Origin of the sequence: Cryobacterium sp. Y62, assembly GCF_002929785.1 — a bacterium.
Lineage (GTDB): Bacteria > Actinomycetota > Actinomycetes > Actinomycetales > Microbacteriaceae > Cryobacterium.
The window spans coordinates 1-50,893 of sequence record NZ_PJJK01000093.1; the positions used below are offsets into that span (position 1 = coordinate 1).

Below are 50,893 nucleotides of genomic sequence, written 5' to 3' on the forward strand. Positions count from 1 at the left end.
GGTCGGCGCACCCGCACCCGCACCCGCACCGGTCGCCGCACCCGCACCCGCACCGGTCGCAGCACCGGTCGCAGCACCGGTCGCAGCACCGGTAGTCGCATCCGCTCCGACCCCCATTGCCGCAGCGCCCGCTGCGGTTGTGGAGGCTCCGGTCGCCCGCGGTTCGCACGCCGGGACCAGCGGGTACGTCACCCCGATCGTGCGCAAGCTCGCCAACGAGGCCGGTGTCGACCTGTCGACCATCAGCGGCACCGGAGTGGGCGGACGCATCCGCAAGGAAGACATCGTGCAGGCTTCGTCAGCGCGGCCAGCCACGGCCGCGCCGGTCGTTGAGGTCTCGCCGCTGCGCGGAACCACCCAGCCGATGTCGCGCCTGCGCAAGGTCGTCGCCGAGCGTGCTGTCATCTCGATGCAATCATCCGCTCAGCTCACGACTGTGATCGAGGTCGATGTCACCCGTGTCGCCATGCTGCGTGACCAGGTCAAGGATGCGTTCGCCGAGAAGACCGGCAACAAGCTCTCGTTCCTGCCGTTCTTCGCCCTGGCCGCGGCCGAGGCACTTCGTGCCATCCCGATCGTGAACGCCACGATCGAGGGCGACACGATCGTCTATCCGGCCCAGGAAAACATTAGCATCGCGGTCGATACCGAACGTGGTCTGCTGACTCCGGTTGTGCGTAACGCCGGCGAACTCGATCTGGCCGGTTTTGCCGCCCAGATCGCGGATCTCGCTGCCCGCACCCGGGACAATAAACTTAAGCCCGACGAGCTCAGCGGCGGAACATTCACCCTGACCAACACCGGTTCGCGTGGCGCCCTGTTTGACACTCCCGTGGTGTTCCTGCCGCAGAGCGCCATCCTGGGCACCGGCATCGTGTATAAGAAGCCGCTCGTCGTCACTACCGACGGCCTCGACGCGATCGCGATTCGTTCGAGCGTGTACCTCGCGCTGTCCTACGATCACCGCATTGTCGACGGAGCGGATGCTGCCCGCTTCCTCACCACGATGAAGGCACGTCTGGAAGCTGGAGCGTTCGAGGGCAACCTCGGTATCTAAACTCCAGGATCTGTCGACGCTGAGCAATTCAGTAGTCGAAAATCTCACGAAGACGCCAGCCGCCCTCGCCCTTGACTGCAAGGACCGAGGCCGGCTGGCCTTTTTTGTTCCCGGCGACAGGGGCCAGTGCGACAACGGCCAGGTTGCCGGTTCGTTCCGCGAGGGTCGGCAGAAAGCCCACGTAGTCTGGCAGTTGCAGCCCTGACCCGCCCTGTTGCTGCTGACGCGTGTCGTAGCTGTCCAGAGCCAGCACGGCCGAGCCGGTCTGGTCGACGTCCACCAGGCAGACGAGGGACGCCGCAGCGAGGCAAGCGGCGCGGCCGGCCAACAGCGCCATCACGGCCGCGACCGGATCATCCCCCGCAATCGCAGCTGCATCCGGCGTTTGAAGGCCCGACGGGGCACCACTGGGCTGGCTCTGGTCTGAAGAATGGTCGCTATTCTCCGGTGTCGCGGCCGTTGCGGGCGGGCCGGCAGCCACCGCGTCGGCGACCGGACCGGGTCGCCCGGAGTGCCCGGTTAGCGGAAACAACGTCAGTGCCAGCACGAGCACACTGACTCCGCCCAGACCCGCCACCAGGATAGGTCGCCGACGACCATGCAGTCGTTTACGCAGGCCATGCTTCAGGGCCTCGACCGGGCGCGCGTCAACCAAGCTGTTGAGCAGCCGGCTGAGGCGCTGCCGAGACCCGGCGGCCCGCGCCACAAAGTTGCTGAGGGCCCAGGAAGGCGATCTCACGCACGCATTCAAAGCGGAAGGATACGGGTCGGGCTCGTGCAAAACGGTTTCGTCGTCTTCTGGGGCGTACCGGCCCGGCGCAGTCCGTTCGGTGGCATGGCCGCGTTCGCTGAACGCGGCTCGGACCTGCACTTTTCCGATCCGCCGGGCTGGCTCCGCAATCTCCCGGCCACCGATCGACGGGCCAGCCGACCAGGCGTTGCCGGGATTCGGTTCGGTGGCGGGTCGAAAACCCCGCAGCGGTTCCGCCTCGGCCCAGTCGAACAGGGCACGTTCCAGATCCACCAGGACCGCTTCCGTCGGTTCCGATGCGAGGAACGCTCCCGCTTCTGCTCCGGACCGACCAGCACTATCGCTTGGATTCACGGCATCGTGGAGCCGACGGATCAGTTCTGCCGCGCCGCGGCTGCGCGCGTCAGTCTCGGCGAGCCCATCACAGACGCACTGCCCGATGGTCGCCAGTCGGGTGTAATCGGCGCGGAGGAGCGGCATCCGTTCTCGTAGGGCGTCGCTGAACTGTCGGATCGCGCCGAACCCGGTTAGCACGGGCCGGCCGGTCGCGTCGAGCAGTATGGTGGCCTGGCTGAGACTGCCGTGCGCGAACTCAGCAGAATGCAGCGCATTCAAGGCCACCACGACGGGGGCGAGGAGGGTGACCACTTCGCCCGGCGACAGCACTGGGTGTTCGATCAAATAACGGGCCAACGACCCCCCGGCGAGCCGTTCCAGGACCAGGCAAATGCGACCATCACCGAGCTGCGCAACATCGAGCAGCCGGACGAGCCCCGGCGCTGCGGCCGAGGTAAGAACGGCGATGTCGCTCTCGATGCTCGCCGACTCGGTGTCGGCACGGAATACCTTGAGGGCAACCATGGTGCCGCTGCCGGAATGTCCTAGATAGATTGAGGCACGGTCCCCCGTGCCGAGCAGCCGAATTAGTCGTTAGCCAGCAACAACGCAGTCGCTGTCCAGCACTGCCGAACCCGGCTCACGATTTCTGTCGACTGTCAACTGCGACCGCGGACCGAGTCGGTTCGGGTCATCGAATCTGATCGGGCCATCGACCGGAGTCGGAGGCACTGCGCTTCGTCGTTTCACGAGACCATGTTCTCGCAAGGAACGGGTCAGAAGACCTGGCAGGCACGCACCGGTGCACAACCGGCGAAGCGGGAAAGCGGGGAGGAGGCCAGGAACTTGTCGGCAGCCAGGCCGGCATAAGTCTGCCGCTTGCCCTGACTCCCTCGCTGACCCCCTAGACTGGGCCAATGCTCGACTTTGTCGTCGCGGGGCTAAGCGCCAACTCCGTGCCGTATGTTGAGGGCCTAGAGCTCCAACGCGCAGTCCACCGTTCCGTCGTCGCCCGTGAGCGACCGGACACAGTCCTCCTCTTGGAGCATCCCGCAGTGTACACAGCGGGTAAACGCACCCTGCCGGAGGAACGCCCCGTCGACGACACCCCGGTGATCGACGTCGACCGCGGCGGCAAAATAACCTGGCACGGCCCGGGGCAGCTAGTCGGCTACCCTATCCTGCACCTGGCAGAACCGGTCGACGTCGTCGGTTACGTTCGTTCCCTCGAGGGCATGTTGATTGAGGTGCTGATCGGATTTGGGATCGACGCCGTCCGGGTAGCCGGACGTTCAGGTGTTTGGGTCGGACCGGCCGGACACGAAGACAAGATCGCCGCCATCGGCATCCGCGTCGCCCAGGGTGTCACCATGCACGGGTTCGCGCTTAACTGCAGCAACTCCCTCGAGCCGTACGACCGCATCATCGCCTGCGGAATTCGCGATGCCGGAGTGACCACAATGTCCCGCGTCCTCGGCCGCACCGTTGAGCCGAGTGAACTCATCGACTCCATCACCGCTGGCTTTCGTCGCGCGCTTGGAGCCGACACCGACAGTCTGAACCCCGTCAGCCTCGACACCGTCAGGACGAACGCATGAATGCAGCACCCGAAGGTCGCAAGCTCCTGCGCCTGGAAATTCGCAACGCCGAAACTCCGATCGAACGGAAGCCAGCCTGGATCAAGACCGTCGCCAGAATGGGCCCCGAATATCAGAAGCTGCAGAGCCTCGTGAAAAGCGAAAACCTGCACACGGTATGCCAGGAAGCCGGCTGCCCCAACATCTTTGAGTGCTGGGAAGACCGCGAAGCCACCTTCTTGATCGGTGGCTCGCAGTGCACGCGGCGCTGTGACTTCTGCCAGATCGACACGGGCAAGCCGGCCGATTACGACACCGACGAGCCGCGCCGCGTCGGCGAATCGGTTGTCGCCATGAACCTGCGCTATGCCACCGTAACCGGTGTGGCCAGGGACGACCTGCCCGACGAGGGGGCCTGGCTCTATGCCGAGACCATTCGCCAGATCCACCAGCAGAGTCCCGGAACCGGCGTCGAGATTCTGGTGCCGGACTTCTCCGGCAACCCGGAGCATCTCGCACAGGTGTTCTCAGCCCAACCGGAGGTTTTCGCGCACAACGTTGAGACCGTACCGCGCATCTTCAAGCGCATCCGTCCAGCCTTTCGCTACGACCGTTCGCTCGACGTCCTCACCCAGGGCCGCAACGCCGGCCTGATCACCAAGTCGAACCTCATCCTGGGAATGGGGGAAGAACGCGCGGAGATCACTCAGGCCCTGCACGACTTGTACGAGGCAGGCACCGACATCATCACCATCACGCAGTACCTGCGGCCGAGTGCCCGACACCTGCCGGTCGCCCGCTGGGTGCGCCCGGAGGAATTCGTCGAACTCAACGAGGAAGCCAGAGAGATCGGTTTTCTCAGCGTGCTCTCCGGTCCGCTGGTGCGCTCGTCCTATCGGGCCGGTCGCCTGTGGGCCCAGTCCATGGTCGCCACCGGGCGCGAAATTCCCGTCGAATTGCGTCAGCTGGCGGATGCCCAGCTCGGTTTTGCCCAAGCAGTCTCCTGATGCGAGAACACCGCCGAATTCGGTCACTCGGCATTCGAGCGACTGGGTAGTCTTGTACCCATGGCACGCAGCAAGGAAAAGACCCCCAAAAAACCGAAGAAGCCCGGCCGCTTGAAGCAAATGTGGCAGGTTTTCCAGATGACGAGACGATATGACTCGAATATCGTCTGGATTCTGGTTCTGGCCTTCCTCATCCCCGTTCTGATCAGCCTGGCGCTGGCCCTGCTGATTCCCGGCAGCAACGTCTTCACGATGGTGCTGTGGATTGTCGCTGGCGTGCTCGCTGGCATTCTGGCGATGCTCATCATTCTGGGGCGGCGCGCTGAGAAAGCCGCCTATTCGCAGATCGAGGGCCAGCCTGGTGCCGTCGGGGCCGTGCTGCGCAGTTCGCTCAAGCGGGGATGGGTTGGCAGTGAAATGCCGGTCGCTGTCAACGGCAAGACACAGGATGCTGTCTATCGCGCTGTCGGTCGCGGTGGGGTCGTACTGATCAGCGAGGGTCCGAAAACGCGTACTACACGCATGCTCGACGAAGAAAAGCGTAAAATCGTGCGCATCGGCGGCAACGTTGGCGTAACGGTCATCTCGGTCGGGCCCGACGACGACGCCGTGCCGCTGCACAAGCTGGCCCGCCGCCTCACCCGGATCAAGCCCACCCTGACCAAGGCCGAAGTTCTTGCGGTCAACAACCGCCTGAACTCCATGGGCACCAAACTTCCCATTCCCAAGGGCGTCGACCCGATGAAGGCACGCCCGCAGCGCGGCTGACTCCAGATAGATTCACCCGATCCCGGGGAACGAGAAGAAGGGCCCACGCTTCGCGTGCGGCCCTTCTTCCAATTTGTTCGGGCTGTGCAGTACCGACCGGCTCCCTACTGACGTATGAGCGCCGTTCCGGCGATCTTGTCGTGGAAGCCGCGCTGATCGGAATCCCACACCAAGGCGGGGAGGGCAATCCCGAGCAGCAGCGAACGCACTACCGGCCGCCACAGCCCGATCCAGCCGCCGTGAATGGAGATGAGCCGCAGGCCAACGAACCGGTGGCCGATACTCGACCCGATTGTCGGAATGAACACGATCTGCATGATGACGAAGATGATCAGGTTCGCGGCCGGATCGTAGTTGAAGAAGATCGCCGACACCGCGATCGCAATGGCCCAGTCGATGGCGAAACCCAGAATTCGTCTCCCCGGCCGCCCGATCGAATTCGGTCCGACCTGGGGTAACCCGAGCCGCTCGCCCGGCCATTTACTGGGTGGCACTGGGCCAAAAGTGTTCGGGCGGGAGTTGGAGTCTGGCACTTGATGAGTCTACCGAGCAGGCTCCCCTGTAACATGTGTGAAACATAAGCGTCACGGACAAGTAACGCAGCGCTACTAATCTCAGTGAAGCCGATGTATCCGATTCGGCTGTTTCCACGCCCACGTCGTCTGGAGTTTATCCGCATGTTCCGCGATTCGTCAGAAGTGCTCAAATTCATCAAAGACACGGACGTCAAGTTCCTTGACATCCGTTTCACCGATCTTCCCGGTGTGCAGCAGCACTTCAACATCCCGGCATCCACCGTTGATGAAGAATTCTTCACCGTTGGTCAGATGTTCGATGGCTCGTCGATCCGCGGTTTCGCGTCGATCCACGAATCCGACATGCAGCTCATCCCCGACGTGTCGACCGCGTACATCGACGCATTCCGTACCGAGCGCACGCTCATTATGTTGTTCGACATCTACAACCCGCGCAACGGCGAGATCTACTCCAAGGACCCGCGCCAGGTAGCCAAGAAGGCTGAAAAGTACCTCGCCTCGACCGGCATCGGCGACACCGCATTCTTCGGCTCGGAAGCCGAGTTCTACATCTTCGACGATGTGCGCTACGAAGTGAATCAGCACACCAGCTTTTACTCCGTCGACTCCGGTGAAGGGGCCTGGAACTCCGGCAAGAAGGAAGAAGGCGGAAACCTCGCCAACAAGACGCCGTTCAAGGGCGGCTACTTTCCGGTCAGCCCGGTTGACCAGCACGCTGACATGCGCGATGACATCTGCCTCAAGCTGATCGAAGCCGGCCTCATCCTTGAGCGCAGCCACCACGAGGTCGGCACCGGCGGCCAGGGCGAGATCAACTACAAGTTCGACACCATGGTGCACGCCGCGGACGACCTGCTCAAGTTCAAGTACATCGTCAAGAACACCGCCCACGACTGGGGCAAGACGGCGACTTTCATGCCCAAGCCGCTCTTCGGCGACAACGGCTCCGGCATGCACACCCACCAGTCCCTCTGGGCCGACGGCAAGCCGTTGTTCTACGATGAGGCCGGCTATGGCGGACTCTCCGATGTGGCTCGCTGGTACATCGGAGGCCTGCTCAAGCACGCCCCGGCCGTTCTCGCGTTCACGAACCCGACGGTGAATTCGTACCACCGTCTCGTCCCCGGCTTCGAAGCACCGGTCAACCTGGTCTACTCAGCCGGCAACCGGTCGGCATCGATCCGTATCCCGATCACCGGCACCAACCCGAAGGCGAAGCGCCTCGAGTTCCGTGCACCCGATGCCTCCGGCAACCCGTACCTTGCCTTCGCTGCACAGCTCATGGCCGGTCTCGACGGCATCAAGAACCGCACCGAACCGCACGAGCCCGTCGACAAGGACCTCTACGAGCTGCCGCCCGAAGAAGCAAAGAACATCCCCCAGGTTCCGGCTTCGCTCGAGGAAGCCTTGCAAGCCCTCGAAGCCGACCACGACTTTCTGCTGGCCGGAAACGTGTTCACCCCTGAGCTGATCGAGACCTGGATCGAGTACAAGCGCGAAAACGAGATCAAGCCGCTCGCCCAGCGCCCGCACCCGTTCGAGTTCGAGCTGTACTACGGGGTCTGAGCCGCCTCACTGAGAAGCCGCAGAGTTAGAAAGGACCGCATCTTTCGGATGCGGTCCTTTTACGTTGCGGATGGGCTCGCGCAGGCTCAGCCGGCTGTGGGACCCGGCCGCTCCACCGGGCCGTAGAACAGCCGTTCAAAGACAGCGCGGGCTCGTCGCGTGACGGCGAGATAGTCGTCCTCCAGCTGGTTGCCCGACCCCGGTGGGTATTCCATCACACGGGCGATACCCTCGAGGGCTGCGCGATCCGTCGGAAGTACGTTCGAGGTGTGATTGGTCCACAGTGTGATGGCCGAGCGCGCGCGGGACGCGAAAATCCAGGCGCTGCGCAACACTGCGGCATCCGCTGCTGGAATCAAACCCGCGGTCACCGCCTCGGTCAGCGCGTGCAGTGTCGACGTCGTGCGGAGCGCCGGAGTGGCTGCGGCGTGTTGTAATTGAAGCAATTGCACGAGCCACTCGACGTCGCTGAGCGACCCGCGGCCCAGCTTGAGGTGCCGGTTCGGGTCGGCTCCCTGCGGCAGGCGCTCGTTCTCGACCCGCGCCTTGATGCGGCGGACCTCACGCACGGCCTGCTCGCTGATATTGCTCGGATACCGCACCTCATCAGCCACGGCCTCGAAGTCGCGCAGCAGCGCGACATCCCCGGCGACTCCGCGACCGCGCAGCAGCGCCTGGGCTTCCCAGGTGAGTGACCAGCGCCGGTAGTAGGCCTGGTATGACTCCAGTGACCGCACCACGGGCCCATTGCTGCCCTCGGGGCGCAGGCCGATGTCCAGATCAAGCGGCAGGCGGGCGTCATCGTTCAGCCGGTTGAGTTCACGCACGATGAATCTGGCGCGCTCGTTGGCAGCTTCACCCTCGAGGGCACCGGCGCGAAAGACATACATGACATCGGCGTCGGAGCCGAAACCGAGCTCAGCGCCACCAAAGCGGCCCATACCGATGACCGCGAATTCGATTCCATCGGGTGAAGCGGATGCCGTGCTTTGCGCCGGATCACTGAGTTCGCCTCCGCGAATGGCCGCGATCACACCTTGGATATAGGTTGCATTCACATCGGTGAGGCCCTGACCCAGCTGGTCGAGGTTGATTTGGCCGAGGAGTGAGGCGAACGCCAGGCGGAGCATTTCGCGTCGGCGTGCCGCCCGCAGGATGGCTGCGGCGGCATCCGCACTCTCATGTCGGCCGAGCACCGCACTTGTTTCGTCCCGCAGGGCCTTGAGCGGACGCGGTTGCAGGTCGTCCTCGTCCTCCAACCAGGCGACCGCTTCAGGAATCTTCTCGAGCAGCTCCCCGATGTAGCGGCTGCCGGACAGTACCCGGGTGAGCCGCTCCGCAGCGCCGGACGAGTCGCGCAGCATGCGCAGGAACCAGTAGGTCGAGCCGAGGTTGTCGCTGAGTCGCCGAAACGCGAGAAATCCATAGTCGGGATCAGCCCCCTGGGACAGCCACTGCAGCAGGACGGGCAGCAGATGACGTTGAATTGCCGCGCGTCTCGATACGCCACCCGAGAGCGCCGCGATGTGAGCGAGGGCGCCCTTGGTGTTGAGGAAACCAATCGCGGCCAGCCGAGCCTCCGCCTGCTCGCTGGTCAAATTCAGGCCCTCAGCTGAGAGGGACGCTACCGCGGAAAGCAGTGGACGGTAAAACAGCCGTTCGTGCAAGCCGCGCACGCGTTGCTTGGTCTCCGCCCAGCGGATGGTCAGCCCGGCGGCGCTCGTCGCCAGACCGGTCGACCGCGCCAGCACCCGCAGGTTCGCCTCGTCCCGGGGAACCAAATGTGTACGGCGCAGCTTCTGCAGCTGCAGCCGGTGCTCCATCAGACGCAGCATGCGGTAGTCCTGGGCGAATTCGGTCGCTTCGGCCCGCCCGACGTAGCCGGCCGTGGCCAGTGCGGTCAGGGCGGGGAGGGTGCCGGCCTGGCGCACCTCTGGATCGGTCTGGCCATGCACAAGCTGTAGCAACTGCACCGTAAACTCGATATCGCGCAGACCGCCCGGCCCGAGCTTGAGCTGCACATCGACCTCATCGTCGGGGATATTGTCGGTGACGCGCTCCCGCATCCGCTGCACGGACTCGACGAAATTCTCCCGGCTGGCGCTGCTCCAGACCTTGGGCGTGACGGCGTCGATGTAGCGCCGTCCGAGCTCGGGGTCGCCAGCGAGCGTGCGCGCCTTGAGCAGGGCCTGGAACTCCCAACTCTTGGCCCAGCGATCGTAGTAGGCGAGGTGGGATTTGATCGAACGCACGAGCGCACCGCTCTTACCCTCAGGGCGCAGGTTGGGGTCGACCTCCCAGAGTTCCGGTTCGAGGGCGGATTCTCCCAGGCCACGCATAATGAGTACGGCCAGCCGGGTGGCGATCTCGACGGCGCGGGAGTTTTCCAACCCGACTGTTTCATCACCATCTGCGACAAAGATGACGTCGACATCGCTGACATAGTTGAGTTCACTTGCGCCGGCTTTGCCCATGCCGATAATCGCCAGCCGGGTCGCGCGCACCTGTTCGGCGGGGAACACGCCCCGGCCGGCCGACTCGCCGCTGCACATGGTACGCGCCACGGCGAGGGCGGCCTCGAGGGCCGCCGTCGCGAGGTCGGACAGCGTGCGGGTCACGCCGTCGAGCCCGGCCACAGGGTCGTCCTGTTCGAGGTCGAAGGCCGCTAGTTGCGCCAGCCGCCGGCGATACCGNCCGCTAGTTGCGCCAGCCGCCGGCGATACCGCACCCGAAGGGCGATCCAGGCCTCCTCGTCCACCAGGCGGGAGAATCCGTTGCTCGCGCCCACCGACTCCAATAGGTCGCGCACCAGTTCGTCGACGCTGGGCAGCACAACCAGCGGTGCTTTGAGGACGGACAATTCGTTCGGGTGTCGGAGAAAGAATTCGGCCAGGCCGCTCGAAGCCCCGAGCACTTTGAGCAGACGCCCAGCCGAAGCGGGTGACTGCAGCAGACGGAACAGCTCAGCTGATCCCTGCCGGAGCAGAGCAACCAAGGCGACCAGCGCCGCATCCGGACTGGCCGTTTTTGTCAGGAGCGGCAGCAACTGGCGTGTCTCGGTTAACCGGTCGGTCACCTCGGACGAGCTGTATGCGCTGCTCGCACCGAGGTGCACGACCTCGTCGAGCCGACCGCGCACCTCGGTGAGGTCCACGAAGCCGACCCGAACAAGCTCGGTCAGGGATAAGTGCAAACGCTCCATCGCGGGTGATTCCTTCGATCATCGACACCGGGTGCGAGTTAGAGCATCTCCAGATTTTTCTGCAGCTCAAACGGAGTGACCTGCGACCGGTAGTCGCGCCATTCCTGGCGCTTGTTCAGCAGTACGTAGTTGAAGACCTGTTCCCCGAGTGTCTCTGCGACGAGTTCGGACTCTTCCATGAACTGAATGGCATGGTCGAGGCTCGCCGGCAGCTGCGTGTAGCCGAGGGCACGGCGCTCCGTGTCGCTGAGGCTCCAGACGTTGTCTTCGGCTTCGGGCGGCAGCTCGTAGCCCTCCTCGATGCCCTTGAGGCCGGCAGCCAACATGAGCGAGTAGGCGAGGTAAGGGTTGGCCGCTGAATCGATCGCCCGGTACTCGACTCGAGCGCTCTGGCCCTTGTTCGGCTTGTACAGTGGTACCCGCACGAGGGCCGAGCGGTTGTTGTGGCCCCAGCAGACGAAGCTCGGGGCCTCGTCACCGCCCCACAGCCGCTTGTAGGAATTGACGAACTGGTTGGTCACCGCGGTGATTTCCGGCGCGTGCTTGAGCAGCCCGGCGATGAACTGGCGGCCGATCTTGGATAGCTGATACTTGGCGCCGGCCTCGTAGAACGCGTTCGCGTCGCCCTCAAACAGCGACATGTGGGTGTGCATGCCGGATCCGGGGTGCTCAGACATGGGCTTGGGCATGAACGTCGCGTAGACGCCCTGCTCGATGGCGACTTCCTTGACCACTGTGCGGAAGGTCATGATGTTATCGGCTGTGGTCAGCGCATCGGCGTACCGCAGGTCGATCTCGTTCTGGCCGGGTCCCGCTTCGTGGTGGCTGAACTCCACCGAAATTCCCAGGTCTTCGAGCATGCGCACGGAGCGGCGACGGAAGTCGTGCGCCGTGCCGCCGGGAACGTTGTCGAAGTAGCCGGCCGAGTCGACCGGAATCGGGCCGTTCTTGCCGTACTTCGAGGACTTGAGCAGGTAGAACTCCACCTCGGGGTGAGTGTAAAACGTGAAGCCGCGGTCGGCTGCCTTGGCCAGGGTGCGCTTGAGCACGTTGCGCGGGTCTGCCACGGCGGGCTGCCCGTCGGGCGTGGTGATGTCGCAGAACATGCGGGCTGTCGGGTCGACCTCGCCGCGCCACGGCAGAATCTGGAACGTGGTGGGATCCGGGTGAGCGAGGACATCCGCTTCGAAGGAACGGGTGAGACCCTCGATGGCCGAGCCATCGAAACCGAGGCCTTCATTGAATGCACCTTCAACCTCGGCGGGAGCGATGGCGACCGATTTCAGAGTGCCGACGACATCGGTGAACCAGAGTCGAACGAACTTGATTCCTCGTTCCTCGATGGTCCGAAGAACGAAGTCGCGCTGCTTGTCCATTCACGCTCTTTCTGATTGCTCCAACTTTAATAACTACTGCTTAGGCTACTGGCTCCAGGGACGATTGCTTGCCTGACTAAACTTGTCGCATGCCAAAGTTGACAGTGCCAGAGCCCACGGTCCCTCCCGCCGATGTCGCGGTTCAGCAGCCGTACGGACACGCGCCCGAGGGCCCCAAACGGGTACGCACCAGACATTTCCAGACCGCCAAGCTGCAGGGCATTCCGATTACCGGCCTGACCAGCTACGACATGCTCACCGCACAGATTTTCGATGAGGCCGGTATCGACTTTCTCCTAGTCGGTGATTCCGCCGGCAATAACGTCTTCGGATACGAAACCACCCTGCCGGTCACGGTTGACGAGCTCATTCCGCTGACCCGCGCCGTAGCACGCGCGGTCACCCGCGCGCTCGTCGTCGCGGACATGCCGTTTGGGTCCTACGAGAGCGGGCCAGATCAGGCCCTGGCCACGGCCGTGCGGTTCATGAAGGAAGCCCAGGCGCACGCGGTCAAGCTGGAGGGTGGGGAGCGCAGCCACAAACAGATTCGGCGCATCGTGTCGGCTGGTATCCCGGTGATGGGTCATATCGGCTTCACCCCGCAGAGCGAGCACGGGCTCGGCGGCCACATCATCCAGGGGCGCGGCGAAGCGGCCGAGGCCCTCATTATCGACGCCCTCGCCGTGCAGGAGGCCGGGGCCTTTGCCGTGGTCCTCGAAATGGTTCCGGCCTCGGTCGCCGCTCAGGTGACCGAACGCCTGTCGATCCCGACTATCGGGGTCGGTGCCGGACCGTCCGTTGACGGTCAATTGCTGGTCTGGACCGATTTCGCCGGTATGACCAGCGGCCGGGTACCTCGGTTTGTGCGCCAGTATGCTGACGTGCGAGCTGTGCTGACGGATGCCGTACAACGGTTCACCGCCGATGTCGCCTCTGGTGCCTACCCGGCTCCAGAGCACAGCTACGAGTAGCACGCCTGCGGGCTGCTAGCGAGCGTCTCGCGCGTCGTCCTCAGACCACTTGGCGCTGTTCGCCCGCAGCTTTTCCAGGGCATGGGCGGCATCATCGCGGGTCACGAATGGTCCAACCCGATCCAGTGATGCCGACTGCAGACCGTGCTCGACCTCGCCGGTGCGCATGTTGTACCAGAATGCGTGTTCCTTGTTCTCGGCCATAAGCTTGATCCTATGCCTAAGGATTCAATCGGTCACCTCATCCCGGGAACGGTGTCATCGCCCCGTTCCGTTCCGTCCCACATCGTTCGCCCGGAGTACATCGGCAAGACCGGCCCGAGCCCCTTCACCGGCTCCGATGTCTATTCGCTCGAGAAAATCGAACTCATTCGCGAGTCGGGCAGCATCGCTGCCCGGGCCATCGCCGCCGTCGGCGCTGCAATCGTTCCCGGCGTCACAACCGAGGAACTTGACCGGATCGGCCACGACTACATGGTCGCGCACGACGCCTACCCCTCGACGCTCGGTTACCGCGGCTACCCCAAATCGTTGTGCAGCTCGGTCAACGAGGTCATCTGCCACGGTATCCCCGACAACACGGTGCTTGAAAACGGCGACATCGTGAACATCGACATCACCGCGTTCAAGAACGGGGTTCACGGCGACACCAACGTGACCTTTGTCGTCGGGGAAGCGAGCGAAGAGGTCACCCTGCTGGTCGAACGCACCCGCGAGGCGCTCGTCCGCGGCATCAAGGCCGTAGCCCCCGGACGACAGGTCAATGTGATCGGTCGCACGATCGAGTCCTACGCCAAACGCTTCAACTACGGTGTCATACGCGACTATACCGGGCACGGGGTCGGCGAAGCCTTCCACTCCGGCCTGATTATTCCGCACTATGACGCGCCGCAGTACGACACCGTGATGGAGGTCGGCATGGTCTTCACCATCGAGCCAATGCTCACGCTCGGCACGAGCGACTGGGACATCTGGGACGACGACTGGACGGTCCTCACCCGCGACCGCAGCATCACGGCGCAGTTTGAACACACTCTTGTGGTGACCGAACGTGGCGCCGAAATTCTAACCCTGCCCTGACCGCGCGCTCGACCAGATAGGTTCAATATATGACTGCAACGACGGCAATCGGCATCGACATCGGTGGCACCGGCATCAAGGGAGCCGTCGTCGATCTGTCGACCGGTGAGCTGCTCTCAGATCGGGTGAAGCTGCCGACGCCCAAGGGTGGCAGACCGCAGGACATCATTGAGACCACGCGCACCCTGCTCGGGACGGTGTCTCAGGGAGTCGGCGACCTGCCGGTCGGTGTCTGTTTTCCCGCGGTTGTGAAGAACGGGAGCACCATGTCGGCGGCGAACGTATCATCGAAGTGGATCGGCCTGGCCGCCGAGGCTTTGTTTGAAAAGGGCCTTGGGCTCCCAATTCACTTCGTCAACGACGCGGATGCCGCGGGGTACGCCGAAGCGCAGTTCGGGGCGGCGAAGGACGTTGCCGGCGTCGTACTGCTGACCACTCTCGGCACTGGAATCGGTTCGGCGCTGCTCAATGACGGTGTGCTGGTTCCGAACACGGAACTCGGCCACCTGCAGATCGACGGTCAGGACTACGAGACTCGGGCGGCGTACTCTGCCAAGGAACGCGAGAACCTGAGCTGGGACAAGTGGGCGATGCGCCTGCAGAAGTATTACTCGACCCTTGAACTGTTATTCACCCCCGACCTGTTCATTGTCGGCGGCGGCGTCTCCAAACACTATGAGGACTTCCTGCCGCTGCTGCGCCTGAAAACCAGGATCATTCCGGCCGTGCACCGCAACAATGCAGGCATCCTCGGTGCAGCCGCCCTCGCCGCCCGCCCTGTTTCCAGCTAGATCTGGCCGGTTAGGTCTTGCCGGCTGGCTCCCGCCCCGATTTTGGTCAGGGGAACGACAGAGGACCGACACCATGGCGATGGTGTCGGTCCTCTGTCGCTTCGGCCAGACGAAAGCTACCGGGCCATCCGTTCATCGACGGCGTCGTCCTCGGAAACTCGCTCAGACTCCATAACACGTTGGCGACGCTTCATCCAGTACGACAGGGCGAAGATCACGATCAGTGAAACATAGACGGTGGCCGCGATCGGTGATGCGATGAGCGCCGTCGGATCCCCCTGCGAGATCGCGAGCGACCGGCGCAGCTGGTTCTCAAAGATCGGGCCGAGAATAAGCCCGACCACCATCGGCGCGATCGGGTAGCCGTAGCGCCGCATGAAGAAGCCCAGCACGCCAACGACGAGCAGAATCCCCACGTCAACCGGCGTGAAATTGAGCGAGAACGCACCAAGCCCAGCGAACACCAGAATTCCCGCATACAGGTACGGACGTGGGATCTGCAGTATCTTTACCCAGATACCCACCAGCGGCAGGTTGAGAATCAGCAGCATCAGGTTGCCGACGTACAGGCTGGCGATGAGTGTCCAGACCAGTGCACCCTGGGTTTCAAAGAGCAGCGGCCCCGGCTGAATCTGATAGCGCTGGAATGCGACGAGCATCATCGCGGCCGTGGCCGTCGTCGGAATCCCGAGGGTCAGTAGCGGCACCAGAACTCCGGCCGCCGCCGCGTTGTTGGCCGATTCCGGGCCGGCAACGCCCTCGATGGCACCCTTGCCGAACTGTTTCTTGTTCGCACCGTTGGCCAGGCGGCGTTCGGCCGCATAGGAGAGGAAGGTAGCAACATCCGCTCCCCCGGCGGGAATCGTACCGATCGGGAAACCGATGAAGGTTCCGCGCAACCACGGCTTCCAGGACCGCTTCCAGTCGTCCTTCTTCATCCAGGTGGTCCAGCCGCCGGTGACCGGAATCACCTTGACCGGCCCGTGCCGCAGCCGGGACGCCACATACATGGCCTCGCCGACGGCGAACAAGCCGACGGCGACGAGTACAACGTCGATACCGTCGGCCAGGAATGGATTGCCGAAGGTGTAACGCTGCTGGCCGGTGAGGGCGTCGACGCCGATCAGCGCGATGAACAAGCCGAGGGCCAGCGACGCTAGCCCACGCAGAACGGATGCCCCGAGCAAGGCCCCCACGGTCAGGAATGCAACGAGCATGAGGGCCACATATTCGACCGGGCCGATTTGAATGGCGAACTCGGCCACGAATGGGGCGAGAAAGCTCAGCAACACCGTCGCGAGGGTGCCGGCGACAAACGACCCGAGGGCCGCCGTCGCGAGGGCTGCAGCGCCCCGTCCGGCCTTGGCCATCTTGTTGCCCTCGAGGGCTGTCACGATCGATGCCGACTCCCCCGGTGTATTGAGCAGGATCGATGTCGTCGATCCGCCGTACATGCCACCGTAGTAGATGCCGGCGAAGACGATGATGGCCGCGGTCGGTTCGAGGCTGTAGGTGATCGGCATCAGCAGGGCGATGGTCATGGCGGGTCCGATGCCCGGCAGCACGCCGATGGCGGTGCCGATGAAGACACCACCGAGCGCGTAAAGCAGATACATCGGCTGCATCGCCACGCTGAAGCCATTCATCAGGTTGATGAAGTTATCCATTGAAGATGGCCACCCCTTCCAGGAGAAAACCGGCCGGCAGGGACACGCCGAGGAGCCCCGCGAACACGAATTGCAGAATCAGGGCGAGCGCGATGCCGGTCAGGGCGTTGCGCCACCAGGGCTTCGCACCGAGCGACCAGGCCGCGCCGAAGAACAACACGGCGGCCGCGACGGGCCAGCCGAGCGGCACGATCAGCACAATATGAACGATGACGAAGCCGACGAGCTTCACGACGGTGAGCCAGTCGGTTTTGATGCTCGGGTCGACGTCTTCGCCCTCTTCGGCCACGCCGACGTGGCCGCGCAGGAGCTGAAAAATCAGGCCGATGCCAATCACGACAAGCAGTCCCGAGACCAGGAAGGGGAACGCGCGGGGACCGATGTCACTCGCTGAGGGCGGTGTGCGGATGTCGGCGCCGGCCACGAAGCCGACGATTCCCAAGCTGAGGATGACACACGCGAAAACTATTTCTCCGACGGTCCGGGCGGCGGTGGCACGGTTGGTGCCACCGCCGCCCAGCGACTCGGGTGTGGGAACGGTCATCGGGTTACAGCAGACCGATGTCTTTCAGCGTGACCTTCACTGTCGCGATGTCTTCGGTGAGGAAATCGGCGAACTCGTTACCGATCATGAAGGCATCCGCCCAGTTGTTATCAGTGAGTGTGGTCTGCCAAGTGTCGGTCGCGTGCAGGTCTTCCATCAGTGTGGTGAGAATTTCGGCCTGAGCGGCATCGATGGATCCGGGAGCGACCACTCCGCGCCAGTTCGTGAGCACGACGTCGATCCCTTGATCGGTCAGTGTTTCGGTGGCGGGAAGCTGCGGGGCAGCGTCCGATCCGGACACCGCCAGGGCCCGCAGTTTGCCGGCTTTGACCTGCTCGGCGTACTCTCCAACGCCGGAGATGCCGGCATTGACCTTGTTGCCGAGCAGCGCGGCCAGGGACTCTCCACCGCCCGAGTAGGGAATGTAGTTGAGCTTGTCAGCGCTGATGCCCTGTTCCTTGAGCATCATTCCGGCCAGGATGTGGTCGGCGCCGCCGGCCGATCCTCCAGTGATCGAGACAGCCTGGCCGGTCTCGCCAATGTCATCGAGCAGATCGCCAATGGTGTCGTACGGGGAATCGGTCGGAACGACCACGACGAGCGGCTCGTCGGTGAGGCGGGCGATCGGGGTGGTGTCTTCGATGCGGTTGGCGGAGTTGTTCGTTTCGACGGCACCGACCATGACATAGCCCATGACCATGAGGGTGTTGATATCCTTCTCGGTCTTCATCGCGGCGAGCCCGTTCGTGCCGCCGGCGCCGCCCACGTTGACGACGGAGGCGCTCGTCACGAGATCGTTGGCCTGCAGGTCCTTTTCGATGGCCCTACCGGTCTGGTCCCAGCCGCCGCCCGGGTCGGCTGGAACGATGATGTTGAGCTTGTCGATGCCGGCTGCAGCCTCATTGCTGTTGCCGCTGGTCGCTGCCGGGGTGCTGCACCCGGCGAGAAGTAGAACGGATGCTGCCGCCGTAACGATCAAACCGGTTCGACGCGTCATTGAGCCTTGTTTCATGCTGTTTTCCTCTATTCACTCCACTGTGATGCGTATGGCTACGCTGTATCTCAGCGTATGGAGCCCCGCCGATCAGCGGAAGAATTCGGTCATAGTGCGCATATTGGTCATTACGGACACTGCCCGGGCGGACCGGACGCAACGTCGGAGGGTAGATGGGAGAATGGAAGAATGATTCAGTCGATGTCGCTGAGAACACAGTTGTTCTTTCTGCAACTCCTTATTGTTCTCATCGTCGTCCTCGTTGCCGGGTCCGTCGCTATCCGCTTGCAGGAACAGCAGATTCGTGACGCCTATCAAGCCCGCATGGTAGGAGTCGCGCAGTCGGTGGCCGAGCTGCCCGCGATCGTCGATGCCTTTGACGACAGCGACCCAAGCGACACGATTCAACCGATCGCCGAACTGATCTCCGAGGCCGCCAACGTCACCTACGTCGTCGTTACCGACGACACCGGCGTGCGCTATTCGCATCCGAACCCGGCCATGATCGGCCACGTGACCTCGACGGATCCATCGATTGCGCTGTCTGGTGAGACCTATGTCGGCACCCAGACTGGCACGCTCGGAGAGACCTGGCGGGTCAAACTGCCGATCCTTGACGAGTCCGGAGTCATCATCGGCATGGCTTCGGTAGGAATTTTGGAGCAGACGCTGCGCGCCGACCTTTATAAGGTGCTGCCAGAGCTCGTGACCTGGCTCGTCGGGGCTGCCCTGGTAGGAACAGCCGGGGCGACGATGATCTCGCGGATGGTGTGGCGCAGGATTCACCGGCTGGAACCCGAAGAGATCGCCTCCCTGTTGGAGACCCGCGAGGCGATGCTGCACGGTATCGGCGAGGGCCTTGTTGCGGTGGATGCCGCCGGTTCCATCGCTCTGGTCAACGACGAGGCGCGCAGACTCCTCGGCGCGGACGATGACTCGGTGGGGCGTCCGGCGCCGGACGTGGTCGGTGCGGAACTGGCCAGAATGCTGGCCGATAGCGGTGAAAGCGATGAGACCGTGCTCGTCGGTGAACGCGTTCTGCTGGCGCGGTCCAACGATGCCATCGTCGACGGTGGATTGGTCGGCCGGGTATTGATTCTGCGGGACCGGACCGAGCTGCACCAGCTTCTGCAAGACCTGGATGGCGCACGGGATGTGACGCAGGCTTTGCGTGCCCAGGCCCACGAATTCGCCAACAAGATGCACGTTATTTCGGGGTTGATCGAACTGGGGCGCACGGAGCAGGTCGTGGATTTCATCACTCGCGCCGGGCACGGTGGTTCCGTGGTCTCCCGAGCCCTGTCCCCCGGCATCACCGACCCCGACGCGGCGAGCCTGCTCATGGCCAAGAGCACCATCGCAGCGGAGAAAGGCATCAATCTGGTCATCGACGAAGATTCGACTCTCGCACCCGATGGAACGACGGATCCGGTCACGGTACTCGGTAATCTCATTGACAATGCGATGGAAGCGATCGGTGCCGATGGCACCATCCACGTTCGCCTCAGCGAAGACAGCACGGGTGCCACCATCGTCGTCTCCGATGACGGCCCGGGAATCAAAGAGAAGGACCGCGTGCGAATATTTGAGGTCGGCCAGTCCACCCGAGACGTTAGCCGCCCCGGAGCACGCGGTTTCGGGTTGGCCCTCGTGCAGCGCGTAGTCGTGCGCCGCACCGGGTTCGTCACCTCCAAGCCGTCGCAGCACGGCGGAGCAACCTTCACCGTGCTCCTCGCCGCAGTACCTTCCTCGCCCAACCGCATTGGAACCGCCTCATGACGCTCATTCATACGGCTCTCATTCGCACGGCTCTTATCCGCACGGTGGTCATCGACGATGACCGTGAAGTCGCGGGAATTCACACCGGTTTTCTGCTCGCCCACGGTGGGTTCGAGATCGTCGGCGTCGCCTACACCGGTACAGACGGCCTCGATCTAATCACGAGGCTGAAACCAGACCTGGTGCTGTTGGACATCCATCTGCCCGGTATGTCCGGCATCGACGTGCTGCGGGCCGCGCGCAATCTTCCCGGCGACCCGGTCGATATCATTGCCATCACCGCTGCCAGGGAGCTCGACACTGTGCGGGCAGCGATGGCCGGTGGGGTCATGCACTACCTGGTCAAACCGTTCACCTCGACCGTGCTGCTCGAGCGACTCGACCAGTACGTTCAACACCGTCAGGATTTGCGCGAGCACGCCGCTGTGACAGCATCAATGCTCGATCAGGAACGAATAGACCGGATGCTGCAACCCGGCACGGTCGCGCCGCCCACCGCAGCCGCTGGATCGGTCGCATTGTCGCTGTCCAAGGGACTGTCCGAGGTGACGCTCGACGCCGTCGTGACCACGCTCAAGCGAGCCGCCGTCGGTATCTCGGCCAGCGACGTGGCTGGTTATCTGGGACTGGCTCGGGTGAGCGCTCGGCGCTACCTTGAATTTCTGGTCATCACCGAACGAGCCGGTATCACCCAAAAATATGGCCGCGCCGGGCGGCCGGAAAAGCTCTATCACTGGACCGCGGCCGGCTGACCAAACCGCCGGGTGGATGAAGGTGGAATGGGCCGGCTAGTACGCCGGGTTCTGTCCAGGTGTTTGCACACCGTCGACGGCCATCTATCTCGTGACTACGTTGCCGCAGCCCTCTAGCGGTCTACCCGAAAGCTCGGCGAGCCGCCTCAACGCTTTCTGTCTGACCTTGCTCCGGACGAGGTTTACCGAGCCGACCAGGTCACCCTGGCCTCTGGTGGTCTCTTACACCACCGTTTCACCCTTACCACCTGCCGAATCCGAAGATGCGACGCCGGTGGCGGTCTACTTTCTGTGGCACTGTCTCGCGGGTTACCCCGGGTGGGTGTTACCCACCATCCTGCTCTATGGAGCCCGGACGTTCCTCGGCATCCGCTTGACCCGAAGATCTCCCGAATGACGCGACCGTCTTGCCGACCCATTCCGAAACCCAAGCTTACCGGGCGGGCAGGCTGGCGCCGAACCGGCGCTAGATTCCGGACTCTTCGGTGCGTACCAGCACGGCGCCACAGTCGGGGCAGAAGATGACCTCGTCCGTCGGCGCCTGACGGGCATCGGCGAGGTCGCTCCCGGTCAGGGTCATCGTGCATCCACTGCAGGTACGGGCACGTAGCAGAGCCGCGGCGTTGCCGTGGCCGCTGATGCGCAGGCGCTCGTACAGGGCAGCGACGTCATTGGGAATGGCGGCCGCAATCGTTGCGCGATCACGGGTCAACTCACCGAGCTGACGGGTGAGGTCAACCAACGACTCATCCCGAACGGCTTCAGTGGCGGCGACCCGCTCGGCAATGGCGTCGCGTTCCTGCTCCACCACGGCCACGGCCGCCTCGTGCTCCTCCTGGCGCTCAAGCACGGCAATCTCAATCTCCTCGAGATCGAACAGGCGCTTCCTGAGTGAGGCAACCTCGGAGTCGAGAGCCTGAATGTCCTTGACGGATGAGGTGTGTTGGAGCCGGTCGGTATCGCGGGCGATGCGCTTTTCGACGACCTCAACGTCGCTCTCGATGCGTCCCAATTCGGTACGCACGTCGTCGAGCTCGCCGGATCGGCCGAGCAGCTTCATGCGGCTGGCCTCAGCCTCCCTGTTGAGCGCGGCAAGCTCGGCGTGCGCCGCGAGTGACTTTGACTGGTGGCTAAGCTGAAGAACCTTGATGTCGAGGGCCTGAAGCCGCAGAAGTTCCTTCTGCTGGAGTGGTGATGCCTTCACGATGTCCTGACCTAACGCTAAATTTGACTTGTACTGACGAAAGAAAATGAATTTAGTGCACGATGGCGAAATTCCAAGGGTCGGTGTTCAGGTCACTTACCGTAACCGACACTCCCGGCAGGGCCTCCCGCAACTGCATGGCAGCTGGCTCCAGCCACAACCATTCGCTGGCCCAGTGTGCGACGTCGATGAGGGCGGGTCCGCCGACGCAAAGCGCCTGCTCGCGCGCCTCCTGCGCCGGGTGGTGGCGCAGATCGGAGGTGATGTAGACATCCGCTGCCAGCACCTGCGGGTGCCGTAGCAAGGAATCACCGGCGCCGCCACAAAGTGCAATCGTCGTGATCGGGGCTGCATAGTCGCCGGCGGCGCGAACTCCGGAAGCCGTGGCCGGCAGCAGGGCCAGCATGGTGTGTGCCAGGTGTCCGAGCGTGGTCGGTTTCGGCAGGCGACCGACCCGTCCGATGCCAGTGCCCGGCACAACGCCATTCATGATGGGCAGCGCGGCGATCAATCCCAGCCGCATGGCGATCACGTCGGACACGCCGTCAGCGACCACGTCTGCGTTGGTGTGGGCGGCAAGCAAAGCACAGTCGGCACGAATGAGTCGGCTGAGCAATGCCCCTTTGTAGCTGTCCTCGGCGATGCTCGTGACACCGCGCAGCAGCAGCGGATGATGCGTCAACAGCAGATCGGCGCCGGCTGCAATGGCCTCGTCGGCCGTGTCGGCGACGGCATCGACGGCCAAATGGATGCTGCGAATCGGCCGGGCCGGATCGCCGCTGACCAGCCCCGGTGCATCCCACGCTTCGGCACCGTCGAGAGGCCAGAGGGTATGGGCGATGCGGGTAACGTCGGCAAGCGAGAATGACACCCGTTCAGCCTACCGGGCGACCGGTGCCAAGGTTTCGCGAACGGGACACAACCCAATGCGTCGTGTCCGCGAAAAGGCAGGTCAGTAGTCGAACTCGTCGAACTGCACGACAGCCGACTCCTCACGGGTCCACGCCGCTGGGATCATGGCTCCGGTTTGGGCCTTGCGGTGCAGAAAATCCGTCGTTTCCGGTTCGACCAGTTCTGGCGACAGACTATCCGCGGTGACGCTGACCAGCTGACTCGAGGAACCGATCAAAAACTGAGCGCGCAGAAGCATGCCGTCATCGCCCATGACCGGTATATCGACGACGTCGACTTGTCGACGGTTACACAGTGCCTCGGCGTACAGCAGGACCGCATCAGCGAGATCACTGCCGGTGATCACTGACCCACCGGGGTGAAATATACGTTTCATGATTTCCCTCGCAAGCTCACGTTTAGTGCGTGTGCTGCCAGGGTCCGGGGCGGCCAGAAATAGTATATGCCCGCTCAGTTCAAACGGGGGATAAGTCTCAGTTAGTTCGCAACTACTGCTAGAAGCGATGCAATTTTGTTTTTAGTGTTTGCGCGGTGTGGGATCGACGTAAGACCTGGACGGCGGCAATCTGAGCGAGCACTTGTGCGTCCAGAATCTGCGCGGGTGAGAGACCGCCGGAGCCCGTCGAAAACAGCGAGAGGGCGCCGATATCGACCGACCCATGATGAGCGGAAAGACGTGAACGGCCTGCACTTCCGTGTTCTGCGCGGCTTTCATCAACGCTGGGCAGGTCGTTCCCGTCGACGTCGCAAAGTTGTCTACGAGTACGGGCCGCCTGATGGCCAGCGGCCCCCAGGCAGACCCCTCACCCAGGTCGAATTACAGCGCATCGAAGTGGGCCTCCACGGTATTGTTTGCGCTCACGGTCTCGAACCCAAACGGGGAACAGAGCGTGCACACGGCTGCGGTAATGACCTGCAACACTTGCACCTGCCCAACCCAGTACACCGGAATCGTGCGTGTCATTCGACCTCACGATCACAAGCCGTGGGAGAAATCTTTGTGGGCCCTACCGGGCTCGAACCGATGACATCCACGGTGTAAACGTGGCGCTCTACCAACTGAGCTAAAGGCCCCGACGACGACTCAAGGTCACCGGGTCTCATCAGTATAGGTCAGAGGGCGGGTACAAGCTGTCCAAGAGCGGCGCGGTAGGAGTCGATGGACCGCGCTTCGCCGGGTGCTGTGATGAAACTGGCCCGAATGATGCCGCTTGGATCGATCAGGAATGTGGCGCGGTTAGCGAAACCCTTGTCCTCCAGAAAGACGCCGTATTCTTTCGCAACAGCTCCGTGCGGCCAGAAATCGGCCACGAGATCGAAGGTGTATTTTTCCTGCTCGCCGAAGGCCCGCAATGCATGACGGGAGTCAACGGAAATTCCGATGAGCTCGACTCCACCGTCTTCGAACAGGGCCAGGTTGTCACGCAGTTCACACAGTTCGCCGCTGCAGATGCCGGAGAACGCCAGCGGAAAGAACACCAAAGCGACGGACTTTATCCCCCGAAATTGGCTGAGCTGTACAGTTTCACCAAACTGATTGATGAGTTTGAAATCGGGTGCCTGGGTGTCATTTTCGAGAGCGATGAGAGCTTCTTTCCTCGGTGTCGGGCGCATGGATTGGCCGGAGACACACTCTAGCTCTGTAATATGTCCGGTGTCACAGCGGTCGCGTATTTTGGATCAGCCATGCCCGTGCACGGATAAGTTGTGAAATCTGTAGGCTTACGTGGTGCCGCCGGTTGCAATCCAACCTGCTCTGTTACGGCACGTGCCACCGTTGTGTTCAAACTGCTGAGCACCATCGCTGCGTAAACCACAGGCTGCATTAACCACAGAGAGAGGTCGACTGTGACGGTCAACGACCAGGACCCGTATTCGACGAACAACGCCGACTCAGATCCGGAGGAGACTGCTGAGTGGTCGCAATCCCTCGATTCGCTCGTCGCCGAACACGGCCACGAACGCGGGCGCGAGATCATGCTGAGCCTGTTGAAGCGCTCGAAGGAGCTGCACCTCGGCGTGCCGATGGTACCGACGACGGACTACATCAACACCATCGCTACGGAGAACGAACCCGACTTTCCCGGCGACGAAGACATTGAGCGCCGCTACCGCGCCTGGATTCGCTGGAACGCTGCCGTTCTGGTGCACCGGGCCCAGCGCCCCGGCATCGCCGTCGGCGGGCACATCGCGACGTATGCATCATCCGCTGCTCTCTATGAAGTTGGATTCAACCACTTCTTCCGCGGTCAGGACCACCGAGGCGGCGGCGATCAGATCTTCATCCAGGGCCACGCCTCCCCCGGCACTTATGCGCGTGCCTTCCTGGAGGGCCGGCTGACAGAGAACCAGCTTGACGGATTCCGCCAGGAAAAGTCGCACGCCCCCGACGGCATCTCTTCGTACCCGCACCCGCGACTCATGCCGGAATTTTGGCAGTTTCCCACAGTGTCGATGGGTCTCGGCCCGATCAACGCCATCTACCAAGCGCAGTTGAACCGCTACCTGACTAACCGTGGCATCAAGGATGCGAGCGATCAGCAGGTCTGGGCGTTCCTCGGCGATGGCGAAATGGACGAGGTGGAAAGTCGCGGCCAGCTTCAGGTGGCCGCCAACGAGGGCCTCGACAACCTCAACTTCGTAATCAACTGCAACCTGCAGCGCCTCGATGGCCCGGTGCGCGGTAACGGCAAGATCATCCAGGAGCTGGAAAGCTTCTTCCGCGGTGCTGGATGGAACGTCATCAAGGTCGTTTGGGGTCGCGAGTGGGACAACCTGCTCAAGAACGACGTCGATGGCGCCCTGATCAACCTGATGAACGTCACGACCGACGGCGACTACCAGACCTACAAGGCCGAGAGCGGCGCCTACGTGCGTGAGAACTTCTTTGGTCGTGATCCGCGTGCGCTCAAGCTCGTCGAACACCTCAGCGACGATGAGGTCTGGAATCTCAAGCGTGGAGGCCACGATTACCGCAAGGTATATGCCGCGTTCAAGGCAGCATCCGAGCACCAGGGCCAGCCCACAGTCATTCTGGCGAAGACGATCAAGGGCTACGGCCTCGGTCCGAGCTTCGAAGGCCGAAACGCGACCCACCAGATGAAAAAGATGACCCTCGACAACCTCAAGTCCTTCCGAGACAGCATGCACGTGCCGATCACGGATGCTCAGCTCGAGGACAACCCGTACCTGCCGCCGTACTACACTCCCGGCGACAAGGATGAGGCAATCGAGTACATGCACGAGCGTCGCCGTGCGCTCGGCGGCTACCTGCCCGAGCGTCGCACCAAGCACGCCAAGGTCAACCTCCCCGGCGACGAGACCTACAAGGTGGCCCAAAAGGGGTCCGGTACCCAGGAGATCGCTACGACGATGTCATTCGTGCGGCTCCTCAAAGAGCTCGTGCGAGCCAAAGACTTTGGCAACCGCATCGTTCCGATCATCCCTGACGAGGCTCGCACCTTCGGTATTGACGCGTTCTTCCCCACCGCCAAGATCTACAACCCCAACGGCCAGCACTACACGTCCGTTGACCATGCCCAGCTGCTCTCGTATAAGGAGAGCCCACAGGGCCAGATCCTGCACGTTGGCATCAATGAGGCCGGCGCTGCTGCAGCATTCACCAACGTCGGCACCTCGTATGCCACCCAGGGTGAACCGCTCATTCCGGTGTACGTGTTCTACTCCATGTTCGGATTCCAGCGCACCGGAGACGCTCTCTGGGCCGCCGGTGACATGATGGCCCGCGGGTTTATCATTGGCGCGACCGCGGGTCGCACTACGTTGACCGGAGAGGGCCTGCAGCATGCCGACGGCCACTCTCCCCTTCTGGCGTCGACCAACCCGGCCGTGGTCTCCTACGACCCGGCCTACGGCTACGAGATCGGCCACATCGTGCGCGCCGGCCTGGAGCGCATGTACGGTGGCGCCCACGCCGACCCGAACGTCATGTACTACATCACGGTTTATAACGAGCCGGCCGTGCAGCCCGTCGAGCCCGAAGATGTTGATATTGCGGGAATTCTGCGCGGTATCCACCGGGTGAGCGCATCGACGGTCAATGGACCGAAGGCCCAGCTGCTGGCCTCGGGTGTTGCCGTGCCGTGGGCGCTGGAAGCTGCGAAGCTTCTCGCCGACGACTGGGGCGTTTCGGCCGATGTCTGGTCCGTCACGTCGTGGACGGAGCTGCGTCGCGATGGCCTGGCCGCCGAGGAGTACAACTTTCTCAACCCCGACAACGAGCCGCGCATTCCGTACGTCACCTCGAAGCTTGAGGGGGCTGCCGGCCCGTTCGTGGCCGTGTCGGACTTCATGCACGCCGTTCCCGACCAGATTCGGCAGTTCGTGCCGAGCGACTTCGCTACCCTCGGCGCTGACAGCTTCGGCTTCTCGGACACCCGCCCGGCAGCACGTCGATTCTTCAAGATCGACGGCCCGTCGATGGTGGTGCGCACTCTCGAGCTGCTCGCCCGCCGCGGCGAGGTCGACCGGAGCCTGGCCGGCCAGGCCATCGCCAAATATCGCCTGCACGACGTGAGCGCGGGCACCACCGGCTCTGCCGGGGGCGAGAGCTAAAAGCAGTGGCACCGGCGCCCAAGACGAAAGAGCAGACTCTCAACTGGCTGCGCACCATCTCTGGTGAGTTGTCCACGCAGACGCTGAAACGACTCGAAGACACGCTGTCTTGGTACGGCGATATGCCACCAGGGCGGCGGTCCGCCGTCGGCCTGGTGGCCCAGGCCGGAATCACGAGCTTCATTTCGTGGTTCGACGACCCGCGGTCAACCCCGTGGATCGCCGCGGACGTCTTCGGCGCCGCTCCTCGCGAGCTGCTGCGCTCGGTAAGCCTGCAGCAGACGTTGCAGCTCATTCGAGTGACCGTCGAGGTCGTCGAGGAACGCGTCAAGGACGGTGGAGAGTCTCTCCGGGAAGCGATCCTGCTCTACTCTCGCGAGATTGCCTTCGGGGCAGCGGATGTCTACGCGCGCGCCGCCGAGGCGCGCGGCCTCTGGGACGCGCGGCTTGAAGCTCTCGTCGTTGATTCCATCCTCAGCGGTGAGTATGACGACGAGCTGCCTAGTCGTATCGCCGCCCTCGGCTGGCACGGTCATGGGGAGGTCTGTGTGCTCGTCGGTACCACACCGCAGATGCTCGACGTCGACCAGTTGCGCCGCGCCGCGCGCCACATGGCGGCCGACGTGCTCATCGGTGTGCAGGGGAACCGGCTCGTGCTCGTGATCGGGCGCGCACGCCCGGCACCGGTCGACAGCGAGGACGTCGGCACAGCGTCCGCGCTGACCTTCATGGAGATCGCCATGGCCCTCGAGCCCATCTTCGGGCCGGGACATTTGGTGCTCGGGCACGAGGTGCCCAACCTCGTGGACGCGTCGAAGAGTGCAAAAGCAGCGCTGGCTGGTTTTGCCGTCGCTCGTTCGTGGCGCAACGCCCCACGGCCGGTGCAGGCCGATGATCTGCTCCCTGAGCGTGCCCTGGCCGGTGATCCGCTGGCACGCGCCACGCTCATACATCGTATCTATCGGCCCCTGCAAGCGCACTCGACCGAGCTACTCACCACCCTGTGGTGCTACCTCGACAATGGCCGCTCCCTGGAGGCAACCGCGCGTGAACTCTTCGTACATCCCAACACCGTGCGGTACCGCCTGAAACGAGTGTCCGAAGTGATCGGCTACGACGCCACGGGGGCCCGCGAAGCGCTCATTTTGCAGTCTGCGCTGATCATCGGTTCGATCAGCGACCACGATGGTTCCAGCCGCAGCCGCTAAGCACATCCCACGATTACCTGACACGCGGGGGTATAGGGTGTTATCCGGTCGTCACGTCGTCGTGTCGCCCCCTCAACCTGAGAAACGACTTGGTGAGCCTCGTCGTTACACCGGCATCCGTTGCCATGGTTGTCACTCGTCGCGGGTGAGCAGAGTTGACCGTATTCAGACTTGGAGCGTGTCATGCCGCCATCCCAGAAAACCGCGACCGAAGGAGCTGAGAAACCGACAGGAGCCGCCAGCGTCGCGACGCAGGCTCGCGAACTGACCCGTAGCCTCAAACCCCGTCACCTCTCGATGATCGCGATAGCGGGAGTCATCGGAGCCGGTCTGTTCGTGGGTTCCGGAGCGGCGATCCAGCAAGCGGGCCCTGGAATTCTTGTCGCCTACGCCGCCGCGGGCCTAGTAGTAATCCTGGTGATGCGCATGCTCGGCGAGATGGCGGCGGCAAGCCCGGAAACCGGCTCGTTCTCCGCCTACGCCGATCGAGCTCTCGGCCGCTGGGCCGGGTTCAGCATCGGCTGGCTATACGCCTGGTTTTGGATCATCGTCCTCGGGATCGAGGCAACCGCGGGTGCAGCAATCGTGCATCGGTGGGTGCCCGAGGTCGATCAATGGGTATGGGCTCTCCTGCTCATGGTGCTTCTCACTCTCACGAATGTGGCCTCGGTGAAATCGTTTGGGGAGTTCGAATTTTGGTTCGCCTCGATCAAGGTCGCGGCCATTGCTGTCTTCCTGGTGCTTGGCATCGTGGCGATCCTCGGGTTCATGCCCGGTGTGGCTGCGCCTGGTTTCGACAACCTCACTAATCGCGGCGGATTCTTCCCCAACGGTGCCGGAGCGGTACTCGGTGGAGTGCTCGTGGTCGTCTTTTCCTTCTTCGGCGCCGAGATCGCGACGATCGCAGCCGGTGAATCGCAAAACCCCGTGGCCGCTGTTCGGCAAGCCGTCCGGTCGACCGTGTGGCGAATCCTGATCTTCTATATCGGCTCGATCGCTGTTGTCGTCACCCTGCTGCCTTGGGACAGCGCCTCCGTCGCGAAGAGTCCGTATGTGGCGGCCATCGAGCTCTACGGGATTCCCGGTGCGGGCACGATCATGGACGTGATCGTGCTCACCTCCGTGTTGTCGTGTCTCAACTCTGGCCTCTACACCGCCAGCCGGATGTTGTTCTCGCTCTCGACGCGCGGAGATGCTCCCCGCTCCTGGGAAAAGATCTCTGCCCGGGGGGTGCCGCGCAGCGCGGTGCTCGCCTCGACCATCGTTGGGTTTGTGACCGTCGGTCTCAACTACGTGGCCCCCGACACCGTATTCCTGTTCCTGGTGAATACCTCCGGTGCCATCGCCCTGTTCGTCTGGCTCGTGATTGCGGCCTCGCAGTTGATCCTGCGCCGTCGCATGGGACCAGATGCCGCCAAGGCGCTCTCGCTCAAGATGTGGTTATTCCCCTATCTCACGTGGTTCGCAATCCTCAGCATCCTCGCCCTACTCGTGGGCATGTTGATCATCCCGGCAACGCGGGAATCTCTCGGGCTGTCCCTCATGCTGGCCGGGATGCTCGTGGGCATTGCCTTGTGGCGTTACCGGGGCGAGCGTGGAATGAGCGTCGTAGCCGACACCCGACCGGAGGTCGACGCGGCGTCTTCTGAATCGAGCCAGGGCCGGGAATGATCGCAGCATCGATCACGAGCTGAGGAATCGGAATCACTCCCCGTGGAATCTGCCTGCAAGAATCTAATTGCAGGAATCTACAAAGGTTCCCAGAATACTCAGTACCGTCTGTACATACATTTGCGTCATCAGATTGGAATACTAGCTAAGTGATCGTTGTCGTCTGCCCGGGTCAGGGCTCCCAAACTGCCGGATTTCTCGAACCCTGGTTGGCGCTGCCTGCCTTCAGTGAAGGCCTCCGGCAGATCTCCGACGACCTCGACCTGGACCTCCTCACCCACGGCACGGTCAGCGACGCCGACACCATCCGCGACACGGCGATTGCCCAGCCCCTCATCGTGGCCGCGGGTATCCTCACGCTTGAAGCGCTACTCGCGGATGGCCGCCAAGACCGTATCGCCGGGATCGCCGGGCACTCGGTCGGAGAACTCACGGCCGCCGCGGGTGCCGGCATCCTGAAAACCGCCGATGCGGTGCGATTTGTTCGCGAACGTGGCATGGCGATGCAGGCAGCCTCCGCCCTCGTTCCCACCGGGATGAGCGCCGTGATCGGTGCAGACGAAACCGAATTGCTCACCCGAACAGCCGAGCTCGGCCTCGAACCCGCCAACTTTAACGGCAGCGGTCAGATCGTCGTCGCCGGGGCGCTCGACGCTCTTGCCGAACTTGCCGCGGCTCCCCCGCACCGGGCCCGAGTCATTCCGCTTCAGGTCGCCGGCGCATTCCATACGCGCTATATGCAGCCAGCCGTAGCACGGATGACCGTGGTCGCCGAGTCGCTCACGCCCACCGACCCCACCCTCCCCATCTGGACCAATCGTGACGGGGGCCAGGTAACCGAAGGCAACCACTTTATGGACCTGCTCGTGGGTCAGGTGTCTTCGCCGGTACGGTGGGACAAGTGCATGGGGGCTTTCGCTGCGGCGGGAGTCACCGGAATCATCGAGGTTGCACCCGCCGGCGCCCTCGTCGGTCTCGCGAAACGAGGCCTGAAGGGCGTCCCGAGCGTCGCCATCAAGACCCCGGACGACCTGCCCGCCGCCTGGGCCATGATCGACCAGCAGTAGTGAATGTGATGAAAGAGACAATGACCAAGCCAACACTTAAGCAGTCCCACGGACCGCAGTACACCCGGATCCTGTCGGTCGGTGCCGCCCGTGGTGACCTCGTTGTACCCAACGACGAACTTGTCGAGGCAATTGATTCCTCTGACGAGTGGATTCAGCAGCGCACCGGTATTATCACCCGCACCCGGGCCAGTCGGGACATCAATGCCATCGACTTGGCAACGGATGCCGCCCGCGAAGCCATCGAGCGCAGCGGCATCGACCCAGCGCTCATCGATGCCGTGATCGTCGCGACCATCAGCAACATCCGGCAGACGCCGTCGGTCGCCGCCATTGTTGCCGATCGTGTGGGTACCAATCCGGCCGCAGCCTATGACATTAACGCGGCGTGCGCGGGCTACGCGTACGCCGTGGCCCAGGCCGACGCGCTGATTCGCACCGGTGCCGCACACTACGCGCTCGTCATCGGCGCGGAGAAACTTTCCGACCTCGTCGACCCCACCGATCGAAGCATCTCCTTTCTGCTCGGCGACGGTGCGGGCGCGGTCGTGATCGGCCCGAGCGACTACCCCGGCATCTCCACCACGGTGTGGGGCTCCGACGGGTCCAAAGCCGAGACGATCCAAATGGACCACACGCTGCAGGAATACCGCCGCGGTGAAGTCGCCTGGCCCACCCTGCGCCAGGAAGGTCCCGCGGTTTTCCGTTGGGCCGTCTGGGACATGGCGAAGGTGGCCAAGAAGGCCCTCGAAGTCGCTGGCATCGAAAGCGCCGACCTCGCTGCATTCATTCCCCACCAGGCCAACATGCGAATCATCGACGAGTTCGCCAAGCAGCTCAAACTGTCGGAGTCCGTCGTCATCGCCCGCGATGTCGCCACGACCGGCAACACGTCCTCCGCATCCATTCCCCTGGCCACCCACCGCCTGCTTGAGGAACACCCAGAGCTCAGCGGCGGCCTCGCACTGCAGATCGGCTTTGGTGCCGGACTCGTGTTCGGCGCGCAAGTCATTGTGCTGCCCTAACCAACCCACCCCCTAAACTAGATCTCGGTCAACTGAGACACCCCTCAAGGAGAAAAAACATGGCACTGTCCACCGAAGAAGTTCTGACCGGCCTGGCCGATCTCATCAACGATGAGACCGGCATTGCAACCGACACTGTTGAGCTCGGCAAGTCGTTCACCGATGATCTGGACATCGACTCCATCTCGATGATGACCATTGTCGTCAACGCAGAAGAGAAGTTCGACGTGAAGATCCCCGACGAAGAGGTCAAAAACCTCAAGACCGTCGGCGACGCCGTCGAGTTCATCGTAAAGGCACAGGACTAAGCCCGATCCTGAACCAGGTCGGCCGGAAAACGGCCGACCTGTTCATTGGGCTGGTGACAGATCGCGCCAGCCCACTCGTTTGTCGTTCCCTGGAGAGTGGACTTATGACCAAGAAAATCGTTATCACCGGTATCGGTGCCACCACGCCGCTGGGCGGCACGGCAGTCGACACCTGGACGGCCCTGCTGGCCGGCGAATCGGGAACCACCACCCTTGAACAGGCTTGGGTCGCCGAAACGGCGATCCCCGTAACTTTTGCCGCACAAGCCCGCGTGAAGACCGCAGACGTGTTGCAGCGCTTTGAAGTCAAACGCCTAGACCCGTCCAGCCAGTTCGCGCTCATCGCCGGGCGTGAGGCTTGGGCGGATGCCGGCGCCCCCGAGGTCGAACCTGAGCGCCTCGCCGTAGACTGGGCCACCGGAATCGGTGGAGTCTGGACCTTGCTCGACGCCTGGGATACCCTGCGCGAACGCGGCCCGCGCCGCGTACTGCCGATGACAGTGCCGATGCTCATGCCGAATGGCCCCGGATCGACTATCGGCATGGACCTGCACGCCCGCGCCGGCATCACCACCGTGGTCTCCGCCTGCGCTTCGAGCACGGAGGCCCTGGTCAACGCCTACAACCGTTTGCAGGCCGGGCTTGCCGACATCGTCATCGCCGGTGGCTCCGAGGCCGCGATCCACCCGCTGCCCATCGCCTCCTTCGCCGCCATGCACGCGCTCTCCACGCGTAATGAGGACCCGGCAACAGCGAGCCGGCCTTATGACGTCACCCGCGACGGTTTCGTACTCGGCGAAGGGGCTGCCGCACTCGTCATTGAAACCGAAGAGCACGCCAAGGCGCGTGGCGCCCACATTTATGCCGAGCTCGTCGGCGGAGTCGTCAACAGCGACGCCTACCACGTGACCGCGCCGGACCCAGAGGGCGCAGCAGCCGCCCGTGCCATGGTATCGACCGTTCAAAACACCGGCGCCACGCTTGCTGATGTATCCCATATCAACGTCCACGCCACCAGTACTCCGGTCGGTGACATTGCCGAATATAACGCCCTCAAGCGGGTCTTCGGAGATCTTCTCGACGGTATCCCGGTGTCGGCCACCAAGGCGTCGACCGGTCACCTACTCGGTGGTGCGGGCGCCCTTGAGGCGTTCTTCACGGTCAAGGCACTCGCCGAGCGCACCGCGCCGCCGACGATCAACCTCACGACGCAAGACCCGGAAATTCCGCTCGATGTCGTGACGACGCCGCGCGCGCTGCCCGCCGGAGACTTGCTCGCCCTGAGCAACTCCTTCGGCTTCGGCGGTCACAACGCCGTCGTCGCGTTCCGTTCGGTCTAGTTTCGACGAATAGAGAATGACCCCGTCCGGTTCGGACGGGGTCATTTTTATAGTGCGATTCAGGAGACTTCGTGGTCGTACGGCCAGGTGAAGTCACCGGTTAACGCGCCGCGCCAGCACCGGCGAACCGTACATTGCGCGTCAACCCACCTGGTGCAGCCAGACCACCGCGTTGAGATCACTCGCCTGCCGGAATGGCTCCAGTTCGTCATCCCAGGATTGCCCGAGGGCGAGCCGTAATTCTCGGTGCAGGTCGATCGCGTTGGCGCCGGCACTGTCCATGGCGGCGCGGATGCGGTCCTCCGGCACAACGACGTTGCCCACGCTATCCGTCTGGGCATGAAAAATGCCCAAACCCGGTGTGTGCAACCATCGACCGCCATCGGTTCCCCGCCCGGCATCTTCGGTCACCTCGAACCGCAGATGATCCCAGCCTCTCAAGGCAGACGCGAGAACCGCGCCAGAACCAGGGGGACCCTCCCAGTAATATTCAGCACGCTGGGATCCGGGGAGCGCTGGTTGTTCAGACCACTCGAAGTTGACCGGCACACCGAGCGCCCGACCAGCAGCCCATTCGAGATGCGGGCGCAGGGCTCGCGGAGATGAGTGCACAAAAAGCACCCCCCGCGCTATCGGCGCCCGACGGTTGCGTACTACGTCCATCGCGTTCTCCGTTCTGTAGGTGCGTCTTCCCCAACGACCTCGGAACGACCGGGCTCCCAACCTGAGGTTGTGAGCACGATGGTGAATGTGAACTTGTTCGGCACCCGCGCTTACTCCAAAGGAGAGCGCGTGCTGCCAATAGCGCCATTATGCCCCAGTGGGCTGTGAATTGACAAGCAGCTGACCTGCAGGATCTGACCGGTGGAGCGTTGGCGCTGTGACCTGAACCTGCTTCTACCTCATCCTCTGATCTCGTCGATTCTGACTCCGGTTCCCGTTCGACTCGTCGACTCGCCCTCATTACCGACGCCGCGTTCGTGGTCGCCTTCACCGCTCTCGCCATCGTTCCAGCCAACACCGCGCCCGTTATGCTCGGTGCCAGCAGCACCGGCGTTCCGGCCGGAACATCGCTCAAGGTACACATCGGCAACATCAACGTCACTACCTTCGGCACCGGCTCAACAGTTTCGACATTCGCGGTCTGGTGAAGATCAACGCGGCCAACGTCACGATCAAGAACTCCATCATTCGCGGTCGTACCAACAAGCCCGGCGTGCTCATTCACAACATGGGTGGCTTCAGTAATCTGGTCCCGACCGACACCGAAATCTTTCCCACCGTCATGTCGAATAATAAGCACGGGATCTACGGTTATAACTTCACCGCGATACCGACAACTTCAACTGCGGCATCGTCGCGGCGACGGCGACCACCATCAATCACGCGCGCAACTTGTTCACCGACGGCACCGCCGTCACCATCCACAAGGGCTAAAGCTTAGAACCAGATTCTACCAAGAGTTCCCTTACAGGAATCAGGCGGGCCCCACGTGCACACAGCACGCGAGGCCAGTTTTTTGCGTCTAACCTCGATGACTGGCCATCGGACATCGCCACTATCGGTCCGATGTCGTCTCGCTACTTGGCCTGAGCGTAGTTGTCCACGGTTGCAATCGTGAGCATAAAATCGACTGGAAAGTCGCCGAAAAGCAGCCGACCGGAGGTCTCGGCGGCCGTGATAATGATCTGCGCCACGACATCGGCCAGGGCTTCCGGCGTGTGCACGATGACTTCGTCGTGCAGAAAGAAGACCAGGTGCGGGGAGCGATCAAAGGGCACGCGCGCTTTCCCTGGTTCAGCGAGACCGGCGACCGGACCAGCCGGGCCGGGGAGAGCATCCGTTTGCCTGGCTGCGGGGAGAGGACCGACGCCTGGTAAAGCGGAGAGTTCTCGGCGAATCTCGGCCATCCAGCAGAGTGCCCATTCCGCGGCGCTGCCCTGAACGATGAAGTTTCGGGTGAACCGGCCCCAATCCCTCGACTGGCTGCGGGCCCGGCGTTCATCGGTCGCTGTGGCCGCCGGATCGTAGGCTTGCGCCTGCACTTCGTGCCAACCAGCGCCCGGCACCGGTGATGACCGCCCCAGCCGGGTAGTGACGACTTCGCCGCGCTCTCCGGCCCTGGCCGCCGACTCCGTCAGGGCGATCGCGCGAGGGTAGGCACGCGCCAGGCGCGGCATCAGCCGACCGCTCTCCCCCGTAGTGGCGCCATACATTGCCCCGAGCATGGCGACCTTGGCGTGATCGCGAGTTTCGACGACGCCGCTCGCGACGATTCCCGCATAGAGGTCGGTACCACGTCCGGCCGTAGCCATTCGCTCGTCCTGGGACAACGCAGCGAGGATACGCGGCTCCAACTGGGCGGCATCGGCGATGACGAGTTTCCAGCCGTCATCGGCGACCACCGCACCACGAATCTGCCTGGGCAGCTGCAATGCTCCCCCGCCGCGCGTCGCCCAGCGGCCGGTCACCACGCCTCCAGGAACGTAGTCGGGGTGGAATCGACCGTTGACGACCCAGGACTCCATCCAGGTCCAGCCGTTAGCGCTGAGTAACCGGGACAGCTTCTTGTACTGCAGCAGGGGCTCAATCACCGGATGCTCGAGCTTCTTCAACTCCCAGCCCCTGGTCGAAGTCACGGCGAGTCCGGCACGTTGCAGGGCCCTAAACAGTTCCTGCGGCGAGTCGGGGTTGAGGGCGACATCATCCAGTTCCAGTCGGATCCGCTGGGCGAGCAGCTCAAGACGGTACGGTCGCACACCCGGCGCAACGCGTGGTCCCAGCTCCTGCGTCAGCAGATGGTCGTGCACGTCGGTGCGCCACGGAAGCCCGGCAAAGCGCATTTCGGCGGCTACGAGAGCGCCCGCCGATTCTGCAGCCAGCAGCAGGCGCAACCGACCCGGTTCCGCAGCGGATGCCACGGCGTCGAGTTGATGACGAAACTCGCGCCCGGACGTCGATTCGGGGGTGCGAGATTCGGAGCCAGGTTTGCTGCTGTCATTGGTGTGGTCGGCGAGATCGTCACCGTCACCGTTACCGCCATCGTCATCGTCGACATCAAAATCGAACAGGGTCGTCCGGAGTCCAACCTCGTCGGCGGTCACCGCGCTCGCTGCGTCCCAGGGATCCGGCACGGCCAGGGCCAGTTCGCTCGACTGAGTCAGGGCTGAGTTCCGGAGGATCACGTGGCACAGGCGTAGGTCGTGGCAGCGTTCCACCCGGATTCCAGCGCTGAGCAGCAGCGGATAGGTGTGGCCGGTGTCGTCCCAGACCCAGCGCGGACGGGTTTCAAACGCCGACGCTTCCCTGGCGGCCACGAACGTTCTAAATTCGTCCAAACTCAGCCGACGCGGCGACTCCAGCCGAGCTCTGGTCTCATCGATGGGTTCGACGATGAGATCGCCACCACTACCCTGTCGCACCAGTACATACACCCGTCTATTCTGCCCGATTCTGCGTGGCTGGTCTCTTCGCAGTGCCGGGCAGAACGGCACCGCACCCATCGGCTTCTCGGTGCCGATGGGTGCGGTGTCTGTACCTGCTGACTAGCCGGCGATCTTGTCACCGTTGGGCGCCACCACCCACCAGACGTCGCCGACAGCCTGCCCGGTAGTGTCACCGGCCGCCGCATCGCCAGCCCAGTAGTAGAGCGGGAGACCGTTCAGGGTGACCTGCTTGGTGCCATCCGTCCGCGTGATCACGCCGACGGTGCCGGTGACTCCGTCAACCGTCGGGGTGTCCGATTCCGCGACGACGGGCGGCCACTTGACAAGACAGTCACCCTCGCAGGTGCTCTCACCGGAGTCGGCGATATCTTTGTCGAACACGTACAGGGTCATACCGGCGCTGTCGACGACGATAGTGCCGAGGTCACTGTCGGCCGTTGCGAGCGTCGTGTCGGCGGCCGGTTCGGCTACTTCGCTTGACGAACTCGACTCGTTTGCCGCCGGCGTCGTCGTTCCTTGCGAGCATCCGCTCAGCGCGAGGACGCTGAGCGCTATCGCCCCGACGACGGGCCCGACCTTGAGCCAAATCTTGCTGTTCATGATTGCTTCCTTCTCTCGGTGCACTGCTGACGAAATGGTGCGTGATCACGTGGTGCGTAACGAGGGGCTACTTGAATTAGCACGAGATGCCATCCCAATTGGTTCAGCCCGGCAGAGCATATCCGCTGAATCGAGATCACGCTGCAATCTTGCAGTCTGCGCCGACATAGGAATGCGGGTCCACCGACAGCCGGATAACCGTTGCGGAATTTGACGCTCTCATAATTATCAATCCGCAATAGCGGGGATCTCATCGCCACCGGTTGTTCCTGATCGGCAGCGGTTAGTTGGGTGACGCGATACGGGGTTGGCCAGAAGTCGCTCACGTCGAGGTTGGCGCCCGGCTGGAAGCCGATGGGGGCATACGTTACCTTGAACTTGACGCCGTTCTGAATGAACACTGGGCCTCGGCATTCTCGTCGCTAGTGCGCCGACCCCAACAGATCGCCCATGCGCTCAAGCGAAATTCTGATCGCAGAGTGCACGAGCTCTCTCCCCGGTTTGCACACGCTGAGAGAAGGTGGCTCATAGAGCCAGCTAAAACTCAATCCACAGCGGAAAGTGGTCCGTGATCGGCCAGAAGACCTCAGTGCGTGTCAGGCTGCCAGCAGGTGCGGCGGAAAGTCGAACGAGCCGGTACGCGGAGTGTAGGTGAGAGAGGCCAACAGGAATTTTCCGTCTGGTCAGAAAACCATGGGATCTGGTCATAAAAATGCCGTGACGGGTCAAGGTCGAACGCCGTGATCTCCGGCAGCACAATCTCACCCACCAGTCTAGAAGGCTGCACCCGACTCGAGTCATACAGAAACGTCCACCGTTTTCCATTTCCTGGACGGCCCTCGGTGACGTCGGAGACGACCACTCTCCAGGCGTCTCCGAGCACCTCGGGAGCAGAAACTGCAGGGCGGTTGTGTTGCAACGCATTTCTTGAATGGCGATCACCTCAAAGCAGGCCGCGACCGTAGCGATGCAGGCGAGGGATTACCAGTCCCGCTTGGGAGTATCCCTCGGTTCGGCCCGCCACTTGGTCGTCAGATCGCTCAATGCCAGAAGACTCTAGGTCGCGATCAGAAGATCGGAGGGGTATTTCAGCGGGAGGCGTCGACGCCAAATCGAGATCCAGGCTGTCGCTCACCCCGAGTGGTGCCACGTTCGTCCACACTTGAAAGCACACCACGGACGCCAGTGTCGCGACCATGAGGTTGACCCTCTTGCCGGCGCGGGTGTGTTCCCGCGCAGTTTGAGCCATCGCTGCTTCTTGTCGCGCGTTCGGTCTTCCTTGCCGATCGGCGCTAAACCCGGCGGATCGGTCGCACTGCGCGGGGCACCGTGTCGCGGGTGCGATAGACGATATAAGGCCGAAACAGGTAGTGCAGCGGTGCGGTGAAGGCGCGCACGAGCCGCGTGAACGGCCGAATGGTAAACAACAGCATTCGACGGGGATATAGCTCTGAATCCAGAACGGGGCCGCCGCCAACGAGCAGCGCGTTGAGGTGGCAGAAGTCCTGGCTCATGCGCGCCGCGAGGGTCTTGATCATCGGAATCACCAGACCGAAGAAGTGGTAGGCGATCACCGCAAACTCGAGCACGAGCACGAGCACGAGCACGAGCGGGAGCCGAGGTCGGTCCCGCGAGGTACCGAAGAAGCCCTCGAATTTCGCCGCCTTGCGGCCCTGCCGCGGCGAGCGCGGCGCACATCAGCGGCAGCCCAATTTCGTACACGGGGATGGCAGATGGTGCACTTCTCAGCCTTGCCGGTCCCGTAGCTGAAGTAGATCTTCTTGCATGGGCAACCAGTGATGCACTGACGCCAGCCGCGACACTTGTCCTGGTTGACCGGCACGATGCCGTCTTCGGCCCGCGTGTAGATTGCACCGAAGGGGCACGACGTCATGCAGGAGGGGTTCATGCGGTGTTGGCTCATGCGCGGCAGGCAGAACATGAAGGTCTGCTCGAATGCGAATTTGATCTTGTCTTCGGATTCGCGACGTACCTTTTCGATGATCTGAACGAGATGGCCCTTCTCTGGCGCGCCGGCAAGATCGTCGTTCCAGTTCGCCGACCAGGTGATCTTCGTGTCCTTGCCGGTGAACAGCGATTTCGGCCGGGCGACGAGAAAGTCATCCCTGAGCGGTGTATCGATGAGGGTTTTGTAGTCCTACGGCCAGGGTTCTTAGTGGTCTTTAATCTCGGACTGCGCCCGGCTCGCGAACAGTCCGAGCAGCTTGGCGACCCGACCGCCGCTGGTCAGCGCCGGCCTATCCTTTGGCTAAGCTTCCAGACACCGCGCGACTTCGCAGGGCGCAGTCCGGTCTCTCAGTGCGCCGAGGTTGTTTTTGACATTCAGTACGAGCGCGGGAGACCCAGCGTGTGCTGGGCGACGTAGTTCAACACCATTTCGCGGCTGACCGGAGCGATCCGAAGCAGCCGTACGATGCCCCAGAGCGGGATGAGTCCGTATTCGGTGCTCAGCCCGTTACCGCCGTGGGTCTGGATCGCTGCGTCCACGGCGGCGGCAGCGGCGTCAGCGGCCGCGAACTTCGCCATGTTCGATGCCTCGCCGGCCGGCTGGCCGTTGTCATGCTGCCAGGCGGCCTTGTTGGTCATCAACGCGGCCAGTTCGACCTCAATCTTCGCCTTGGCCAGGACGTGGGAGACACCTTGGTGGCTGCCGATCGGCACATCCCACACCCGTCGAGTGCACGCATACTCCGCCGCCTTGGACAACGCATACCGGCCGACTCCAACGCAGATCGCGGCCCCCACGATTCGTTCGGGGTTTAGTCCGTGGAACACTTGCGCGAATCCCTCGTTTTCATTACCGACCAGCTTGTCGCCGGTCAGGCGCAGGTTGTCGAAGAAGAGGGTGAACTGGCGTTCAGGGAGCGACGCAGAAACGGGCAGATTCTGCGCGGTGAAGCCAGCGGCATCCGTCGGCACAATGAACAGAGACAAAAGGGCCTTGCCGGTCGATTCGTCAGTGCCGGTGCGAGCCACTACGAGCACGGCATCGGCTTCATCAACTCCGGAAATGTAGTATTTGGTGCCGTTCAAAATCCAGTCGTCACCGTCTCGCACCGCAGTGGTGGACATCTTGAGGGTGTTCGACCCGGCATCGGGCTCGGTAATGGCGAACACGACCTTGCTTTCACCGCTTGCCATGCGGGGCAGCCACACCTGCTTCTGGGCTTCGCTCCCGTACCGGGAGATGACCTCGCCGGAGATAGCGCTGGAGACGAGCATGAGGAGCAGCGGACTCCCCTGGGCTGCCGTCTCTTCGCAGACCACCGCTAGTTCGGCGAGTCCTGCCCCGCCGCCGCCGTACTGTTCCGGTAGGTTGATGCCGATGAAACCCTGTCGGCCGAGCTCACGCCACAGTTCCTCGGTCGGTTCCTGACGAAGTGCATGGTCTGAGTAATAGGAGTTTCCGAACGATCGCGTGATCGTCGCGACGGCTTCTCGAAGATCCGCGTGGTCTTCTTCATCCTCGAAGTTCATGACGGTGGTATCCCTTTCCTCGCAAGATTCTAGTAAATTACCATTAACTGTAACTTCGTCCAACTGCGGCTCGGCAACGACATCAGGGTTTCATCAGGGTCTTAGTATCGAAGTGAAGAACACAAATCCACGGGTAGTTCCGAGCCGCTACAGGCGTTGAACTCTCGAAGAAGGAGCGCGTCAATGAAGATAATCGTGCTGGTCAAACAGGTACCCGACACCTACGGCGAACGAAAACTGAACGCAACCACTGGCATCCTCGATCGGGCGGCGAGCGAGCCAATCATCGACGAAATTAGCGAACGTGCGCTCGAGGTGGCGCTGCGCTATCGGGACTCCCACAAGGGCACCGAGGTCGTACTTCTCGGCATGGGTCCGGCCTCCGTGACGGCCGCCCTCCGCAAAGCACTCGCGCTCGGAGCGGATTCCGCGGTGCATGTGCTGGATGATGCGCTCGCGGGAGCCGACATGGGCTACACCGCTGCGGTGTTGGCCGCGGCCACTATCCACACGGGTTATGACCTCGTGATTGCCGGCAACGAGTCCACCGACGGCCGCGGCGGGGTCATTCCATCGATGATCGCCGAACACCTCCAGCGCCCCTCCCTCACCTTTCTCGATTCCTTGGACATCCTCGACGAGCGGGTCAGTGGGGTGCGCAGAACTGAAACCGGAACCGTGGACGCACATGCGGCCCTGCCAGCCATCGTCTCCATCACCGAGCTGGCACCCGATGTTCGCTTTCCGAACTTCAAGGGGATCCTCTCGGCGAAGAAGAAGCCACTGACCGTGCTTGCGCTGGCTGATCTCGGGCTGGACACCGCAGCGCTGTCGAGCCGCGGGCATTCCGTCATCGCGAAGACCGAGCAGCGCCCGTCGCGCACGGCAGGCACGAAGGTCGCCGACGACGGCAACGCTGGTGTCGACCTCGCCGATTTTCTCGCCGCACGCCACCTGATCTAGGCCCCCGGCCACGTACCGCCTGACCCCCCACAAAGGAACAGAAATGCCCAACATTCTTGCCCTCATCGAGCTCTCCAGCGCCGGAGAGATCAGGAGTACCGCCGCAGCCCTGATTGCGGCGGCTGCTGCGCTCGGCACTCCTGTTGCCGTCGTGGCGACAGCACCCGGCTCCGAAACAGCCCTGACCGAGGAACTCGCTATTCTCGGCGCAGCGCAGGTCTTCATTGCCGAAAGCGATCGGGTCGGCGTGCTTCTGACGGCTCCGCAGCTGGAGGCGGTGGTGCAGGCGAACTCCGCGTTCGCGCCCGGTGCCATCTTGATCTCGAATACGGTCGAGGGTCGGGATGTCGCCGCACGGTTGGCAGTACGCCTCCGCGGCGGTCTGGCGATTGATGCAGTTGCAGTGCGCTGGGACGCTGGCCGGGTCATCGCCACCCACTGGGTCTTCGGTGGCGCCTATACCGTCGAGTCGACCATCGAGGGTGGCCCGACGATCGTCACGCTGCGCCCCGGCGCTATTCAGGAGCGCGCCGAAGCGACCAGGCCCGTCGTCACGATTGTGCAGCTGAGCGCCGAGGGGTCGTTGGCCGTCGAGACCAGCCAGTCAGCGGTCATCGATGCCGCCACGGATGCTGCGGTGAGTGCGACGCGACCGGAGCTGCGCGAAGCGAAAACCGTGGTGTCGGGTGGTCGCGGGCTCGGCTCGATGGCGAAGTTCGAGCTGGTCGAGCAACTCGCCGATGTGCTGGGAGCCGCCGTCGGTGCCTCCCGCGCAGCCGTGGACGCTGGCTTCGTACCGCACAGCTCACAGGTCGGCCAGACCGGAACCACCGTGTCGCCACAGCTCTACATCGCGCTCGGGATCTCCGGCGCCATCCAGCACCGCGCAGGCATGCAGACGGCCAAGACGATCGTCGCCATCAACAAGGACGCCGATGCGCCCATCTTTGAGATCGCCGACTACGGCATAGTCGGCGACGTCTTCGTCGTGGTGCCCCAGCTGATCGAAGCCATCCAGGCGCGAGCTTCGTCGTGAGCGGCGGCGCGAAGTCGCTGACCTCCGCCCGGTGGTTCAAGCCGGCAGCGCTCGCGCTCGCGGCCGTCGCGGTGCTCCTGATCCTTGTCCTGGTCGCCAAAGCGCTCCGGCAACAGCCAGCCGTGCAATCATTCCTAATCGATTTTCCGGGCAGATCAGAGCTGCCCGACTCCGCGCCCGTCGGGTTTCCGGCCTGGCTGTCGGTACAGCATTTCGTGAACGTCTTCTTCATCGTCCTGATCATCCGCGCGGGCTGGCAGGTGCGATCCACGTCCCGTCCTGCCGCGTACTGGACGCGCCGGAACAACGGGCTGATCCGCACCAAGGGTTCGCCCACCAGAATCAGTCTGCACCTGTGGTTCCACCTGAGCTTGGGCGCACTGTGGCTGGTCAACGGGATCATCTTCGTCGTGCTGCTGTTCCCAACCGGGCAGTGGATGCGCATCGTGCCGCTGAACTGGGACGTCTTCCCCAACGCGATCTCGGTCGCACTCCAGTACGCCTCGCTGAACTGGCCAACCGACAACGGCTGGGTGAACTACAACAGCCTGCAACTGCTCGCGTACTTCACCACCGTTTTCGTCGCCGCTCCGCTGGCTTTCATCACGGGCGTGCGGATGTCTGGGGCCTGGCCCAGAGCCGCGGTGACACTCAACCGCTTTTACCCGATACTGTTGGCTCGCGCCATCCATTTTCCGGTGATGCTCTATTTCGTGCTGTTCACCATCACGCATGTGACACTGGTGCTCGCAACCGGAGCACTGCGCAACCTGAACCATATGTACGGCGGCAGCGATTCGGAGAATTGGGTCGGGTTCTGGATCTTCGCCGCATCACTCCTGGTCATGGTCGCCGCATGGGTCGCCGCGAGGCCGTTGTTGTTGCGCCCGATCGCCTCCCTCACGGGAACGGTGAGCCGATAGCTGGAATTCGTCGCGTGTTGTAGGACCACCACTGCCAGAGTGGTCAGGCGTGCTGCGAAGCTGTAGGAATCCACCACAAGAATCGTCCGAACTCGCACGATGCAGCACGCTGGCGATTGTGAGCCACTTCAGTCCTCCTCTTTCCGACATCACCTTCGTCCTCGAGCATGTGGTGGGATACCCCGACATCGCCCGACTGCCCGGCTACGAGCACGCCGATCTCGAAACCGTCGTCGAACTCCTCGATCAGTGCGGCGAGTTCATGGCAGAGGTGGTCGCGCCGACCAATCGAACCGGCGACCTGGTGGGCGCCCGGTGGCAGTCGGACGGTTCTGTGCTCACCCCTCCGGGGTTTGCGGATGCCTATCACCAGTACGTCGATGCCGGCTGGGGTGCGCTTCCACTGCCGGAGGAATTCGGCGGCGGTGGGTTCCCGCGAACGATCGGTCTGATCGTGCAGGAGCTCATGACCAGCGCGAACATGGCTTTCGCGCTGTGCCCACTGCTCACCCAGGGGGCAATCGAAGCGCTGGTGCATTACGGCAGCGCCAAGCAGCAGCAGCTTTTCCTGCCGAAGATGGTCACCGGCGAGTGGACCGGAACGATGAATCTCACGGAACCGCAGGCCGGGTCGGATGTCGGTGCTTTGACCACCCGCGCGGTGCAACGCGACGACGGCAGCTACGCGCTCTCCGGGCAGAAGATCTTCATCACGTTCGGTGAACACGACATGGCCGAACAGATCATACACCTCGTGCTCGCTCGCACGCCCGGTTCGCCGGCGGGCACCAAGGGTATCTCCTGCTTTATCGTGCCGAAGTTCCTGATGAATGATGACGGCACCCTTGGTGAGCAAAACGGCGTAAGCGCACTGTCTATCGAGCATAAGCTCGGCATCCACGGCGCACCAACGTGCGTGCTTTCCTACGATGACGCCACCGGTTATCTGATCGGTGACGAGAACATGGGAATGCAGATCATGTTCGTCATGATGAACAGCGCACGGCTTTCAGTCGGCATGCAGGGTCTGGCAGTGGCCGAACGCGCCTACCAGCAATCGCTCGCTTACGCCCAGGAACGTCGCCAGGGGCTCGCGATCGGCGCGGCCAGCCCCGACTCGGCCATCATCGAATTCCCCGACGTGCGCCGGATGTTGATGACGCAGAAGGCACACATCGCCGCACTGCGCCGGATGATGCTGCTGAACGCTGCACATTTCGACCACAGCACGCACGACCCCGACCCGGTTTCGCGTGCGCGGGCCGAGGAGATTGTGGGATTGCTCACTCCGATCTGCAAGTCGTTCGGCACCGACCTCGGAGACGAACTGACTTCCCTTGCCCTGCAGATCCACGGTGGCATGGGCTATATCGAGGAGACGGGCGTTGCGCAGCATTTGCGCGACGCCCGGATTGCGCCGATCTACGAGGGGACCAACGGCATTCAGGCTGCAGACCTGGTCGGCCGCAAGCTGAGCGTGCGCGGTGGAGCGTCGGCTACTGAGTTCCTGGCCGGTATGCGGGAAATCATCGCGGAGCTCGCGGCAGCCGGCGACGCGTTCACGTCCATCCGGGTACAGCTCGACCAGCACTTGGCGTCACTGGAGACGGCCACCGAGTGGATGCTCCGCACCGGTCGTGCGGACCCGAATGCGATGCTCGCCGGTTCCGGCCCATATCTGCGGATGTGGGGCCTGTGCCTTGGCGGATGGCTGATGGCGCGATCGGCGCTGGCCGGTCCGGCCACCGGCGACGCCGCTTTCGCTGAGACTCAGCTGGTACTTGCGCGGTTCTATGCCGAGCAACTCCTGCCGGAATGCACCGCTCTATTGGGTGCGGCAACTGCGGGAGCCGACGATTTGTTCGAGTTGGATGCTGACCAGCTGGCGGACGTGAGCAAACGCCTGGTCGGGTAGCGGCGCTGCCAGATACCCGGACCTGATCGGAGCGCTGATTCGGGCCCCATCCCCGCGCAGGCACTTGGCCGCCACGAGCGCTTAATCCCACCCGTCGAGGGTGACGTGGATGGCGAGAATCGGCTCGTATCTTGCGCGTTCGGCGTACTCGACCAGCCCCGATGCCGTTGAAACGGTTTGCGGGATTTCCGTCAGGCACGCGCAGAAGTCTCCGGACGAGGACAATCTCTGCGCGGTAGCCATGACCTACCATCACTTCGACGGCGTGTGTGGTCAATGGGCCCGGAAATAACAGGCGGTAGGGCGCATTATGGATGTAGTCTTCGCTGAGACACTGCGTCGTACCGTGCTCGCTGTTGACGCGGGCGTCGTTCAGTGTCTCCACCGCGGTCTCGACGAGCGACTGAACGCTATCCTCAACAGCATGACTCAAAACGGCCCATCCGAGTATGAAACTGACATCGTGCGAGTCTTCCCGGACTATGCTCAATCGGTCATATGGTTCAGCGACCCAATGCCCTATTCCGAAACTGAACTCTCAAGCGAACTCGTGGATCGCCTGACCTCGTGGGAGGCACAGTACTACGATGCGCTCACCGACAACTTCGAATGGCGGTCGGTGAACAAGCTGCATGCGTTCAATGCCCAAGGCTTGGAACTCGCGCGGGAGGTATCCAACGAAATTGGACCCGAGTTTTCAGTCGAGTATCGCTCGTTCGAGAATAACGCTGCCATCGCGCAGCTGCACAGCGATGAACCGGCATCCAATTTTTCTGCTGGAGCAGCTTTCAGGGCGCGAGCCGCACACGCACGCGAAGAGTGGGCCGCCACACAAGCGCGGAATGCGGCCACTCCGCCCACAGGAACGGTTGGCTGGTACGCCCGCAGCCCCTCAGGAACGTTCTTCCCGTTAGACGGGACCAAATGATAGGGACGGCCTGCGGCTCATAGCCGAAAACTGATAGTGCGTCAGCTCCAGCCCTGACCGCCTAAACGCCCCGCACACCGACGATTGGAGAGCCGATGTTCACCGGTCTCAGCGCTTTCCCGCATACCCCGCTCCGCGATGACGCCTTCGACGAACCGGCCTACGCATGCCTGGTCGAACGCTTGACCCTCGCTGGAGTCGACTCGATCACCGCGCTCGGGTCAACGGGCTCATACATGTACCTCGATCGAGACGAGCGCCGTCGCGTCGCTCAGGTCACTGTGCAGCATGCCGGCACGGTGCCCGTCATCATAGGAATTGGCGCTCTGCGAACTTCTCAGGTGCGAATGTTCGCGGACGACGCGCAAGAGGTCGGCGCGCATGCGGTGCTGCTCGCCCCCGTCACCTATCAGTCGCTCGGCGACGATGAAGTATTTGGTCTGTTCGAAGACGTCACCGCCGACCTGTCCGTGCCACTCGTGGTCTACGACAATCCCGGCACCACTCATTTCACATTCACCAATGACCTCTACGCGCGGATCGCGACTCTGCCGCACGTGGCATCAATCAAAATCCCCGGCGTTCCTGCCGATCTCAGCAAGGCGGCAGCGCGTGTGCAGGCGATCCGTAACGACATCCCCGGCACCGTAAAGGTGGGCGTGTCAGGCGACAGCTCCGTAGCGACCGGTCTCAACGCCGGTTGTGACGTCTGGTACTCCGTTATCGGCGGCACCCTCCCCACCCCCGCTCTGACGATCACCCGTGCCGCACTCTCCGGCGACCACGCCGGAGCCGTAGCTGAATCGGCGAGGCTGCAACCGCTGTGGGAGCTGTTCGCCGCACACGGCAGCTACCGCGTCACCGCGGCGATCGCGGAATATCTGGGTCTCGTCGCGGCCGACTGCCTGCCCCGCCCAATCCGGGGCTTGGGAACCGCCGCGCGAACGCGTATCACGCAGCTTGTCGACGAGCTGCACCTCGCCGACTAACAGGTGAGTCCACCTGTCAACGGTTCCCCACCGGAGCGCGATGGGTCACTGAAGTAAGCGTCGGCTTCGCGCTCGTTCGCGCGGCGCTCGGCCGAGGCCGTCGCGTACAGAAGCTTCGGCGGGAAGCCGGCCCGACTCAGGCCTCGCTTGAGGTGTCGCGCTGCAGCGTTGGCTTACAGCTCGGACTGATACGTCTTTGGGTCACTCCGCCGGTTGCGCTGCAACTCGTCCCGGCATTTCTTGTTACGCTCGGCCCACTGCCGGGAGATCTGCTTCGTGCGGCGGGGTAAACTTCCCGCCAGCGCTTCGCACGTTCCTTCCCCTCCCCTGGCACGCACCCCAACCTGGTGGTGCCGGCGAGCCTCGCCCGACGCATCGAGTCGCGGTTGAGCTGCCAGATGTGGTCGAGGCGTTCGCACTAGAGTCGACTCAGCTCACGGATCCGGTCGCGGTTCGCCGCCCCATACTGGCGTAGTTTCTCGGCCTCGCGATCAGAGGGCTCACCGACCAAATTGGCGGGTGAGTCGTCTATGGTCGCTCTACTCGGAAGACGGTAAGGCCAGCGTGGTGCGCCTGAGCAGGTCGTCGAACTTCTCTTGCGGGATGGTCATCGTGAGGAATGCGTGCAGGAATGCCGGCCGATCTGCCGTCAGGCCTTCGTGGAACCACTGGGCCAGCCCCGAGTCGAAACCGTCTCAGGTTTATTGCCTGACTTTTACAAGTACAACACCAATCCAATCCGTCTGGCAGAGGGCTACGAACTAAGCCTGTCGCATCTAACCGTTGGGATCGACCCGACGGGCGAGGACACAATGGAGTGAATCGTGAAGAAGAACATGAGACTGATACTCGGAGCGAGTGCAGTCGCGCTGGTCGCCGTATCGCTGGGCGCTGTGCCGGCATCAGCGCATGTCCCAAAACCCGTGCGCGGTAACGTCGTGCTCACCGCCCACCTTACGGAGCTTAACGACTCAGGCGCGTCGGGTAGGGCGTTCGCTGTCGTTCGCGGAGAGACGATCCGGGCGTTCGGGATCCGCGCAAGGGGTCTGACGCCCGATGCTCCGCACGCCCAACACATCCACTACGGGGAACAAGCACAGAACGAATGCCCCACCCTGGCGTTGGACAGCAACGGTGACGGACGACTGAACACAGTTGAGGGTGTTCCGGCCTACGGCCCTGTTGTGGTTTCCCTGAACACCAGTGGAGACACCACACCGGCCAGTTTTCTGGACGTTTCCCGGTTCCCAGTCTCGAAGAATGGCTCCTATAACTACCTTCGGACTGACATTAGATTCACGGACGTGGCCGGAACCGGCTACTCGGGAGCCGACGGGCTCGGCACCGCTGCGCAGATCGCCGAAGCCATCCGCGACGGTGAAGGAGTAGTTGTGATCCACGGAAACGACTACGACGGCAACGGCACATACAACCTCAGCGATCCCGAAGGTGCAAGCGAACTAGACCCCACCCTCCCCGCCGAGGCAACCGACCCCGTCGCCTGCGGAGTCCTGCACTAGCAGCGAGTCGTCCGGCCAAGGATGAGGTCCAGGTGCCGTGCGCCCGCGCAGCGTCGTACGGTCCTGGACCTCATGCTCTGATCGAACGATGGATCAGCCCAACGACAAGTCAAGGTCCGTCCCGATGATAATGTGCTGCCGCATCTTCGCGGCATACGTCAAACATTCGAGAGAGGGCTCCACCCCACGAACTTTCCACACTTGCGCCCCCTGCACCGGGCGACCTCGACGACCTCGACGACCTCGACGACCTCGACGACCGACAATGACCGAAACAACCACGTGCCGCAAAAACCAGTGGTGTTCCGATAGCCAGTCTTCAGCCAGCATGATCGACGACACAGAACCGATTGCCTTCTGAATCTGCCAGGAACACGTAGTCGGCCTCTGCTGCCGCTCGTCCATTCGAGGTGCCGCCGGGTGCCCGGCGATCATGCCAAAAAGCGCTCTACCAAACGTCACGAAGAGCCGATCAGGATGCTCCGAATCGCCTGCGTCAACACGCGGACAATCCAGCCGCCAACCTTGTCATGATGGGCGCGCAGCTGGCGAAAACTCAGCACCGTGTGCTGCATGGCGCCACTGGTTTCTGTCACCTGCACTCCGCGTTCGGCTGGGTCCTTCGTTACTTCGTACCGTACCGAGACCCGGTCGATTCAGGCCATGCAACCGGAGACCAGGGTCCGCTCCGAAAGGTCGGCGAGGTTCCGTCCGGCGTCAGCATCGGTGTCGAGCTGCAACGGGATCGTTCGTCGGCCGGCATAATCGCTGCTCTCTGCGTGGTCAGGCTAGCGTGGATAACCGGCACATACGGCGTACTTGACTACAAATGCCTCGTAGAAAGACCACTCCGCGGGCACAGGACCTCAAAGCACATATTAATGCCGGGCTGGCCGTTCGAGGAAAGGCTCTTCGGGTCGAAAGGGTGTTGGGTGTTAACGCCAACTGAAAACAGGGCCAGAAACGCCAACTGAAAATAGGGCCACCAACCATCATGGAAGGTGATCAAAT

At 62.9% G+C, this 50,893-nt stretch carries 46 protein-coding genes, 1 tRNA gene, 1 other RNA gene and 2 pseudogenes; 26 read left to right on the forward strand and 24 right to left on the reverse strand.

The window, feature by feature from the left end:
- The coding region (locus CXY71_RS05785) for a 2-oxo acid dehydrogenase subunit E2 (protein ID WP_104134717.1) at positions 1–1,057 on the forward strand (1,057 nt) is incomplete at its 5' end.
- Positions 1,058–1,085: 28 nt separating this feature from the next.
- On the opposite strand, the gene CXY71_RS05790 is transcribed toward CXY71_RS05785, so the two are convergent.
- Positions 1,086–2,732, reverse strand: coding sequence for a protein kinase (locus tag CXY71_RS05790; protein ID WP_104134718.1), 1,647 nt, complete (start codon positions 2,730–2,732; stop codon positions 1,086–1,088).
- Between the two features lie 329 nt (positions 2,733–3,061).
- Here CXY71_RS05790 and lipB point away from each other — a divergent pair, with 329 nt between their 5' ends.
- Genes lipB through CXY71_RS05805 form a run of 3 tightly spaced genes read left to right on the forward strand, consistent with a single transcriptional unit; the run spans position 3,062 to position 5,496 of the window.
- Positions 3,062–3,742 (forward strand): lipoyl(octanoyl) transferase LipB, encoded by a 681-nt coding sequence (gene lipB / locus CXY71_RS05795; protein ID WP_104134719.1) that lies wholly within the window; start codon positions 3,062–3,064, stop codon positions 3,740–3,742.
- Positions 3,739–4,728 (forward strand): lipoyl synthase, encoded by a 990-nt coding sequence (gene lipA, locus CXY71_RS05800; protein ID WP_104134720.1) that lies wholly within the window; start codon positions 3,739–3,741, stop codon positions 4,726–4,728. Before lipB ends, lipA begins: the two co-directional genes overlap by 4 nt.
- Before the next feature lie 60 nt (positions 4,729–4,788).
- Positions 4,789–5,496, forward strand: coding sequence for a DUF4191 domain-containing protein (locus CXY71_RS05805; protein WP_104132502.1), 708 nt, complete (start codon positions 4,789–4,791; stop codon positions 5,494–5,496).
- 104 nt (positions 5,497–5,600) lie between these two features.
- Here CXY71_RS05805 and CXY71_RS05810 read toward each other — a convergent pair whose 3' ends face one another.
- Complete coding sequence (locus tag CXY71_RS05810) at positions 5,601–6,029, reverse strand: RDD family protein (RefSeq protein WP_104134721.1); 429 nt, start codon at positions 6,027–6,029, stop codon at positions 5,601–5,603.
- Positions 6,030–6,173: 144 nt separating this feature from the next.
- Here CXY71_RS05810 and glnA point away from each other — a divergent pair, with 144 nt between their 5' ends.
- Positions 6,174–7,598, forward strand: a complete 1,425-nt coding sequence (gene glnA / locus CXY71_RS05815) for a type I glutamate--ammonia ligase (RefSeq protein WP_104134755.1) — start codon at positions 6,174–6,176, stop codon at positions 7,596–7,598.
- An 86-nt stretch (positions 7,599–7,684) separates the two neighbouring features.
- On the opposite strand, the pseudogene CXY71_RS05820 reads toward glnA, so the two are convergent.
- Both CXY71_RS05820 and CXY71_RS05825 read right to left on the reverse strand, forming a co-directional pair.
- Positions 7,685–10,800 (reverse strand): annotated as a pseudogene (locus tag CXY71_RS05820) (bifunctional [glutamine synthetase] adenylyltransferase/[glutamine synthetase]-adenylyl-L-tyrosine phosphorylase).
- A 38-nt stretch (positions 10,801–10,838) separates the two neighbouring features.
- On the reverse strand, positions 10,839–12,176 hold the full coding sequence (locus CXY71_RS05825; RefSeq protein ID WP_092108031.1) for a glutamine synthetase family protein: 1,338 nt from the start codon (positions 12,174–12,176) through the stop codon (positions 10,839–10,841).
- Positions 12,177–12,274: 98 nt separating this feature from the next.
- On the opposite strand from CXY71_RS05825, the gene panB reads away from it, so the two are divergent.
- On the forward strand, positions 12,275–13,147 hold the full coding sequence (panB, locus tag CXY71_RS05830; RefSeq protein WP_233198384.1) for a 3-methyl-2-oxobutanoate hydroxymethyltransferase: 873 nt from the start codon (positions 12,275–12,277) through the stop codon (positions 13,145–13,147).
- A 15-nt stretch (positions 13,148–13,162) separates the two neighbouring features.
- Here the strand turns inward: panB and CXY71_RS05835 are convergent, their stop codons facing one another.
- A complete protein-coding gene (locus CXY71_RS05835; RefSeq protein ID WP_104134723.1) occupies positions 13,163–13,351 on the reverse strand; it encodes a hypothetical protein in 189 nt (62 codons plus the stop codon).
- Between the two features lie 12 nt (positions 13,352–13,363).
- Between CXY71_RS05835 and map the strand changes: the two genes are divergently transcribed.
- Entirely contained in the window at positions 13,364–14,227 is an 864-nt protein-coding gene (gene map / locus CXY71_RS05840; protein WP_104134724.1) for a type I methionyl aminopeptidase, read from the forward strand.
- Between the two features lie 29 nt (positions 14,228–14,256).
- The gene (gene ppgK, locus CXY71_RS05845; RefSeq protein WP_104134725.1) at positions 14,257–15,018 is read left to right on the forward strand and encodes a polyphosphate--glucose phosphotransferase; all 762 of its coding nucleotides are present in this window, start codon (positions 14,257–14,259) and stop codon (positions 15,016–15,018) included.
- A 116-nt stretch (positions 15,019–15,134) separates the two neighbouring features.
- Here ppgK and CXY71_RS05850 read toward each other — a convergent pair whose 3' ends face one another.
- Genes CXY71_RS05850 through CXY71_RS05860 form a run of 3 tightly spaced genes read right to left on the reverse strand, consistent with a single transcriptional unit; the run spans position 15,135 to position 18,226 of the window.
- Positions 15,135–16,685: a tripartite tricarboxylate transporter permease gene (locus CXY71_RS05850; RefSeq protein WP_104134726.1), complete on the reverse strand. Its 1,551-nt coding sequence runs from the start codon at positions 16,683–16,685 to the stop codon at positions 15,135–15,137.
- A complete protein-coding gene (locus tag CXY71_RS05855; protein WP_104134727.1) occupies positions 16,678–17,229 on the reverse strand; it encodes a tripartite tricarboxylate transporter TctB family protein in 552 nt (183 codons plus the stop codon). The genes CXY71_RS05850 and CXY71_RS05855 overlap by 8 nt, the downstream gene beginning before the upstream one ends.
- 4 nt (positions 17,230–17,233) lie before the next feature.
- The gene (locus CXY71_RS05860) at positions 17,234–18,226 is read right to left on the reverse strand and encodes a tripartite tricarboxylate transporter substrate binding protein (protein WP_233204469.1); all 993 of its coding nucleotides are present in this window, start codon (positions 18,224–18,226) and stop codon (positions 17,234–17,236) included.
- A gap of 198 nt (positions 18,227–18,424) precedes the next feature.
- Between CXY71_RS05860 and CXY71_RS05865 the strand changes: the two genes are divergently transcribed.
- Positions 18,425–20,002, forward strand: coding sequence for a sensor histidine kinase (locus CXY71_RS05865; RefSeq protein ID WP_233204471.1), 1,578 nt, complete (start codon positions 18,425–18,427; stop codon positions 20,000–20,002).
- Positions 19,999–20,754 (forward strand): response regulator, encoded by a 756-nt coding sequence (locus tag CXY71_RS05870; protein WP_104134730.1) that lies wholly within the window; start codon positions 19,999–20,001, stop codon positions 20,752–20,754. Before CXY71_RS05865 ends, CXY71_RS05870 begins: the two co-directional genes overlap by 4 nt.
- 24 nt (positions 20,755–20,778) lie before the next feature.
- On the opposite strand, the gene rnpB is transcribed toward CXY71_RS05870, so the two are convergent.
- From rnpB to CXY71_RS05900, 7 genes are all read right to left on the reverse strand, one after another.
- An RNA gene (gene rnpB / locus CXY71_RS05875) (RNase P RNA component class A) lies at positions 20,779–21,172 on the reverse strand.
- A 48-nt stretch (positions 21,173–21,220) separates the two neighbouring features.
- Entirely contained in the window at positions 21,221–21,958 is a 738-nt protein-coding gene (locus tag CXY71_RS05880; RefSeq protein ID WP_104134731.1) for a zinc ribbon domain-containing protein, read from the reverse strand.
- Between the two features lie 52 nt (positions 21,959–22,010).
- A complete protein-coding gene (locus tag CXY71_RS05885; protein WP_104134732.1) occupies positions 22,011–22,829 on the reverse strand; it encodes a Nif3-like dinuclear metal center hexameric protein in 819 nt (272 codons plus the stop codon).
- 81 nt (positions 22,830–22,910) lie between these two features.
- The gene (locus CXY71_RS05890) at positions 22,911–23,246 is read right to left on the reverse strand and encodes a hypothetical protein (protein ID WP_146071772.1); all 336 of its coding nucleotides are present in this window, start codon (positions 23,244–23,246) and stop codon (positions 22,911–22,913) included.
- A 441-nt stretch (positions 23,247–23,687) separates the two neighbouring features.
- On the reverse strand, positions 23,688–23,834 hold the full coding sequence (locus CXY71_RS21000; protein WP_158252992.1) for a hypothetical protein: 147 nt from the start codon (positions 23,832–23,834) through the stop codon (positions 23,688–23,690).
- Positions 23,835–23,871: 37 nt separating this feature from the next.
- Positions 23,872–23,944: transfer RNA gene (locus tag CXY71_RS05895), tRNA-Val, on the reverse strand.
- Between the two features lie 39 nt (positions 23,945–23,983).
- Positions 23,984–24,484, reverse strand: coding sequence for a peroxiredoxin (locus tag CXY71_RS05900; protein ID WP_199184224.1), 501 nt, complete (start codon positions 24,482–24,484; stop codon positions 23,984–23,986).
- Positions 24,485–24,718: 234 nt separating this feature from the next.
- On the opposite strand from CXY71_RS05900, the gene aceE reads away from it, so the two are divergent.
- From aceE to CXY71_RS05935, 7 genes are all read left to right on the forward strand, one after another.
- Positions 24,719–27,445 carry a pyruvate dehydrogenase (acetyl-transferring), homodimeric type gene (aceE, locus tag CXY71_RS05905; protein WP_104134734.1) on the forward strand — a complete coding sequence of 909 codons (2,727 nt, stop codon included), beginning with the start codon at positions 24,719–24,721 and terminating at the stop codon, positions 27,443–27,445.
- A 5-nt stretch (positions 27,446–27,450) separates the two neighbouring features.
- Positions 27,451–28,653 (forward strand): CdaR family transcriptional regulator, encoded by a 1,203-nt coding sequence (locus CXY71_RS05910; protein ID WP_104134735.1) that lies wholly within the window; start codon positions 27,451–27,453, stop codon positions 28,651–28,653.
- Positions 28,654–28,836: 183 nt separating this feature from the next.
- Positions 28,837–30,324 (forward strand): amino acid permease, encoded by a 1,488-nt coding sequence (locus tag CXY71_RS05915; protein WP_104134736.1) that lies wholly within the window; start codon positions 28,837–28,839, stop codon positions 30,322–30,324.
- 149 nt (positions 30,325–30,473) lie between these two features.
- Positions 30,474–31,391 (forward strand): ACP S-malonyltransferase, encoded by a 918-nt coding sequence (locus CXY71_RS05920; RefSeq protein ID WP_104134737.1) that lies wholly within the window; start codon positions 30,474–30,476, stop codon positions 31,389–31,391.
- Between the two features lie 20 nt (positions 31,392–31,411).
- Complete coding sequence (locus tag CXY71_RS05925) at positions 31,412–32,416, forward strand: beta-ketoacyl-ACP synthase III (RefSeq protein ID WP_104134738.1); 1,005 nt, start codon at positions 31,412–31,414, stop codon at positions 32,414–32,416.
- 59 nt (positions 32,417–32,475) lie between these two features.
- A complete protein-coding gene (locus CXY71_RS05930) occupies positions 32,476–32,724 on the forward strand; it encodes an acyl carrier protein (protein ID WP_104134739.1) in 249 nt (82 codons plus the stop codon).
- Positions 32,725–32,828: 104 nt separating this feature from the next.
- A complete protein-coding gene (locus tag CXY71_RS05935; protein WP_104134740.1) occupies positions 32,829–34,064 on the forward strand; it encodes a beta-ketoacyl synthase in 1,236 nt (411 codons plus the stop codon).
- Between the two features lie 141 nt (positions 34,065–34,205).
- Here CXY71_RS05935 and CXY71_RS05940 read toward each other — a convergent pair whose 3' ends face one another.
- Complete coding sequence (locus CXY71_RS05940) at positions 34,206–34,727, reverse strand: DUF3145 domain-containing protein (protein ID WP_104134741.1); 522 nt, start codon at positions 34,725–34,727, stop codon at positions 34,206–34,208.
- Between the two features lie 317 nt (positions 34,728–35,044).
- Here CXY71_RS05940 and CXY71_RS21005 point away from each other — a divergent pair, with 317 nt between their 5' ends.
- Positions 35,045–35,215: a hypothetical protein gene (locus CXY71_RS21005; RefSeq protein ID WP_158252993.1), complete on the forward strand. Its 171-nt coding sequence runs from the start codon at positions 35,045–35,047 to the stop codon at positions 35,213–35,215.
- Entirely contained in the window at positions 35,212–35,508 is a 297-nt protein-coding gene (locus CXY71_RS20615) for a hypothetical protein (RefSeq protein ID WP_146072753.1), read from the forward strand. Before CXY71_RS21005 ends, CXY71_RS20615 begins: the two co-directional genes overlap by 4 nt.
- Positions 35,509–35,644: 136 nt before the next feature.
- On the opposite strand, the gene CXY71_RS05945 is transcribed toward CXY71_RS20615, so the two are convergent.
- From CXY71_RS05945 to CXY71_RS05970, 5 genes and pseudogenes are all read right to left on the reverse strand, one after another.
- Positions 35,645–37,498 carry a bifunctional 3'-5' exonuclease/DNA polymerase gene (locus tag CXY71_RS05945; RefSeq protein WP_233204473.1) on the reverse strand — a complete coding sequence of 618 codons (1,854 nt, stop codon included), beginning with the start codon at positions 37,496–37,498 and terminating at the stop codon, positions 35,645–35,647.
- 111 nt (positions 37,499–37,609) lie between these two features.
- Positions 37,610–38,110, reverse strand: a complete 501-nt coding sequence (locus tag CXY71_RS05950) for a hypothetical protein (RefSeq protein WP_104134743.1) — start codon at positions 38,108–38,110, stop codon at positions 37,610–37,612.
- A 1,292-nt stretch (positions 38,111–39,402) separates the two neighbouring features.
- Positions 39,403–39,717 (reverse strand): respiratory nitrate reductase subunit gamma, encoded by a 315-nt coding sequence (locus tag CXY71_RS05960; RefSeq protein WP_104134745.1) that lies wholly within the window; start codon positions 39,715–39,717, stop codon positions 39,403–39,405.
- 82 nt (positions 39,718–39,799) lie between these two features.
- Positions 39,800–40,405 (reverse strand): annotated as a pseudogene (locus CXY71_RS05965) (4Fe-4S dicluster domain-containing protein); the annotation flags it as partial.
- 48 nt (positions 40,406–40,453) lie between these two features.
- Positions 40,454–41,608 carry an acyl-CoA dehydrogenase family protein gene (locus tag CXY71_RS05970; protein WP_104134746.1) on the reverse strand — a complete coding sequence of 385 codons (1,155 nt, stop codon included), beginning with the start codon at positions 41,606–41,608 and terminating at the stop codon, positions 40,454–40,456.
- A 183-nt stretch (positions 41,609–41,791) separates the two neighbouring features.
- Between CXY71_RS05970 and CXY71_RS05975 the strand changes: the two genes are divergently transcribed.
- The 4 genes from CXY71_RS05975 (at position 41,792) to CXY71_RS05990 (ending at position 46,445) form a co-directional block, all read left to right on the forward strand.
- A complete protein-coding gene (locus tag CXY71_RS05975; RefSeq protein WP_104134747.1) occupies positions 41,792–42,571 on the forward strand; it encodes an electron transfer flavoprotein subunit beta/FixA family protein in 780 nt (259 codons plus the stop codon).
- A 43-nt stretch (positions 42,572–42,614) separates the two neighbouring features.
- Positions 42,615–43,607 carry an electron transfer flavoprotein subunit alpha/FixB family protein gene (locus CXY71_RS05980; RefSeq protein ID WP_104134748.1) on the forward strand — a complete coding sequence of 331 codons (993 nt, stop codon included), beginning with the start codon at positions 42,615–42,617 and terminating at the stop codon, positions 43,605–43,607.
- Positions 43,608–43,624: 17 nt separating this feature from the next.
- On the forward strand, positions 43,625–44,530 hold the full coding sequence (locus CXY71_RS05985) for a cytochrome b/b6 domain-containing protein (protein WP_233204483.1): 906 nt from the start codon (positions 43,625–43,627) through the stop codon (positions 44,528–44,530).
- A 118-nt stretch (positions 44,531–44,648) separates the two neighbouring features.
- On the forward strand, positions 44,649–46,445 hold the full coding sequence (locus CXY71_RS05990) for an acyl-CoA dehydrogenase (RefSeq protein ID WP_104134750.1): 1,797 nt from the start codon (positions 44,649–44,651) through the stop codon (positions 46,443–46,445).
- An 81-nt stretch (positions 46,446–46,526) separates the two neighbouring features.
- Here CXY71_RS05990 and CXY71_RS21010 read toward each other — a convergent pair whose 3' ends face one another.
- Positions 46,527–46,688, reverse strand: a complete 162-nt coding sequence (locus CXY71_RS21010) for a hypothetical protein (RefSeq protein WP_158252994.1) — start codon at positions 46,686–46,688, stop codon at positions 46,527–46,529.
- Between the two features lie 181 nt (positions 46,689–46,869).
- On the opposite strand from CXY71_RS21010, the gene CXY71_RS05995 reads away from it, so the two are divergent.
- From CXY71_RS05995 to CXY71_RS06010, 3 genes are all read left to right on the forward strand, one after another.
- Entirely contained in the window at positions 46,870–47,373 is a 504-nt protein-coding gene (locus CXY71_RS05995; protein ID WP_146071770.1) for a hypothetical protein, read from the forward strand.
- Between the two features lie 95 nt (positions 47,374–47,468).
- Positions 47,469–48,362, forward strand: coding sequence for a dihydrodipicolinate synthase family protein (locus tag CXY71_RS06000; RefSeq protein WP_104134752.1), 894 nt, complete (start codon positions 47,469–47,471; stop codon positions 48,360–48,362).
- 824 nt (positions 48,363–49,186) lie between these two features.
- Positions 49,187–49,882, forward strand: coding sequence for a hypothetical protein (locus CXY71_RS06010; protein WP_104134754.1), 696 nt, complete (start codon positions 49,187–49,189; stop codon positions 49,880–49,882).
- A gap of 458 nt (positions 49,883–50,340) precedes the next feature.
- Here CXY71_RS06010 and CXY71_RS21015 read toward each other — a convergent pair whose 3' ends face one another.
- Together CXY71_RS21015 and CXY71_RS21875 are read right to left on the reverse strand one after the other, a co-directional pair.
- Complete coding sequence (locus CXY71_RS21015) at positions 50,341–50,478, reverse strand: hypothetical protein (protein ID WP_158252996.1); 138 nt, start codon at positions 50,476–50,478, stop codon at positions 50,341–50,343.
- Positions 50,479–50,705: 227 nt separating this feature from the next.
- Positions 50,706–50,893: hypothetical protein (locus CXY71_RS21875; protein ID WP_233204475.1), on the reverse strand; the 188-nt coding region annotated here is incomplete at its 5' end.

What these genes read in the sequence shown, in the direction of transcription:
- lipB (WP_104134719.1), top strand. Translation starts at nt 3,062, where the DNA reads ATGCTCGACTTTGTCGTCGCGGGGCTAAGCGCCAACTCCGTGCCGTAT.
- lipA (WP_104134720.1), top strand. Translation starts at nt 3,739, where the DNA reads ATGAATGCAGCACCCGAAGGTCGCAAGCTCCTGCGCCTGGAAATTCGC.
- CXY71_RS05805 (WP_104132502.1), top strand. Translation starts at nt 4,789, where the DNA reads ATGGCACGCAGCAAGGAAAAGACCCCCAAAAAACCGAAGAAGCCCGGC.
- glnA (WP_104134755.1), top strand. Translation starts at nt 6,174, where the DNA reads ATGTTCCGCGATTCGTCAGAAGTGCTCAAATTCATCAAAGACACGGAC.
- CXY71_RS05825 (WP_092108031.1), bottom strand. Translation starts at nt 12,176, where the DNA reads ATGGACAAGCAGCGCGACTTCGTTCTTCGGACCATCGAGGAACGAGGA.
- CXY71_RS05835 (WP_104134723.1), bottom strand. Translation starts at nt 13,351, where the DNA reads ATGGCCGAGAACAAGGAACACGCATTCTGGTACAACATGCGCACCGGC.
- map (WP_104134724.1), top strand. Translation starts at nt 13,364, where the DNA reads ATGCCTAAGGATTCAATCGGTCACCTCATCCCGGGAACGGTGTCATCG.
- ppgK (WP_104134725.1), top strand. Translation starts at nt 14,257, where the DNA reads ATGACTGCAACGACGGCAATCGGCATCGACATCGGTGGCACCGGCATC.
- CXY71_RS05850 (WP_104134726.1), bottom strand. Translation starts at nt 16,685, where the DNA reads ATGGATAACTTCATCAACCTGATGAATGGCTTCAGCGTGGCGATGCAG.
- CXY71_RS05855 (WP_104134727.1), bottom strand. Translation starts at nt 17,229, where the DNA reads ATGACCGTTCCCACACCCGAGTCGCTGGGCGGCGGTGGCACCAACCGT.
- CXY71_RS05860 (WP_233204469.1), bottom strand. Translation starts at nt 18,226, where the DNA reads ATGACGCGTCGAACCGGTTTGATCGTTACGGCGGCAGCATCCGTTCTA.
- CXY71_RS05865 (WP_233204471.1), top strand. Translation starts at nt 18,425, where the DNA reads ATGTCGCTGAGAACACAGTTGTTCTTTCTGCAACTCCTTATTGTTCTC.
- CXY71_RS05870 (WP_104134730.1), top strand. Translation starts at nt 19,999, where the DNA reads ATGACGCTCATTCATACGGCTCTCATTCGCACGGCTCTTATCCGCACG.
- CXY71_RS05890 (WP_146071772.1), bottom strand. Translation starts at nt 23,246, where the DNA reads ATGAAACGTATATTTCACCCCGGTGGGTCAGTGATCACCGGCAGTGAT.
- CXY71_RS21000 (WP_158252992.1), bottom strand. Translation starts at nt 23,834, where the DNA reads ATGACACGCACGATTCCGGTGTACTGGGTTGGGCAGGTGCAAGTGTTG.
- CXY71_RS05900 (WP_199184224.1), bottom strand. Translation starts at nt 24,484, where the DNA reads ATGCGCCCGACACCGAGGAAAGAAGCTCTCATCGCTCTCGAAAATGAC.
- CXY71_RS05915 (WP_104134736.1), top strand. Translation starts at nt 28,837, where the DNA reads ATGCCGCCATCCCAGAAAACCGCGACCGAAGGAGCTGAGAAACCGACA.
- CXY71_RS05925 (WP_104134738.1), top strand. Translation starts at nt 31,412, where the DNA reads ATGACCAAGCCAACACTTAAGCAGTCCCACGGACCGCAGTACACCCGG.
- CXY71_RS05930 (WP_104134739.1), top strand. Translation starts at nt 32,476, where the DNA reads ATGGCACTGTCCACCGAAGAAGTTCTGACCGGCCTGGCCGATCTCATC.
- CXY71_RS05935 (WP_104134740.1), top strand. Translation starts at nt 32,829, where the DNA reads ATGACCAAGAAAATCGTTATCACCGGTATCGGTGCCACCACGCCGCTG.
- CXY71_RS05940 (WP_104134741.1), bottom strand. Translation starts at nt 34,727, where the DNA reads ATGGACGTAGTACGCAACCGTCGGGCGCCGATAGCGCGGGGGGTGCTT.
- CXY71_RS05950 (WP_104134743.1), bottom strand. Translation starts at nt 38,110, where the DNA reads ATGAACAGCAAGATTTGGCTCAAGGTCGGGCCCGTCGTCGGGGCGATA.
- CXY71_RS05970 (WP_104134746.1), bottom strand. Translation starts at nt 41,608, where the DNA reads ATGAACTTCGAGGATGAAGAAGACCACGCGGATCTTCGAGAAGCCGTC.
- CXY71_RS05975 (WP_104134747.1), top strand. Translation starts at nt 41,792, where the DNA reads ATGAAGATAATCGTGCTGGTCAAACAGGTACCCGACACCTACGGCGAA.
- CXY71_RS05980 (WP_104134748.1), top strand. Translation starts at nt 42,615, where the DNA reads ATGCCCAACATTCTTGCCCTCATCGAGCTCTCCAGCGCCGGAGAGATC.
- CXY71_RS21010 (WP_158252994.1), bottom strand. Translation starts at nt 46,688, where the DNA reads ATGGCTACCGCGCAGAGATTGTCCTCGTCCGGAGACTTCTGCGCGTGC.
- CXY71_RS05995 (WP_146071770.1), top strand. Translation starts at nt 46,870, where the DNA reads ATGACTCAAAACGGCCCATCCGAGTATGAAACTGACATCGTGCGAGTC.
- CXY71_RS06000 (WP_104134752.1), top strand. Translation starts at nt 47,469, where the DNA reads ATGTTCACCGGTCTCAGCGCTTTCCCGCATACCCCGCTCCGCGATGAC.